This window comes from Psychrobacter sp. NPDC078929 (genome assembly GCF_050267985.1).
In the GTDB taxonomy this organism is placed as follows: Bacteria; Pseudomonadota; Gammaproteobacteria; order Pseudomonadales; family Moraxellaceae; genus Psychrobacter.
Genome location: NZ_JBNNFX010000003.1, coordinates 1 through 57,671 on the forward strand (window position 1 = coordinate 1; position 57,671 = coordinate 57,671).

General features: G+C 43.3%; 42 protein-coding genes. 29 read left to right on the top strand and 13 right to left on the bottom strand.

Translation table 11 applies throughout. The annotated features are described in order from the left end of the window. The first annotated feature begins 208 nt into the window (after positions 1-208). The 5 genes from tolQ to ACQKCG_RS02395 all read left to right on the top strand — a co-directional run bounded on the left by tolQ (position 209) and on the right by ACQKCG_RS02395 (position 5,820). A complete protein-coding gene (gene tolQ / locus ACQKCG_RS02375) occupies positions 209-931 on the top strand; it encodes a protein TolQ (RefSeq protein ID WP_057759620.1) in 723 nt (240 codons plus the stop codon). Then, positions 928-1,386, top strand: coding sequence for a protein TolR (gene tolR, locus ACQKCG_RS02380; RefSeq protein ID WP_101204804.1), 459 nt, complete (start codon positions 928-930; stop codon positions 1,384-1,386). The genes tolQ and tolR overlap by 4 nt, the downstream gene beginning before the upstream one ends. A 73-nt stretch (positions 1,387-1,459) precedes the next feature. Next, positions 1,460-2,482 (top strand): cell envelope integrity protein TolA, encoded by a 1,023-nt coding sequence (locus tag ACQKCG_RS02385; RefSeq protein WP_427584988.1) that lies wholly within the window; start codon positions 1,460-1,462, stop codon positions 2,480-2,482. 136 nt (positions 2,483-2,618) lie between these two features. Continuing rightward, positions 2,619-3,911, top strand: a complete 1,293-nt coding sequence (locus ACQKCG_RS02390; RefSeq protein ID WP_427584990.1) for a translocation protein TolB — start codon at positions 2,619-2,621, stop codon at positions 3,909-3,911. A gap of 502 nt (positions 3,912-4,413) precedes the next feature. Continuing rightward, positions 4,414-5,820, top strand: coding sequence for a nucleobase:cation symporter-2 family protein (locus ACQKCG_RS02395; protein ID WP_427584991.1), 1,407 nt, complete (start codon positions 4,414-4,416; stop codon positions 5,818-5,820). A gap of 158 nt (positions 5,821-5,978) precedes the next feature. Here ACQKCG_RS02395 and ACQKCG_RS02400 read toward each other — a convergent pair whose 3' ends face one another. Beyond that, positions 5,979-6,644: a TetR family transcriptional regulator C-terminal domain-containing protein gene (locus ACQKCG_RS02400; RefSeq protein ID WP_427584992.1), complete on the bottom strand. Its 666-nt coding sequence runs from the start codon at positions 6,642-6,644 to the stop codon at positions 5,979-5,981. Positions 6,645-7,167: 523 nt separating this feature from the next. Between ACQKCG_RS02400 and uraD the strand changes: the two genes are divergently transcribed. The 6 genes from uraD to ACQKCG_RS02430 all read left to right on the top strand — a co-directional run bounded on the left by uraD (position 7,168) and on the right by ACQKCG_RS02430 (position 12,462). Further along, the gene (uraD, locus tag ACQKCG_RS02405; RefSeq protein WP_427584993.1) at positions 7,168-7,689 is read left to right on the top strand and encodes a 2-oxo-4-hydroxy-4-carboxy-5-ureidoimidazoline decarboxylase; all 522 of its coding nucleotides are present in this window, start codon (positions 7,168-7,170) and stop codon (positions 7,687-7,689) included. A gap of 77 nt (positions 7,690-7,766) precedes the next feature. Then, on the top strand, positions 7,767-8,135 hold the full coding sequence (uraH, locus tag ACQKCG_RS02410; protein WP_427584995.1) for a hydroxyisourate hydrolase: 369 nt from the start codon (positions 7,767-7,769) through the stop codon (positions 8,133-8,135). A gap of 111 nt (positions 8,136-8,246) precedes the next feature. Further along, positions 8,247-9,614: a urate hydroxylase PuuD gene (locus ACQKCG_RS02415; RefSeq protein WP_427584996.1), complete on the top strand. Its 1,368-nt coding sequence runs from the start codon at positions 8,247-8,249 to the stop codon at positions 9,612-9,614. Positions 9,615-9,695: 81 nt separating this feature from the next. After that, positions 9,696-10,676, top strand: coding sequence for an allantoinase PuuE (gene puuE / locus ACQKCG_RS02420; RefSeq protein ID WP_427584997.1), 981 nt, complete (start codon positions 9,696-9,698; stop codon positions 10,674-10,676). A 149-nt stretch (positions 10,677-10,825) separates the two neighbouring features. After that, on the top strand, positions 10,826-11,932 hold the full coding sequence (gene alc / locus ACQKCG_RS02425) for an allantoicase (RefSeq protein ID WP_427585120.1): 1,107 nt from the start codon (positions 10,826-10,828) through the stop codon (positions 11,930-11,932). Next, positions 11,932-12,462 carry an ureidoglycolate lyase gene (locus tag ACQKCG_RS02430; protein WP_427584998.1) on the top strand — a complete coding sequence of 177 codons (531 nt, stop codon included), beginning with the start codon at positions 11,932-11,934 and terminating at the stop codon, positions 12,460-12,462. Before alc ends, ACQKCG_RS02430 begins: the two co-directional genes overlap by 1 nt. 92 nt (positions 12,463-12,554) lie before the next feature. Here the strand turns inward: ACQKCG_RS02430 and guaD are convergent, their stop codons facing one another. The 5 genes from guaD to ACQKCG_RS02455 form a co-directional block, all read right to left on the bottom strand. Next, complete coding sequence (guaD, locus tag ACQKCG_RS02435; protein ID WP_427584999.1) at positions 12,555-13,952, bottom strand: guanine deaminase; 1,398 nt, start codon at positions 13,950-13,952, stop codon at positions 12,555-12,557. A 104-nt stretch (positions 13,953-14,056) separates the two neighbouring features. Continuing rightward, positions 14,057-15,028, bottom strand: coding sequence for an XdhC family protein (locus ACQKCG_RS02440; RefSeq protein WP_427585000.1), 972 nt, complete (start codon positions 15,026-15,028; stop codon positions 14,057-14,059). Next, positions 15,021-17,594: a xanthine dehydrogenase molybdopterin binding subunit gene (xdhB, locus tag ACQKCG_RS02445; protein ID WP_427585001.1), complete on the bottom strand. Its 2,574-nt coding sequence runs from the start codon at positions 17,592-17,594 to the stop codon at positions 15,021-15,023. The genes ACQKCG_RS02440 and xdhB overlap by 8 nt, the downstream gene beginning before the upstream one ends. A 95-nt stretch (positions 17,595-17,689) precedes the next feature. After that, positions 17,690-19,408 carry a xanthine dehydrogenase small subunit gene (locus ACQKCG_RS02450; protein ID WP_427585002.1) on the bottom strand — a complete coding sequence of 573 codons (1,719 nt, stop codon included), beginning with the start codon at positions 19,406-19,408 and terminating at the stop codon, positions 17,690-17,692. A 930-nt stretch (positions 19,409-20,338) separates the two neighbouring features. Further along, positions 20,339-20,956 (bottom strand): flavodoxin family protein, encoded by a 618-nt coding sequence (locus ACQKCG_RS02455; RefSeq protein ID WP_102092149.1) that lies wholly within the window; start codon positions 20,954-20,956, stop codon positions 20,339-20,341. A 742-nt stretch (positions 20,957-21,698) separates the two neighbouring features. Between ACQKCG_RS02455 and ACQKCG_RS02460 the strand changes: the two genes are divergently transcribed. Then, positions 21,699-22,952 (top strand): YeeE/YedE family protein, encoded by a 1,254-nt coding sequence (locus tag ACQKCG_RS02460; RefSeq protein WP_427585003.1) that lies wholly within the window; start codon positions 21,699-21,701, stop codon positions 22,950-22,952. Positions 22,953-23,035: 83 nt separating this feature from the next. Next, positions 23,036-23,737: an IS1 family transposase gene (locus ACQKCG_RS02465; protein WP_427585004.1), complete on the top strand. Its 702-nt coding sequence runs from the start codon at positions 23,036-23,038 to the stop codon at positions 23,735-23,737. A 259-nt stretch (positions 23,738-23,996) separates the two neighbouring features. Here ACQKCG_RS02465 and ACQKCG_RS02470 read toward each other — a convergent pair whose 3' ends face one another. Both ACQKCG_RS02470 and ACQKCG_RS02475 read right to left on the bottom strand, forming a co-directional pair. Next, complete coding sequence (locus ACQKCG_RS02470; RefSeq protein ID WP_427585005.1) at positions 23,997-24,875, bottom strand: polyphenol oxidase family protein; 879 nt, start codon at positions 24,873-24,875, stop codon at positions 23,997-23,999. Positions 24,876-24,915: 40 nt separating this feature from the next. Next, entirely contained in the window at positions 24,916-26,151 is a 1,236-nt protein-coding gene (locus tag ACQKCG_RS02475) for an RluA family pseudouridine synthase (RefSeq protein WP_427585006.1), read from the bottom strand. A gap of 758 nt (positions 26,152-26,909) precedes the next feature. Between ACQKCG_RS02475 and ACQKCG_RS02480 the strand changes: the two genes are divergently transcribed. From ACQKCG_RS02480 to ACQKCG_RS02510, 7 genes are all read left to right on the top strand, one after another. Then, entirely contained in the window at positions 26,910-28,091 is a 1,182-nt protein-coding gene (locus ACQKCG_RS02480) for an outer membrane protein assembly factor BamD (RefSeq protein WP_057759574.1), read from the top strand. Positions 28,092-28,238: 147 nt separating this feature from the next. Further along, positions 28,239-30,458: a DNA primase gene (locus tag ACQKCG_RS02485; protein ID WP_427585008.1), complete on the top strand. Its 2,220-nt coding sequence runs from the start codon at positions 28,239-28,241 to the stop codon at positions 30,456-30,458. A gap of 530 nt (positions 30,459-30,988) precedes the next feature. Beyond that, positions 30,989-32,911 (top strand): RNA polymerase sigma factor RpoD, encoded by a 1,923-nt coding sequence (rpoD, locus tag ACQKCG_RS02490; RefSeq protein ID WP_101204784.1) that lies wholly within the window; start codon positions 30,989-30,991, stop codon positions 32,909-32,911. A 400-nt stretch (positions 32,912-33,311) separates the two neighbouring features. Continuing rightward, on the top strand, positions 33,312-33,755 hold the full coding sequence (locus tag ACQKCG_RS02495) for a MarR family winged helix-turn-helix transcriptional regulator (RefSeq protein WP_427585009.1): 444 nt from the start codon (positions 33,312-33,314) through the stop codon (positions 33,753-33,755). A 16-nt stretch (positions 33,756-33,771) separates the two neighbouring features. Next, on the top strand, positions 33,772-34,566 hold the full coding sequence (locus ACQKCG_RS02500) for a siderophore-interacting protein (RefSeq protein WP_427551740.1): 795 nt from the start codon (positions 33,772-33,774) through the stop codon (positions 34,564-34,566). A gap of 33 nt (positions 34,567-34,599) precedes the next feature. Then, a complete protein-coding gene (locus ACQKCG_RS02505; protein WP_427585010.1) occupies positions 34,600-35,130 on the top strand; it encodes a DUF2798 domain-containing protein in 531 nt (176 codons plus the stop codon). 543 nt (positions 35,131-35,673) lie between these two features. Next, entirely contained in the window at positions 35,674-35,982 is a 309-nt protein-coding gene (locus ACQKCG_RS02510; RefSeq protein ID WP_101204781.1) for an ArsR/SmtB family transcription factor, read from the top strand. 271 nt (positions 35,983-36,253) lie between these two features. Here ACQKCG_RS02510 and ACQKCG_RS02515 read toward each other — a convergent pair whose 3' ends face one another. Further along, positions 36,254-37,753 carry a SulP family inorganic anion transporter gene (locus ACQKCG_RS02515; RefSeq protein WP_427585012.1) on the bottom strand — a complete coding sequence of 500 codons (1,500 nt, stop codon included), beginning with the start codon at positions 37,751-37,753 and terminating at the stop codon, positions 36,254-36,256. Positions 37,754-38,432: 679 nt separating this feature from the next. Between ACQKCG_RS02515 and ACQKCG_RS02520 the strand changes: the two genes are divergently transcribed. The 7 genes from ACQKCG_RS02520 to yfaE all read left to right on the top strand — a co-directional run bounded on the left by ACQKCG_RS02520 (position 38,433) and on the right by yfaE (position 47,081). Then, positions 38,433-39,392 carry a bestrophin family protein gene (locus ACQKCG_RS02520; RefSeq protein WP_427551690.1) on the top strand — a complete coding sequence of 320 codons (960 nt, stop codon included), beginning with the start codon at positions 38,433-38,435 and terminating at the stop codon, positions 39,390-39,392. A 524-nt stretch (positions 39,393-39,916) separates the two neighbouring features. Continuing rightward, positions 39,917-40,207, top strand: coding sequence for a YbeD family protein (locus ACQKCG_RS02525; protein WP_057762424.1), 291 nt, complete (start codon positions 39,917-39,919; stop codon positions 40,205-40,207). A gap of 502 nt (positions 40,208-40,709) precedes the next feature. Continuing rightward, entirely contained in the window at positions 40,710-42,986 is a 2,277-nt protein-coding gene (nrdA, locus tag ACQKCG_RS02530) for a class 1a ribonucleoside-diphosphate reductase subunit alpha (protein ID WP_114701006.1), read from the top strand. Positions 42,987-43,084: 98 nt separating this feature from the next. Beyond that, positions 43,085-44,740 (top strand): P-loop ATPase, Sll1717 family, encoded by a 1,656-nt coding sequence (locus tag ACQKCG_RS02535; protein ID WP_427585013.1) that lies wholly within the window; start codon positions 43,085-43,087, stop codon positions 44,738-44,740. Between the two features lie 296 nt (positions 44,741-45,036). Continuing rightward, a complete protein-coding gene (locus ACQKCG_RS02540; RefSeq protein ID WP_427585014.1) occupies positions 45,037-45,408 on the top strand; it encodes a hypothetical protein in 372 nt (123 codons plus the stop codon). 97 nt (positions 45,409-45,505) lie between these two features. Next, positions 45,506-46,639, top strand: coding sequence for a class Ia ribonucleoside-diphosphate reductase subunit beta (nrdB, locus tag ACQKCG_RS02545; RefSeq protein WP_290176118.1), 1,134 nt, complete (start codon positions 45,506-45,508; stop codon positions 46,637-46,639). A 172-nt stretch (positions 46,640-46,811) separates the two neighbouring features. After that, positions 46,812-47,081, top strand: coding sequence for a class I ribonucleotide reductase maintenance protein YfaE (yfaE, locus tag ACQKCG_RS02550; RefSeq protein ID WP_101205363.1), 270 nt, complete (start codon positions 46,812-46,814; stop codon positions 47,079-47,081). A 168-nt stretch (positions 47,082-47,249) separates the two neighbouring features. On the opposite strand, the gene ACQKCG_RS02555 is transcribed toward yfaE, so the two are convergent. Then, on the bottom strand, positions 47,250-48,575 hold the full coding sequence (locus ACQKCG_RS02555) for a S1C family serine protease (RefSeq protein WP_201571344.1): 1,326 nt from the start codon (positions 48,573-48,575) through the stop codon (positions 47,250-47,252). Between the two features lie 380 nt (positions 48,576-48,955). Here ACQKCG_RS02555 and ACQKCG_RS02560 point away from each other — a divergent pair, with 380 nt between their 5' ends. Further along, positions 48,956-49,780, top strand: a complete 825-nt coding sequence (locus ACQKCG_RS02560) for a Nif3-like dinuclear metal center hexameric protein (protein ID WP_427551760.1) — start codon at positions 48,956-48,958, stop codon at positions 49,778-49,780. A gap of 1,093 nt (positions 49,781-50,873) precedes the next feature. Further along, positions 50,874-52,082: a transglycosylase SLT domain-containing protein gene (locus ACQKCG_RS02565; RefSeq protein WP_160020845.1), complete on the top strand. Its 1,209-nt coding sequence runs from the start codon at positions 50,874-50,876 to the stop codon at positions 52,080-52,082. Positions 52,083-52,239: 157 nt separating this feature from the next. Here ACQKCG_RS02565 and ACQKCG_RS02570 read toward each other — a convergent pair whose 3' ends face one another. From ACQKCG_RS02570 to ACQKCG_RS02580, 3 genes are all read right to left on the bottom strand, one after another. Continuing rightward, positions 52,240-55,230: a LysM peptidoglycan-binding domain-containing protein gene (locus ACQKCG_RS02570; protein ID WP_427585016.1), complete on the bottom strand. Its 2,991-nt coding sequence runs from the start codon at positions 55,228-55,230 to the stop codon at positions 52,240-52,242. A gap of 245 nt (positions 55,231-55,475) precedes the next feature. Beyond that, the gene (locus tag ACQKCG_RS02575) at positions 55,476-55,970 is read right to left on the bottom strand and encodes a hypothetical protein (protein ID WP_427585018.1); all 495 of its coding nucleotides are present in this window, start codon (positions 55,968-55,970) and stop codon (positions 55,476-55,478) included. Positions 55,971-56,338: 368 nt separating this feature from the next. Continuing rightward, the gene (locus ACQKCG_RS02580) at positions 56,339-57,637 is read right to left on the bottom strand and encodes a CNNM domain-containing protein (protein WP_165597340.1); all 1,299 of its coding nucleotides are present in this window, start codon (positions 57,635-57,637) and stop codon (positions 56,339-56,341) included. Positions 57,638-57,671: the final 34 nt, after the last annotated feature.

A 57,671-nucleotide genomic window follows, 5' to 3' on the forward strand; every position in this document is an offset into this window, starting at 1 on the left:
TGTTTGCGATAATCTAGGGAGTAAGTCATGGTTATTTATTGTGGTAATCGTTTAGTTGATTTATTTTATAACATTTTTGTGGTCAGGTGACTATATCAGTACTATCTTGAGAATTGAGCAAGAAAGCGTGAGTATTATTTTTAGGGTTCGTTTGGTTTGGATGTCTTTATTTAAACCAGCTGTTGTCAATTATCCGTGAGTCCATTACATGCCTGAATCATTAAATATTGTCGATCTTATTACCCAAGCCAGTCTATTGGTGCAGATTGTGATGGCACTATTATTATTAGCCTCTTTGCTCAGCTGGGTTATCATCTTTCGCATGAGTGCGCGACTTGGTACAGCCAAAAACTTTGATCAACAGTTTGAGACTTGGTTTTGGTCAGGCGAAGACTTGGCCAAGCTATATCAAGGCATTCAAGGCTCTCCTGATCGTCAGGGGCTAGAGCAGATTTTTTATGTGGGCTTTTCAGAATATCTGAGAATGCATAAAAAGCGTCAACCTAAAGATGACATTATCGACGGTGTTGAACGCAAGCTACGCGTCGGCTTAGGTCGTCAGCAGCAATTGCTCGAGTCAGGACTGACGACGCTAGCCAGCATTGGCTCCGTTGCTCCGTACATCGGACTGTTCGGTACAGTGTGGGGTATCATGAATGCCTTTTTGGGACTGTCTCAAACTGAGCAAGCTACCCTCGCCTCGGTAGCACCCGGTATTGCCGAAGCACTGATTGCCACAGCCATGGGTTTGTTTGCCGCTATCCCTGCGGTATTGGCATACAATCACTTCACAGCAAAATCGAGCCGACTATATGACTCGCGTGCCTTATTTTGTGATGAGATGACAGGCATGCTACAGCGTGAGACCAGCGTACAAGCGCCTATTAGTAAAGAAACCCAAGTTAATGCAGGTCAGGTGACAGGGCTATGAAACCAAACCCCTACGGCCGTGAAAAAAAAGCCCTTAATGCGGAAATGAACGTCGTACCTTACATTGACGTCATGCTGGTGCTACTGGTGATATTTATGGTGACAGCGCCGATGCTGATTACAGGTGTCGATGTCGATCTGCCAAAAGAGCAAACCAATACCATGAGTCAAAGCCAACTACCTGTGATTGTCTCGCTGACTGATAAAGGTGATATTTTTATCAGCTATGAAAGCAATGTCGACGTGCCTGTAAGTGAGCCTGAGCTGATTAATACATTATCTAACCTGCAGTCTCAGAGCGATAATAGTAATGCTGAGCCAGTACAGGTAATGATCAATGCCGATCAAAACAATCAGTACGGTGCCATCATGACGCTCATGGCAACTTTGCAACAAGCAGGTATCGAAAAAGTTGGGTTACTGACCGGTGCACCACTACCCACGCCTTCTTTGTAGTGATAAGCGTCCTTTAGTAAATGTCTTGTATCATAATAGCCTATTCTAGTAATCAATCTGAAAAATCACGTTCATGAGTATCCCTACCATGCATAATGCTCCTGCCGTCTATGTACCTACCGAACCAGAAAGCAACGGGCTAACACTGCCGACGTTGCTAAGCTTGCTGGCGCATGGTCTTATCATCGGCATACTGGTTTACAACTATCAAACCATTGAGGTCGAGACTGCTGGTAGTATTGAGACGGTCATGGTATCTCCTGAGCAACTTGCTGAAATGCAAGGACAAATATTGGCCAACCGTGCAGCAGCCAGCGCAATGCAGATGGATAGTAGCACTAGCGACTCGTCTAGTAGTGCCCAGCCAGAAATATCTGGTAGTAGCGTTAGTGCGCAAAATCAAAGTCAGTCAAGCTCTCAGCGCGTGCCTGTATTTACACGATCTGAGGAGCCCGCTGGTCAACCCATACTGATGAGCGAAGACCATCAACAACGTTTGCTTGAGCAAAATCAAGAATATGAGCGCAAAATGGCTGAGTGGGCAGCACAATTAGACGAGTCAGCCATGGAAGAGCTTGACCAAGTCGATCAAAGCAAACGCGATCAGCTTATAGAAGAACAAAAAAGACTGGGAGAGTTTCGTCAAAAGCAAAACAATCCACCAAAGATAAAACGTCCCACTGCTAGCGATCGCAATATTGAGATTGATACTGCTGGCTCTGGCAATGCAGGAAAAACCTTTAGCCTATCAGATGGGCAGTCTACTATGTCTGGTGATACGTCAACCTCAAGTACGTCCAAAGGCAGTAGTCGTTCTGCATCCAGTGGCAGTCGCGGTGCCAGCAACAGCGAAATCATCAACTTAATCAAGCGCAACTATACGCCGCCTACCGCCGCGCGAGGCTCTACTCAACGCGCCACCTTGACCATCACTGTCAATGCAAATGGCGATGTGGTCAACGTAACCGCCTCTGGACCTGATAGCACGGTCAATGAAGCGGCAAGACAAGCGGTGCTCAATACTGGCAGTCTCCCAATTGATGCTGATGACCCTAAATACCCGACTTTTACCATACAGTTTAAAGGCAGCAATTAATCAGTTGCTAGGTTCTTATAATATTGGTAACGTGACGTTAAGCGGCTTGTCTCGCATAGGTTGCTGCCTTATCTAGATGCTTGTCTCATTAAATAAAAAATGAATATCATACTAATTTTAGGAGCTCCACTTACTCATGCGTACCCACAAGAAACTACTAGTCTCATTACTCGCCAGCACTTCAGCATTGCTAATATCGCAAAGCGTGCTCGCTGCACCTGTTGTACTAGAATTGGACTATGAGATTCCTGTTCAGCAAAACCAAGTCGCGTTTGTATCGTTTGCAGGTGACTCTGTCTTATCACCGATTGTATTAAATGACTTGAGTAAAACCGAGCTAAAAGTAACTAATCAAGATCTGCCGCAGCAGCCGCACAGTAGTAAAGAGCTGACAGGTACATTACCTGTTTGGCAAAGCATGGGCATACCGTATCTGGTCGTCGGCAGTACGCGTACCAATCGTGGCAAAATAATCACCGATTATGAAGTCATCGATGTCAAATCTGGTCGCGTGATAGAAGGCAAGCAAAGCCTAACCGCTGACAATAATAGAGAAAGTATGCGTTATGCCGGTCATGTCATCGCAGACAAAGTATACGAGCTAATTACTGGTATTCCAGGGGACTTCTCAGGGCGCATTGCTTATATTGAAGAAACAGGAACTGGCAAGCAAAAGATCTCTCGTCTCAAAGTGATGGATGCTGATGGCGAAAATGCTAGAACCATTACTGAAGTCGCAGGCTCTATTTTTTCACCAGCATGGTCACCTGATGGCAACCGTATTGCCTACTCGGTACAGCGTGAAAAATCATATCCTGTTATCTACGTGCAAAACGTCAGTGGCGGCGGCGCAACTGCTCTGACGCCTTTTTCAGGTAGCAACCTAAGCCCTTCGTTCTCTCCTGATGGCAGCAAGATATTATTCTCTAGTAGTTTTGAAGGTAGCGCTGATATCTATGAGATGAGCGCCAGCGGCGGTACACCTAGAAGGCTCACTAATTTACCGAGCAGTGAAGTACAACCAAGCTATGCACCAGACGGCAAATCTTTTGTGTTTGTCAGTGATAAAACTGGCTTTAACAAGCCGCAAGTTTATCGCTACGAGTTTACTACGGGACAAACGACTAAAGTGTCAAATGGAGGTTATGCGACCAGCCCGCAGTTTAGCAGTGACGGCACACAAATTGCCTTTTTGAGTGGACGCTCAGCGGCTATTATGAATAGTAATGGTGCTATCACTACCAATCTTGGCAATACGGGTATTGATGAAGCACCAAGCTTCTCGCCAAACGGTAAACGCGTGGTCTACGCATCGACCCAAGGCGGCAAAGGCGTGCTGACTATCAAGTCCCTCAATGGTGGCGAAGCGTTTGGTAAGTCAGGACAAGGCGTTATCCGCTCACCCGTATGGTCATCAAGCCCAAAATAACTGGTCGTCCACCAAAGTAGCAATTTTGGTTATAGTAGAATAAATATTAAGCAAGCAAAATTGAAACGCCCCAATCATAGTCGTTACGGTTGGGGCTTTTTTTGATTAAAAAAACAGTAATAGAAATAACGATAAATCTTAGTACTTATATATTCTAAATGGTCAACACTCCTCGCCTTTGATCTGCTTTCCAATGTTACCTAACCCTCCCTCCTTCGTAACAAACCTGTAAACGCACTAGTACCAAAAAAAACATTGCAATGACTTGTATTTTACCTATACCCTAAATAGACCTGACTAATTGGTCAGGTTTTTCAAATATTAGCCAACATATATTAGTTAATTTCATTGTTTATCTTACAGACGGATGCGTACCTCTATTGTTTACATCGATAAAAAACAAGTCGAAGATTGAGGCAGAACTTTGATCTCATGATTTACCACATTGTCTGATATCTACAGTTAAGCGGGTGCTAAGCAGTTATTTTAGGAGGAAACCACCATGAATGAAAACGTTCCAGCGCATACCGATTTACTGTATAGACTGCATGACCGTCCTACCCCCATCAAAGCATTTTTAGGTGCTATACAGCATGTACTTGCAGCGTTTGTAGGTATCATCACACCCTCTCTTATCATAGGTGGCACATTAGGTTTAGGAGAGCATATCCCCTACCTTCTCAATATGTCATTGATAGTATCTGGCGTTGCAACCTTTATTCAAACTCGTAAAGTAGGGCCTGTTGGCTCTGGTCTCATGGCGTTACAAGGCACCAGCTTTGGATTTTTGGCAGCGGTACTGACAGCAGGATTTGTGGTAAAAAACCGCGGTGGTGGTCCAGAAGAGATATTATCCGTTATTTTTGGCGTTTCATTTTTCGGTGCATTTGTTGAGATATTTTTGAGTCAATTTATCACCAAACTCAAATCCTTTATGAGCCCTATTGTTACAGGCTGCGTGATTGTCACGATTGGTTTGTCATTAACCAAAGTAGGTCTGACTGACTTAGCAGGTGGGTTTGGTGCTGAAGATTTTGGTAGTATTCCGAACTTACTTTTAGGCGGTGGTGTGCTGGCAAGTGTCGTACTGATTAGCATCATCAATAATAAAGTCATTCGCTCAAGCGCCATCTTTATCGGTTTGATGCTCGGCCTTATCGCGGCCGTATTTATGGGACGTATCGATTTTTCTCTGGTTTCTGAAGCGGCTTTTTTTACGGTGCCGATCCCCTTTAAATATGGCTTTGGTTTTGATTGGCAGGCTTTTATTCCTATTGCCTTTATGTACATTATTACCAGTATCGAGACCTCAGGCGATTTGACAGCTACCTCGATGATATCAGGTGAACCGATCAAAGGCCCTCTCTATGAGAAACGCATCAAAGGCGGCGTACTAGGAGATGGTGTTAACTCTCTGATTGCGGCGGTATTCAATACCTTCCCTGTGACAACCTTTAGCCAAAACAACGGTGTGATCCAAATGACGGGTATTGCCAGTCGCTACGTGGGTTTCTATGTTGGCGGCCTCTTATGCCTGATGGGGCTATTCCCTGTCCTTGGTGCTATTTTTACGCAGTTACCGAAGCCTGTCGTTGGCGGCGTCACGCTACTGATGTTTGCGACGGTAGCGACTGCTGGTATTCGTATCTTATCTACCGTGCAATTTACGCATCGTAATGTCTTAATCATTGCCACCTCACTGGGTCTGGCAACGGGTATCGCCTTTGTCCCTGACGTACTGTCACAAACGCCGCAGTTCTTTCAGAATATCTTTGGCTCAGCGGTAACGATGGCAGGGATTGTGGCTATCACCCTTGATATGATTTTACCCAAAAACTATGGCATCGAGTTTGATACCAAAGCACAGCATGCTAAAGACGGTTTAGAACCAACTCAGGAAGTCGCTTAATGCTAAACACAAGCTAGGGTTGAACATATCGAAGTGTTTCGCCGTAAACGAGGTGCACAGAAAAATAGAAACAATCTGTGCACTTCGCTGATTAAGCACCTGACTTATTAAATAGACACCCTGTCAAATAGGAACCTTGTCAAATAGCTATCTTGTTATCATTCAAGGCCACAGCCTTTTAAAATAAAGGGCACCAGAAAGTCTGCCGCACGCGCTTCATCTGCTGCGTCATATGATGTCTTATCCATCAATCCAACGATTTCAATCTCAAATTCAGCATAACGTTGGGTAGTCGCCCAAATCAAAATCAGTAGTTGGAGAGGATCAGTAATCCCAATTTTGCCTTGCTTGTGCCACTCTTTCATTACCTGTGCTTTATCGTGTACCCACTCCTTCATCGTAGTGGACATAAATTCGTGCAAATGCGGTGCGCCGCCGATAACTTCAATCGCAAACAGTTTATGGCGACTTGGATTGACGAATGCCTGATGTAGCTTGGTACGGACGAATTTTTCGATGACTGTTTTTGGGTCGCTATCTGCTGTCATGGTTACCAAGCCTTCATTCCATTCTTGAATGATCGAGCGCAGCACTGCCATGTAGAGATTCTTTTTGTTTTTAAAGTAGTAGTGAACATTGGCTTTAGGCAAGCCTGCCCTATCGGCAATGCCCTGCATCGTAGCGCCGCGATAGCTCTGAAGCACAAACTCTTCTTCAGCTGCCGCTAAGATAAGCGCTTGGTTCTGTGCGCGAATGGCTTGTTGGCTACGGTGCGAGGGCGTATCAGTCACTGAGGTTTCTTCCTTTTGATTGTTTTGAGTCATAGCAGTGGTATCTCACTCTAAGAGACAGGTTCGACAAAATAGTCGCTATATTTCGCTGTGTATTCTTATATAAATACATAGATTTGATCAGCATAACCTGTTAAATAAAAATATTTCGCATAAAACAGTTGACCAATTAGTCAGGTTTTAGCAAAATGGGAACTGTAAATCAATTACGCCGTCATTAATTACCTCTTGCCAGACGTTTTAGACGGCTAAAATATCAGTGTTTCCTTAGCAAATCTGTTTCATATTGTCAGTTCACTATAACTTGAAATTATGCAAAGCGTATATAAGCACCAAAGCTCTGACTACGAACACATAGATTGCTGGCTTTTGATTTTGAGCAAATTAGTAGCTGCTAGCTTAATCAAATCAGCCATAAAGCTGACGCAACCGCTACTTATCAAAATTACTGCTTGTACCTATAAGTTTATGCAAATAATCATAAGGTATAAACCTCTATCAAACATTTATCGCCCAATACAGATAACGGGCTACCCTATTAGAAAAGGATGTCATCGTGAGCTTAACCTTAGCGCAATTCAACGACCTATCACAAGAAGTCGCCATCGCTCAGCTATTGACTTGCTGCACCAGTAAAAACTGGGCGAATAAGCTGTCAGACGCTCGCCCTTTTATAGATGTTGATGCACTCTTAGCAAGTAGCGATGCTATCTGGCATGACCTGCAAACTGTTGAAGCCAATTTACTAGAAGCATTTGATGGGCATCCACAAATCGGCAACGTGGCGTCTTTAAAAGAGAAGTATCGCAATACGCAAAGTAGCGCCGCACACGAGCAATCTGGCGCTAACAATGCAGCAGACGATGTACTCGAAGCACTTGCCAAAGGCAATCAAGACTATCTTGATAAATTTGGTTTTATTTTTATTGTTTTTGCGACAGGCAAAAGCGCACAGCAAATGCTAGATCTACTATTAGCACGCCTGCCTAATGATCGTGCTACTGAACTGGCAAATGCAGCCGCTGAACAAAATAAAATTACGCATTTACGTTTAACTAAATTGCTAGACAATGCTTAGACAGGCAAATAGTAGTCGCAAAGTTGGACTAGCATTTTTACCCGATTTATATTTTTCACAAATTTAAAGGAAGCATTATGTCTGCCACCCTATCATCACATATCTTAGACACTCATCTTGGCAAACCTGCGGCTGATGTCACCGTTACCTTACACCGCGTACAAGACAACGGTGTCGCCACATTGCTAGCGCATGGTACAACCAATAGTGATGGCCGTGTCACACCAGACGCTTGGCAGTTTGATACAGCCATCGATAGCACAGAGCGTCAGCTAAATATTGGCCGCTATACCGTAACGTTCGATACTCAGTCTTATTTTGATGCTCAGCAGCTGACAGCATTTTATCCGCAAGTGGTTATCGACTTTGTGGTAAACGATGCCAGTCATTATCACGTACCACTCCTGCTTAGTACGCACGGTTATAGCACTTATCGCGGATCATAGCTTTGGCGTTATTTAGCTCTCTGCTTTGTTATTAGTTTTCAAGAAATACTATCAAAAAAAATTACCAAGACATTTTATTAAGACACTGTCACATTAAAGGACATCTATTACATGGGCGCCTATCTTCTCGAATGGTTGAGTTTATTTTTCCGCTGGTTTCATGTTATCGCTGGGGTAGCATGGATTGGTGCATCGTTTTATTTTGTGTGGCTAGATTTAAGCCTACGCAAACCGCCACAGTGGAAAACAGACAAAGGCATTTCGGGTGATCTTTGGGCCGTCCATGGCGGCGGGTTTTATGAAATTGCCAAATACAAACTCGAACCCGAAGAGATGCCAAAGACGCTACATTGGTTTAAGTGGGAAGCTTATACCACTTGGCTGACGGGTGCGGCGATGATGTCTATCGTCTATTATGCCAATGCAACTGCCTACCTAATTGACCCAAGCAAAGTGCCCTTTACTAGTATCGGTGCCATTGCCACCAGCTTGCTTTTCTTGTTTGGTAGTTACTTCATTTATGAAGTTATCGTGCGCAGTCATTTGGGTAAAAACGCCTTTATCTTTAGTACGCTGATTTTTATCTTGCTGGTCATCGCGAGCTGGGGTTCTTACCAGCTGTTCAGTGATCGCGCCTCATTTATACATATCGGTGCTATCTTGGGCACGGTGATGGTAGGTAACGTATTCTTCGGTATTATGCCGGCTCAGCGTGCGCTCGTTGACTGTGTACGGCGCGGCGAAAAACCGGGTAAAGAAGTGGCTGAATTGGCATTACAAGCCAAAAATCGCTCACTGATGAATAACTATTTTACCCTACCGCTGATTTTTACCATGATCAGCAACCATTACCCAATGATGTATGCTCATGAGAAAGGTTGGTTGGTATTGGTCTTCGTCGGTATCATTACCGCGACTGCCCGTCATTACTTTAACCAAAAGCATTTGGGTCATAAAAAACCACGCTACTTGGTTATTCCAGCCGTATTGACCGTATTGTTGATTATCTGGATGCGACCTGAACCAATTGAGCCAGTGCCTGCAATGCCTGCTACTGCCTCCGTAGCACCTACAACGACTGATAGCACGCCGCCAGTTACGAGCGCGACTACTGACTCAAGCACTGATACTGTTGCTAACGCTAATAACAGTTCTAATAGTAATGCTACTAACAGTGCTAATAACCGTATTAGTACTAATGCAGCTACTGCTGAAGCCGTACACGTGAGCGCATCAGCAGATGACGCCATGATGGATGTCGTGCATACGCGCTGTAGCACCTGTCATGCGGTACAACCGACGCAACAAGGCTTCGCCGCGCCGCCAGCAGGTATTATTTTGCAGACACCAGAAGACTTAAAAATTTATAAAGCGAAAATCGTCACTGCGGTACAGACTGGCTATATGCCGCTTGGTAATATTACTCAGTTGACGGATGCTGAGCGCCAACAGCTTGTGGCATATGCGTCATCACTTTAATTTGTGATAAAAAATAACTGTCCTTTATGAGCAATATTCAAATAAATATTTAAGGCTCTAAGCGATATAGGAATATAGATAATGAGCAAAAAAATTACCAGTGACTTTGATATCAGTACATATCCCCGCGACCTAAAAGGCTATGCTGGCAATCCACCAAAAGCGAACTGGCCAGGCGGCGCAAAAATCGCCGTACAATTTGTATTAAACATCGAAGAAGGTGCAGAAAATAGCGTCATCCATGGCGATGGTCAATCAGAGCGTTTTTTGTCTGATATTTTAGGCACACCAGAATTTAACAACCGTCACCAGTCTATTGAATCTGCATTCGAATACGGTAGCCGTGTCGGCGTATGGCGTGTGCTAGATGTCTTTAAAGATTATGGTATTCCTATCACCACGTTTACCTGTGCCGCCGCTGCTGAAAAGACTCCACATATTATTGAGCGTGTATTAGAAGACGGTCATGAGATTGCCAGTCATGGTCTACGCTGGATTACCTATCAAGACATGTACCGTGAGACGGAACGCGAACACATTCGCTGTGCCACCCAAATATTCAAACGTATGCTAGGCGGCCAACCTCTTGGTTGGTATACAGGACGCGATAGTCCAAATACTCGTGAACTGGTTGCCGAGCAAGGCGGGTATACCTATGACTCTGACTCGTACGGTGATGAGTTGCCATATTGGCTCAATGTAAAGGTCCAAGATGGCAATATGATTACGCGTAAACCGCACTTGGTCATACCTTATAGCCTAGAGACCAATGACATGCGTTTTTCTTCTAGCCCGGGGTTCACCCATGCTGAGCCATTTTATCAATACCTAAAAGACAGCTTTGATACCTTATACGAAGAAGGTGCACACACCCCTAAAATGCTGACTATTGGCTTGCATTGTCGCATTATCGGACGTGCAGGACGCATCAAAGCGCTAAAGCAGTTTTTGCAATATATCACCAGTAAGCCTGATGTATGGATATGCCGCCGTGATGATATCGCTAAACACTGGTACGAAAACCATCCTGCTACGTCAGACAACACTGCTAACTGGATGTAAGCTAGGCTATCGTCCTAGTACTCGTTCTGCTTAGCTGAGCGAGTGCGAATTGGCATAGATTAATATATAAAATAAGCCATACGTTATTAATAAACACCATTATTGAAAAAGGAATCATTGTGAGTCAAAACACTTCAGAAGTTGGGCAAATTATCTCCGCAAATAATCTACCTGATACCCTGCCAGCATTTACCAAAAAATCAAACGTAGCCGACAGTCGTTTGGGTGCAAAATCGCTATTCGCCACCGACGATTTCTTTGCGGATAAAAGTCGTATTCTAAATCCTGATGCACCTATCTTTGTGGTTGGTAAGTTCGATGACAACGGTAAGTGGATGGACGGCTGGGAAACTCGTCGCAAGCGCCACTTGGGTTACGATTATTTAGTTATCCAGCTTGCTCGCACAACCAAAATTTCTGGTCTCGATATTGATACCAGTCACTTTACGGGTAACTTCCCCTCTTCCGCCAGTGTCGATGCTTTATACGCGCCCGAGCTGCTGCAGCAAGATGAAGCTGAACTTACTAGTCTAAGCAAAGAAGATTGGGACAATAAAAATTGGCAGGCACTAGTGGGTATGACTCCGCTTCAAGGTCACAATCATGAGCTTGTCGAGATTGATCATGAGCAAACGGTCACCCATATTCGTTTAAACATTTATCCAGATGGCGGCGTTGCCCGACTACGTGTCTATGGTGATATTCAACTTGATGCGAGCCTAAATACACAAGATGAGACACTTGACTTGGCAGGCGCGTTAAACGGTGGTCGTGCGATTGCTAGTAACGATGCGCACTTTGGTGCGGCTAGTAATTTACTACTACCAACTAAAGCGCCTAATATGGGTGATGGTTGGGAGACTCGTCGTCGCCGTGAGCCAGGCAATGATTGGTGCATCATTGCGCTAGGTCAAGCAGGTATCGTTGATTCCATCGAGATAGATACTGCCCACTTTAAAGGCAATTACCCTGATAAAGTCTCGATCCAAGCCGTCTACTCACCAAATACACCAGAGCAAACCTTAGTGACTCAGAGTATGTTTTGGGAAACCTTACTTGAGCCGCAAAAAACCAATGCTGACGACGTTCATCACTTTGGTAAAGACAAGCTTCAACTTGATAAACCCATCACTCATATTCGGGTCAATATCTTCCCAGATGGTGGTATCAGCCGTGTTCGCGTATACGGCAAAATTGCTGAGGGTAATACTGATATTGGTGCTGGTACTGACACTAATAGTAAAGAGGCTAAATAATGAGTGTCACTCTAACAGCTAAGCCTTTGACTAAGGCAAACTTTGCCCCCTATGGTTCGGTCATCGAGCGCTATGAAGCCTGTGAGCAAAATGCTGACAATACTTATGAAATCAATAATGGCTATGCGGTTCGCCATCATGCACTTGCCGAAAGTAAACTAGACGGTGGTGCAGTTGGTATGAGTATCTTTCGAGCCAAAAAGCGTGAGAATCCGATTGCCCTTTCGGTCATGGAATACCATCCGCTTGGGACGCAGGCATTTGTATCTATGGAAGGCCAAGACTATATCGTCGTTGTCGCCAAAGCTGGTGTGCCGCCGCAATCGCCTGATGACCTAGCAGTGTTTTATGCGAAATCTCACCAAGGCGTACAGTATGATGCCAATGTCTGGCATCACCCACTACTCGCTCTTGGGCGTGACAGTGATTTCTTAGTCATTGATCGTATCAATGGCGAGGGTAATAATTGTCATGAGGTTGATATCACGGATTGGCATGTGTTTATTGAGTTAAAAGGCGAATGCAACTAAGCTGTCATTAAGCACAAATCAATCTGATAAAAGCCCTGTTTATGTTTAACATAAACAGGGCTTTTTCTTTATTCATATTTTTCGCTAATTTATTAAGCAGTTGATTTACGATAACGACTCACGCCTGCGATTACCGTCTGATCAATTACTCTATCATCGCCTAGCATCATTAGCACAAACAACTGTTCTTCCAGTGTCTTGGTCTGCGCCATACGTCGCTCAAGCAATTCCGTTGCACCCATATCGATGACCACAAAATCCGCTTCTTTATTTGGCATAAAGTTACCGATTTTATTGTCCAATAATAGCGACTGGGCATTACCCAACGTAATTTGATATAGCCCTTGATGAGCGGATAGCTGATTGCTTTGTAGTTGTTGGATCTTATACGCTTCTGACAAAGTCGTCAGCATCGACAGACTTGTCCCTGCCCCAACATCAGTTGCGATACTCACACCGGTATAGCGTAACGTCTTGGGTAAATCGAACAATCCACTACCCAAAAACAGATTGGACGTCGGACAGTGTGATATCTGCGTACCAGTATCGCGTAAGCGTTCATACTCAGATATTTCAAGGTGAATACCATGTGCCAAGGTAGTGCGTCGACCCAGTAATCCCATATCATCATAGACATCGAGATAGCCTTTATGAGTGGGATACAGTTGTTTCACAAAGGCTATCTCATCATGATTTTCTGCTAGATGCGTCTGCAGATAAACACTCTCGTAACTGGCATACAGCTCACCTGCCATTTGTAGTTGCTTGGGTGTCGAAGTAATAGCAAAGCGCGGGGTAATCGCCACATGTTGGCGGCCGCGCTCATGCCAGTTATCAATGATGTTTTGGGTATCTCGAATGCCTTGCTCAGCAGGCACACACAAATTATCAGGCGCATTTTGATCCATCAAGACATTGCCTGTGATCATACGAGTGTTGAGCTTGTGACTTTCCGTAAAAAATGCGTTCACTGATTCAGGATGACTGGTAGAAAACACCATGGCGCTCGTTGTACCATTAGCAAGCAATTGGTTTAAGAAGAACTGCGCCGTATCATGTGCTACTGTTGGATCGCGAAAATTGGCCTCAGTGACGAAAGTATAATTGTTAAGCCAGTCAAGTAATTGCTCACCGTAAGCAGCAATCATATCTATTTGCGGATAATGTACGTGAGTGTCAATAAAGCCTGGCATGATAAGTTTGTCGCGATAATCATGTACTTTGACTGCTGGTTCACCATCTTCATTGGCATACTTTGACAGTATAGTTTCACTACGACCATACTCTACAATGCACCCTGTCACATCATCTACGACAAGCGCACCATCAGCGATATATTCAGGATAGACCTGTATACCTTCAATCACTGGTAGTAATGTTACGTCTCGTTCAATAGTTAATGTCTGTAAATGATCAGAGGATGTACGCTCAGTACGATCGCTTTCAGTCAAGTAGTGCAGCAGTCGAGCTTGATAGATATGTATGGTCATTCGTAGATCTCACAATGGCTTGGTAGTCCTGAGCGTTTTGATAAATAGTACTGAGCGCTTTAATAATTTGATAAAAAGTATAAAATTTATATGAAGTAAGCTGTTCAAGGAGTAGCCTGATGATACTGTTGTAGGAGCTGTGCCACGATAGAGACCGCCACCGCCATCGGCTCTTTCCCACCAACTTGCAATCCGATTGGCATGACCAACTGATTGACCAGTCGCTCACTGTAGCCACGCTGCATCAAGCGATCTCTAAAACGCTTGGCTTTGGTTGCCGAGGCAATGCAACCTATGTAAGGTGTCAAAGTATCTGAGCATTTATCACGTGATGCACTCATGTCAGAAATAGTATCTAATGCCGCCCGTACTAACTCAAAATCAACACTATGATCATGAGTCATAACCAGAATAAAACGCTGACCACCCTGTTCGATAAATGGGCGTACAAAATCTACAGGCTCATCATCGATATGCGGACGGATATGCGCTGGTAAGTTATAAAGTGTGGATTGATTAGTAGTAGATTCATCAACTAAGTAACGCTTAAACATCTCTGGGCGACTGTCCACCCAATCTACCTGACAAGGTAGCTCAGATAGGATGGTCATTAGCGATGATGCCACATGCCCTGCCCCAAACACTAGTACTGACATCGGCGGTGTCACGTTAAAGCATTCGAACATAACGGTGACGCTACCGCCGCAACACTGCGCCAACTTTGCACCCAATGGATAATGCTTGGTATAGACAGCATCACGGCGCACTGCTTTAGAAGGGGTTGGCGCACTGTCATCATTAGTTTCAGAAACTTTTGGTTTGACTTCTTTTGATACTGTGGCTGCCATTTCACCGTTCAGTAGTTGCCGTGCCGTATTGATAACGTCGTGCTCTAGGCCGCCGCCGCCTAACGTATCCACGATGCCATCTTGCGTGACGATCATCTTTGCCTGTAGCGCTCGAGGAGCAGATCCATTCACAGCTACGACCGTCGCCAGCACGTGAGCAATACCTCGCTGCTGATATCGCGCTAGACCTTCATACCAAACGACTGGCGGTGCTAACGACTCATTCACTGTGCGCAGGACCTCTTGCCCCTGCTACATTCGGATGCTCTATCGCATTAGGCTGGTCATCAGTTTGTTTCCCTTTAACTTCTTTTGGATCGATGTCTTTGGCATGACGTACGTCTTGTGGCATTGCTTTTTCATTGTAAAGGTCACTGTTCTCTTCTGCGCCTTTTACTAAACTATCAACCGTATCTGTATCTGCTTTAGTTGTTAAATCCCACGACGTGCCTTGCATGCGCATCACTGCTTTTAAGACCGCTTCTGGCGTCGCAGGCATGGTCAGCTCTGGATTCTTTTTATAATCACCAAGGCTCGCGACCGCATTATTGAGGGCACACCAAACACTGGCTGCCAACATAAACGGCGGCTCGCCAACGGCTTTAGAGTTATAAATCGTTTGTTCTTCGTTTTTGCGATCGTACAATTTGACATTCCACTGCTTAGGCAAGTCATGCGCGGTTGGGATTTTATAATTAGCAGGACTATCAGATGCGAGCTTACCTTTATCATTCCAGATCAGCTCTTCTGCCGTGAGCCAACCCATACCTTGCACAAAACCCCCTTCAATCTGACCAATGTCAATGGCAGGGTTGATCGATTGTCCTGCATCATGCAGCACATCACAGCGTAGTACTTTGTACTCACCTGTCAACGTATCAATCTCAACCTCAGCGCAGGCAGCGCCTAAGGCAAAGTAGAAGAACGGACGTCCCCATGCTTTAGAGCGGTCATAAAATATCTTAGGCGTTTTATAGTAGCCAGTAGACGACAAGCTGATACGGTTCTGGTACGACAGTTGAATCATTTCAGCAAAAGTCAGTGTTTCTTTATCGCCAATATAGACATGGTTCTTTTCAAAACGTATGTCTTCTTGCGCTACGTCGAAATGCTCAGCGGCAAATTCAAGTATGCGAGCTTTAATGCTTAGACAAGCGTTCTGTGCTGCCTTACCATTAATATCGGTACCTGATGACGCAGCTGTTGGTGATGTATTAGGCACTTTATCCGTACGTGTCGCTGACACCTTAACCGTGTCCAGATCAACATCAAATTCATTGGCAACAATCTGGGCAATTTTAATATATAAACCCTGCCCCATCTCCGTACCACCATGATTGAGGTGGATACTGCCATCAGTATAAATATGTACCAATGCACCTGCCTGATTTAGTGTTTGCACCGTAAATGAAATACCGAATTTTACTGGCGTTAGAGCAAGCCCTAAGCGTTTGTCACTGCTTTCAGCGGCAGCTTTTTGGTTTGCTTCTAGGATTTTCTGACGACGATTGTCATAATCGCAATCGGTTGCCAGTTTGGTCATGATGGTCGCTAAATCAAAATGCTCAATCGTCTGACCGTAATGGGTACTTTGACCATCTTGATATAAGTTTGCCAAACGCACTTGCAATGGATCTTGCCCCAGCGTATAGGCAATATGATCCATCATATATTCAGCAGTCATCAGACCTTGCGGACCACCAAATCCTCGATAGGCAGTATTGGATACGGTATGCGTTTTGCAGCGATGACCTGCTACATGAGCAGCTGGATAATAATAGGCATTATCACAATGAAACATCGCTCTATCGACAATAGCATCAGACAAATCTGGCGCGTAACCACACAAGCCAGCCAGTTGCATATCAACGCCTAATATACGCCCAGACTCGTCTAAACCAACTTCGTAACGATTAGCAAACTCATGACGCTTACCCGTCACCACCATGTCATCTTGACGATCTAGACGCATACTGACAGGAACGTTATGACGTTTGGCGATAATACCGCACAGACATGCCCATGCCGCGGCTTGCGTTTCTTTACCACCAAACCCGCCACCCATACGGCGCACGACTGTGTTTACCGCATGAAATGGCAGATCTGTCACTTCGGCGACCAGCTGCTGTACTTCGCTTGGATGCTGTGACGACGTATACACTTCTAGCCCGCCATCGTCACAAGGCACGACATAAGACACTTGGCCTTCGAGATAAAAGTGTTCTTGCCCGCGCATATGAATATGACCTTCAATGCGAATCGGTGAATTCTCAAGTGCAGTCGCCGCGTCACCACGCTTCATAAAATGACTCGGACGCACAAATAACTCTTGCTCTAACGCTTTATCAATACTAAGTACCGCTGGCAATGGCTCATACTCCACCACTGCCTTTGTAGCCGCTTTTTTGGCAGCGCGATGACTACTCGCTACTACTACGAATAACGTCTGACCCACATACTCTGTGATGTCATCCACCATCAGTGGCTCACCGTCGAACACCGCACCGATATCCGTCTGCGCAGGTAAGTCTTCAAAACTTAGGACATCTACCACTCCATCAGCTTCTCTGACAGCGCTCAAATCCATACTCAGGACACGTGCATGAGCATGGCTGCTCTTACCGACTGCTAGATGTAGCGTACCTTGTGGTTTTGCAATATCATCTACATAAGTCGCCGTCCCCATCACATGACTGATCGCACTATCATGCTTGGCCGAGGTACCAATTTTGTTTTTTGGCGGACGCACACGGCGGATACTATAACTATCAAATAAGGACGAATGATGGCTCATGGCGGATCTCTTTTATTAGGACGCTTTAATTAATGCTCTTTTGTTCTTGGCAAATATAACGATAAGGCGGTATTAGCAATTTACAACTCTGCTAATTAAGCGGTCTCGGTCTGTCTACCTGCTACCAACTGCTTGCCGCACTTTACCAGTAGACGCTTTACCACATGTGAGCGATATTCACGGCTAGCTCTAACATCAGTCATAGGCGTAACGTCTGCAGACAAGACTTGTGCGACCTTCTCAAAACTCGCAACTTCAGCAGCTTGCCCAATGAGCGCTTGCTGACAGGTTGTGGCTAATAACGGTATGGCAGCCATGCCGCCAAGTCCAAGCTTTGCATTCTCTATCATCATGCCATCTGCTGATACATCGATTCGCGCAGCCAATAGACACGCAGAAATATCATCTTCGTAGCGTTTGCTAATTTTATGAATAAATAAGTGCTGATTGTCATGCATCAGAGGAATATGGATAGCGACTACGTAACTACCTGCTTGCAGTTTGGTCTTTTTATAATCTAAGAAAAATTCTGATAAAGGTATGATCTCATCCGTATAAATCTCATTGCTATTATCTAAATCGTTACCTGACTCTTCATGATTAGGCGCGCAATGACGCAGATGAATTGACGCATCTAACGCTAATAAAATCGGTGGTAAATCACCAATTGGAGAAGCGTTGGCTATATTGCCGCCGATGGTGCCCATATTACGGATTTGCGGAGAAGCAATACGCTCAAATACTTGCGCGAAGCTTGGAAAATACTGCTCAAGCACAGGCAACATTTGCTGATAGCTCATGCCAGCACCCAGTACTAGTGTTTGGTTAGAAGCTTGCTCGTTATCCGACTCTTCATTGCTTGAGTCAGACTTGGCGTCAAATAGTGACCATGACTTTAGTGACTCAACACCTGAAAGCTGGATAATGACCTCGTGATCAACCAAATGCTGGGTTACACTCAATCCCAAATCCGTACCGCCTGCCCAAATCGTAGCCTGCGGATAGGCCGCTAATACTTGATTAAGCTCATCTAGTGACTTGGGCATATATAATTGTCGCCCAGCATCACTGATTGCAGGTGCAATATCATTCGACTCTGCATTGTTTAATTTAGCTTCAGCTGGCACGTTTTTAGAGACTACTGACTCTTTTGTACTACGCATCGCATCTGTCGCTAGGCTGATCGTCAGGTCTTTCACCGCTGAATGCTCCGCCTCTCTCTGCTGACCGATATCGCTCATCAATAGGCCTGCCTCGATAATTGGCCTGTACCCTGTACAACGACATAGGTTGCCAGATATTGAAGCAACCACTTCATCGTAACTTAATTGCTTGGTATCCTTCTGACTTGCTGCTTCTTGACTTGTCTGCATACGATTGTTTTCGTAAACACAAGCCAGCGACATCACAAACCCAGGCGTGCAAAAACCGCACTGTGATCCGTGACATTCAACCATCGCTTGCTGCGCCGGATGCAGCAAAGCACGTTCTGGATGATGTTCTGGATTATCTGCTAAATAAGAAGCCGTCATAAGATGATGACCATTCATAAGCGACACTAGCGTAATGCAGGAGTTGACTGTATAGAACGGTGGCGTAGCATTTTTTTCGCCGCCATTTTCATCATTAAGCGTTGGCTGACTAGCGTTAGGCAGGCGCTGAACCATCACAGTACAGGCTCCGCAATCACCACTACCACAGCCTTCCTTCGTATCCGTTTGGCCTTCATGCAATCGTAGATACTCAAGCACCGTCGTATTAGGGTTAAGCTGGGTTAGCTCATGGCGTTTCCCATTTAAGTAAAAACTAATCATAGCAAGACTCGGCTAAAATAAAATAATGAAGATAAGCATAAGGCTTAAGGAATTTGACGGCTTAAATGCTGAACGTAAGCACTTGGTTTACATCATGCTGCAACCTTTTAAGTACGGTTATTCTGTTTTATTTGCTAATACATTCTTAAGAGATAAAAAAATCAGCACAGCGCACTTTTTATATCAGGTAAATCGGTTGCAAATATCAGCAAGCATCGAACAATTTTGTTAGAAAACTCGTACTATAGGATACTTGACTATTTGGTCAGCTTTCAACATATTATCACTATTCTTATTTATAACACAACCCGTTAAAATGCCTATAGATACTATCGAACAGTTAGCAAATAATTGGTGAATAACTTAAATCTAAGGGAATATCTATACGGTTTGTAGATTTTATTCATTACTCAGCCACTCAAAACCAGACACTGTTTTTATAAATATTTCTAATTTTATACATAGTGAATAATAAAGCTGAGCGTTAGATAAGCCGTACTCCAAACAGTGAGATAGCTTGCATAATAGCTTGCGTAAAAACAGTGTCAAATACATATATCGCCTTTAAACTGCTATGAGCAGCTGATTTTTATATATAATGTCTGCAAATAAGCCCGATTCTTCACTACTATTATTTCTAATGATGGATAATCGTGACATATCGTTGGGCTAGCATCGTTTTTGAGATATTACTATGAAGTCATTTGCCTTTACCTATTTGCTAGTGGCAACGATGTTGTTAGGAGGTTGTCAATCGTTTCAATTCGTTGACAGTCCTATCCCCGTGAAGCCCGCCCCTATTAAGCTTGTTACTCCATAAAAATCCTAGCACTTAATAGAACTTACCGCTCAATAAAAATTGGCACAAAAAAAGCAGACATCAATAATGTCTGCTTTTTTATTCGATTGCTCTGTCGGTTCTAGCTGCTTTTATAGCTTAGCATCAGCTGGTTGATGCTTAATAATCGTTTTGGCTAGATGATCACCAAACCAAATAGCAGTATCAATATCGCCCGAACCTGGTGTCTCTTCAGGTGGGCCATCAAGCGACTGAGTCATCAAACCCAAAAAGCTAGACAGACGGTTTAAGTCGTGAGCCTCATGACCTGTCGGCATCAATGGCAGACCAATCCAATTCATACCATGTTGCATCGCATATAGAGAAATCTGCTGCAATACAGCAAGTTTATCACCGCTCAGGCCGCCCGAATTGGCAAACGCTGCTGCCCATTTACCTTCCCATTTACGATGATACCAACGCTTGGATGTCTCATCCATAAAAGTCTTAAATTCAGCCGTCACACTGCCCATATACACCGCACTACCAAAAACCAGCAAATCTGCCTGATCTAAATAATCCCAATCAACATCATACACATCGACAGCCTTGGCTTGCGCTTCTGGCAATTGCTGATGCGCACCTTGTACTATCGCCTCAGCGACACGCTTGGTATGACCATAATTACTATGGAAAATAACGGCGATTGAGACATTAGGCGCGTTATCAGTAGATGTAGAGGTGTTAGACGATTTAGCAGGTGTATTCATACGTACTCTAATAATAAATAATTGGTTGAATAATAAAACTTATAAAATATTGGATACTTAGCCACAGTCGATAGCTAGTGACTTCACTTTCACGATAAATGCTTATCGATAGCTCAAGCTCTTAAGCTTTCAGGCGATATAACAGAATCAAGCAACGCTTCTTTGAGTCAATTTAACTGGCAGAAATATCAATGTTGATGGAGCAATCGCATAGTCTTTAATTACACTGTCTTTAACTGCACAGTCTTTAATTACATAGTCTCTATACGGCAGCATATACATACCGGTATATATGCGATGAACTTCATTGAATTCAAGCCCATTGTATCAGACGTACTTTTGTTTTTAAGTTATTTATTAAAGTCCGACTAATCAGAGCACATATATTTTTAATATATTTTGTATAAATGGATAAGTCGCATTAACTGATAATATGACATAAAAAATTCCTGATACCTGATAAACCTATAATTATCAGCACTATAGATAACTATTGATATAAGGTCATATACACAGCGGTTTATTTATTCCATATCATCATATACTAATTCTACTTTTTCTAACCACTTCGTATTTACATTGATAACAATAGGATTATGATGTAGCGCTTCTTACTGCTTAACCAAATCAATCGAATTAACAGAAATACAGTTTCCAATTCTGCAAACCTGCGCAACTATACTCATATAAATTCTTATAAAAATGATATCTGATAACATCATCGGATAAGGAAGCTATTACCTTGACTACTCTCGTTCAACCTGTAAATGACACAAAAGATCCTATCATCAGAGATGATTTGGCCTTAAATGCACCACAAAAATCCTTGATTATGGGTGGTGGCATCGTAGGATTGATGGTGCTTGCGTACCTACTGGTCACTCAACATATCTCTCAATCATTGCTACTTGGCACAGGTCTTTTGTTAGGTTATACCCTTTTTCATGCCCGCTTTGGCTTTACCTCTGCTTTTAGACGTATGATGGCAGTGGGCAACGGTCAAGCGATGCGCTCTCACATGCTAATGTTGGCGGTTGCTGTCACGCTGTTTGCGCCAATCCTTGCTTATGGCACGACGCTATTTGGCGGTCCTGTAGCAGGTTATGTCGCGCCATTAGGGGTCAGTCTAGTTGTAGGCGCATTTGTATTTGGTATCGGCATGCAACTTGGTGGCGGCTGTGCCTCTGGTACGCTCTATGCAGTAGGCGGTGGACGCTCTGTTATGTTCATCACCTTTATCTTCTTCATAGTGGGCGCCACGATTGGTGCTTATCACTTGCCATTCTGGACAGAAGAAATGCCCGCTTATGCGCCTTTCTCTTTGGCAACCTCTACAGGTCTTGGCTATACAGGGGCGTGGCTGGTGTCGCTGGCAATATTCGGCATTATCGCATGGGTGACGTTAGTCGTTGAGAAAAAAAGAAACGCACCGAAGATGGCGCCCGTGCCTTCTGAGTCTGGTTGGAAACGAATCTTTCGTGGTTCTTGGCCGCTATTTGCTGCCGCAATCGTTTTGGCTTTACTTAACGGTCTGACATTACTTACACGTGGTCAACCGTGGGGCATTACGTCAGCATTCACATTGTGGGGCTCTAAAATTGCAAGCGGCTTTGGCATGGATGTGGCTAGCTGGGGCTATTGGCAAGGGGCTAATGCAGCGGCGCTTGAGGCTTCTATATTTGCAGATTCGACCACTGTATTAAATATCGGCATTATCATTGGCGCGTTTATCGCCTCTGCTGCGGGTGGCTTGTTCAAGTTTACTAAAATTACTGCCGGTAACTTTGCAGCATCGGTTATCGGCGGGTTGATGATGGGGTATGGCGCCCGTCTCGCGTTCGGTTGTAATATCGGTGCTTACTTTGGTGGTATCGCTTCTTTTAGCCTACATGGTTATATCTGGGGCATACTGGCAATGGCAGGTACGTTCTTGGCACTGTATTTACGTCCTCTATTTGGCCTATCAGTGCCGAAATCTAGCGACTCCGTTTGTTAATACAAATTTGGTGGTGTGTCAGAAAGTATGCTGAGGAGATAAAAGGAGGGTGACAGCCAAAGCAAGATGATATATTTAAGGTTATGAAGACACAAATAGATATCAGCTGCCCCGACTGTCACAGTCCCAGTTTAAAGAAAAATGGCATAAAAAGCTATGGTAAGCAAAACTACCAGTGTAAGGACTGCAAACGTCAATTCATTGGTGATCATGCTTTAACCTACCAAGGTTGTCACTCCCAAATAGAAGATAAAATACGGCTAATGACGGTTCATGGTTGCGGTGTTAGAGACATAGCGGTTATGGCCTCAGTCAGTATTGGAAAAGTGCTTAGTACCATAGGTTCATCTGTTTATAAGATCGCGCCTAAGAAGCGCTACTATGAACGCTTAGAGGTTGATGAATTCTGGACTTACGTGTATCGCAAAAAGCGTAAAGTTTGGCTTATTTATGCTTATGACCGTGCTACCAATGAGATTGTTGCTTATGTTTGGGGCAGACGTGACTTAAAAACGGCTAAGAAGTTAAGAGCGCGTCTTAAGCAGCTTACAGTCAGCTATGAATCGATTAGCATGGATAACTGGGACAGTTTTATAACCGCCTTTAAACTTGATCACAAACGAGTTGGCAAATCTCATACGGTAGGCATTGAAGGTAATAACTGCCGTTTTAGACACCGATTGCGTCGGGCGGTTAGAAAAACCTGTTGTTTCTCTAAGAAGCTTGATAATCACTTTAAGGTGTTTGATTTGGTGTTCTTTTATGTCAATTATGGCTACGTCTAATGCCAGCATACTTTTTAGAACACCACCCAAATTTCGTGTTAATACAGACCTTGTATTAATACAAATGTAGCACTCAAATAAAAAACAGCAGAATAATCTGCTGTTTTTTTATTGTTTATCACTTTGTTTCCACTACTCATTATTATATAGTTAAAGAAATCTAAAACAGCTACAAGGCAGCCGACCGTAGATTGTACATATAGTACCTCTAGGGAGGGTAACACCGTAGCGGTTTAGTAGTTCGCTGACTATAAAGCTGCTAACGACGGACGATGACTAGTGCCATCCGACCCGTGGCAGGCTGGTGCATATGAGTCTGACGGCGATACGAGTAATAGTGAGTATTTGCGTAACTACAGTCAACAGGTAAATCATTCACAACTATAGCACCGGCAGCTTCTAACTGCATGGCAGCAAGCTTCGGTAAATCCAGCTTTATTTTGTCATCATAAGACGATATAGAAAATAGCGACACAAAGTTATCGATATGGGCCTGTGATAACGTCTGATTGGCTATACACCCAGCCAATAGCTTATCGCGAACGTCTGTATTTACTTCATAGTTTTCCTGACTGATACACACTCCTATCCAAGCTTGTATAGGGCCTGAATCAGTAAAGCGGTTGACAGTCTCTTGTATCACACCACAGGCCAATCCTTGCCAGCCTGCATGAATCGCTGCGATTTTGCCACTGGTGGGCTGATATAAGACAATCGGTACACAGTCTGCCGTCATGATTGCCAGACCGCGACCACTTTGTTGACTGACCATCGCATCAGCAGACATTGGCGCCATATTCAACGTAGTAGCATCGACATCATGAATACGTTTACCATGAACCTGACTGACCCAATGTAAGCGATTAATAGCCGCATGCTGCTCGTTCTGTGCAGACTTACCTGTCAGCTGCTCATTGATAGCAGCCAATAGACTCATGCGGTTATCTAATACTTGCAGTGCATTATCATTGACATGAAGGCCTAAATTCAGCTCGCCATAATTTGACTGACCCTCAAACCCTGTACGCTGGTTTTTAGCAGCAGAGTCATCAATATCATCATGCGCAAAAGCAGCTGTCTGAAAAACAGCCACATCATCAATTTGCGCAATCATTGTCATTGGGAACGTGTTCGTCATGGCTGCTCGCTCTCACCTCTCATCTAGTAAACGTTAGCGTTTACTCTTCATAATAACCGTCGCTTAGTACGGCCATCAGTTTTTGCATATCTTCAGGTAGTGGCGTCGTGACTTCAATGTCCTCACCTGTCGTCGGATGCACGAATCCTAACGTATAGGCATGCAGTGCTTGGCGTGGGAAATTATTAATAGCTTGGCGCTGAGCTTCTGTCAATCCAGAGCGCAACTGACGACGTCCACCATAGACACGATCACCGACTAATGGATAAGTAATATGACTTAGATGCACACGAATTTGATGCGTACGTCCAGTCTCAAGCCCCACATCTAGTAGACAGTAGTTTTCGTTCAATGGTGTGACATTTAGTAGATGCGTTACCGCTTCGCGGCCAGCGGTCATCACCGTCATTTTAGTACGCTGATTGCGATGTCGGCCAATCGGCGCATCGATACGACGATGACGAGATAAGCTTGCTTGGTCCCCTGCTACGACACATTTATAGTGACGATAAACAGACTTGTCTTTTAGTTGTTCCATCAGTGCCATCTGAGCAGGTTTGGTTTTGCCAATCAATAGCAATCCAGAGGTGTCTTTATCAATACGGTGTACGAGACCTGCACGCGGTAAATGATGCTGCTGAGGATAATGATATAGCAATGCATTGACCAAGGTGCCGTTTTGATTACCCGCGCCTGGATGAACCACCATACCGACAGGTTTATTGATTACCAATACGTCATCATCTTCATAGACAACATCGATATCTATGTTTTCTGGTTGGTCTTCGCCATGCTGCTGTAACGTCGTTGATAGATGCAATACGTCATCTGCTTTGACACGGACTTTCGGTTTTTGAACACTGCCGTTATAAAGCAGACTGCCGTCAGTAATCCAGTTCTGAAGTTGTACACGCGAAAAGTCTGAAAACGCTTGTGATGCGACCTTATCAATACGCAGACCAGCTTGATCTTCTGTGACCACATGCGTCATATCTACAATCACTGGTACAGCTTGACCCGCTACTGGGGCTTCATCGTCGTCACCGTCCATGTCGCTGTCATCAATATCATTATCATCAATGTCGCTATCGTTCAGATCATTACCATCATCGATGAGCAACTCTTCATTATCAAGCGCATCATCATGCACTTGATCACTCATGATTGGTTGATTATCAGGTAGCTCATTATTGTTCAAAACATCATTTGGCATTGGTGACTCTTGTGCTGATGAATCAGTATCTAGCGATTGATTCGGTGATAAATTGGTAGTCATGGCATCATTATTCATAGCGGATTGATACATTGATACATGGCAAAGTCCCTGACAGTGTTTTGTGAGGTGACTTCGAAGATAGTATTATAAATAGCAGTATAAAAAATTGTCGTTTTTTGATTATCGTCATTTACCTATAAATAGCAGATAACAATCTTCAAGGTACAAAAAAGCGGAGACAATATCGCTCTAGTGTATCATGTCACACGCATAAGCCCTATAGAAGCTGCATGCTATCTGATAATTTTTGAGCATACCTTTGGGCTGTAAGATGCATCGCTTAACTCTCTAGAACATGACATTGCTGTAATTTACTGTATATTTACTCATGCTAGCGACATTCGATATCGCTCGTGACAGCCGCTCATGTTAAACTGCCTATACAATATAGATGGCGAAAAAATAGACGTAGCAAATGTTATTCTATAAAGTATAGCCATGTTTTGCTGTATGCTATGGCACTGTATGCGAATGCCGTATTTAGATACAGTTTGAAAATAGCATTGGGTTTTGTTGACCGTGTTTGCCATTTAAACCGTTTAATTATGGTTAAATGCATGTGGTCTATGACTGGCTTACTATAAAAGCGCTATGTATCAGGCCCAATCTATCATTACAATACGTCATAACAAAAACTGCATTCGATAAAAAATTTTTGCTAGTGGATCGCTGACTATTTAGCGTCGTTTTTTATCACTAACCTTTTATATAGCATAATAGCGCCGCTGCTATTATGCGTCTTGTGTCGGAGAAGAAGTATGCAAGCTGTTGGCAATACGTTTATCAAACTGTCCTCAATAACCCTACTGGCGCTTAGCGTCAATCTAGTGGGTTGCCAGACTTTCAAAAATCTAACTGGCGCCAAAGATGGTGAGGCAGTAGAAACAGCTGAAAAATCAGAGCAAGGATATTATAACGAGGCCGTCAATCAGATTGACAAAGGTCACTATATCCAAGGTATCGAAGAGCTGACCAATCTACGCACATTCTACCCAACCGGACAGTACGCTGAGCAAGCCTTGCTTGACATGATGTATGCACAATACGAAGGCGACAAGTATGAAATGGCGGCAGCAAGTGCTGAGCAGTTCATCCGCCTGTATCCGTCTAACCCACAAGTCAGCTACGCCTACTATGTGCGCGGCGTTGCCAATATGGAAGGTTCATCTGAAAGCCTAAAGCTATTTAAACTGAACCAAGCTGAGCGTGATACCGCGTATTTGCGTATTGCCTTTGCCAACTTCCAAGAGCTTATCAATAAATATCCAAACAGCCCGTATGCACCAGATGCCGCTCAACGTATGACGTTCATCTACAATCAGTTTGCTGAGAGCGAAATGAGCGCAGCCAACTGGTATATCGAGCGTGAAGCTTATGTAGCAGCGGTTAACCGTGCCAAATGGGTATTCCAGTACTACCCGCTGAGTGAGTCAACCCCAGATGCTCTTGCGGTACTAGCTTATAGCCATGAAAAACTGGGTCTAACCGATTTGGCCAATGAGTACAAAACGCTGTTGCAGATCAACTACCCAGAAATGCTAACTAGCAATGGTAGTGTGAAATTAAGCACCAAACGTGACCGTACTTGGCTCAACAAGATCACCTTTGGCAAGCTTGGTCGTTCGAACACGACTGACAAATCAGTCGCATCTGGCGAGTATAACGGCGCAACTAAGACACAAATGATTCGTAATGCGGCTCAGTTGAGACTAGCAGGGACTAACACGACGCCTGCTAATACTCCAGTCGCCAATAATGCTGCTGCACGTAATGGTATTAGCGTAGGCTTAGGTCTACCTGAAGCGTCAGCTGAGCGCGTAACCAGTCAATCAAGCACTGGCTCAACTGCAAGAGAAGCCAACGTCGATCCCCTAAATACCAATCCGACACGTCGCACTACGCTAAATGACGACAGTGTGAGTGATATGGATAATAATTGATTACGTTAAGTCTCTTCTTAGCTTAGCCTAGCTAACACAGTCTGTATTCATTGATAATAAGGTCAACATTATGTTGGCCTTATTTTTCTAGCAGTACCTTATTACCTCTGCCCCAATATAATCGACCTATGGTAAACTGTTTTTTGTATGAGCATTCCTAACCATATTCTTGAACAATTAAATAGCCAAGCTGACCTGATCAGCATCATTGGCAAACACACCACGCTTAAACGGGCTGGTAGTGAATATAAAGGCTGCTGCCCTTTTCATGGTGAAAAATCGCCTTCCTTTTATGTCAATCCACAAAAAAACATCTATCACTGCTTTGGCTGTAGCGTCGGTGGCAATGCCATCAGTTTTTTGCGTGATTATGAAAATTTGACATTTATTGAAGCTGTTAATGAACTATCAAAGCAAACAGGCATTGAAGTACCGAAAGAAGAACAGCAAAACGTTAGTTATCAACGTCGCGCACCCAAACCTATTGCACCGCCACCAGTTCACAATGTGCCTAGCCCAACTGTAGAACATAGCAAAGTAAGCCAAGACGGTACAAATAAAGACAATCATCAAAATAATCGTCAAGGCATTTATCAAGACAGTCATCAAAATAATGTCGTCCAAAGTGACCAAAATTACATCGATCAGCCCAGTTATGATGACAATCAGGGCTATGAGAACTTTCCACCATTAGAGGCGTATGATTCAGCCTCCTACTCGATGGACTCGTATTCCTCAGAGCCGTATACGCCAAACCATGCAGATGACAGTGGCTATCCACCAGCATGGCTGACAGATACGAATACTGGCGCTGGTATGCAGGACGCTCATGGCATTGAGCAAAGCGATGATAAAGATGGCAACCTATATGAGCTGCTAGAGCAAATCCAGCAGTTCTATCAGCACAATCTGATCACGCACCCCCATGCCAAGCACTACTTTTTATCGCGCGGTATCACTGAAGACATCTTTGAGACCTTTGGTCTTGGCTATGCGCCATTTGGTTGGCAGCATCTTGAGCATCAATTTCCGCAGGATATTGAAGGACTAAAAGCCTTAGGATTGGTACGTCAGTCAGAGTCTGGCCGCGACTACGATCTATTGCGAGACCGAGTCATCTTCCCAATTCGTGATAACCAAGGCCGCACTATTGGTTTCGGCGGTCGATCGCTTGATGACGAAGTAAAGCCTAAATATATCAACTCCTCAGACTCACCCGTCTTTCATAAGCAGCATGTACTATACGGCTATTATGAATCACGTCAGCAGCGCGCAGATAGCTGGCTAGTGGTCGAAGGCTATATGGATGTGATCGCTCTTTATCAAGCAGGTATCTATGGGGCAATCGCCTCGATGGGTACAGCGATTAATGAAAGCCAAATATCGCGTCTACTGACACTCAATCCAACGCTTACTTTGAGCTTTGATGGAGATAGCGCAGGACAAAAAGCCGCTTGGCGTACACTTGAAGTTGCGCTGCCTGTACTGGCCGATGACAAAGAGCTGCGGTTTTTAACCCTGCCTAACAATCATGATCCTGATACTTTTATTAAGAGTCAGGGCAGCGATGCCATGCGTGAGCAAATCGCTAATGCCATGCCGCTATCACAGTATATTTTTGCATACTTAAGTGAGCGTTATGATTTGAGTTTGGCTGAGGGTAAAGCCAAGCTCATGTCGCAAGTACGCTCATTGACCACGGCCTTGCCTAAAGGCAGTAGCTTTCGCTATTTGCTGAACAATGATGTCTATCAAAAGCTTGGCGGTAAACGCAGTCAGAATGTCGAGGCCAAAGATGCGCTGCTAGATTTTGATGGTGATATGACCATCAGTCAGCAATTGCAGCTTTGTTTTTTGTTTCAGCCGCGCGCGTTAATCGATGACCCTATTGAATCGATTTGGCAACAGTCAGGAATTAATGGCTTACACCTACCTGCGCATATCAAACAAAAAGCTTCACCCGATACACTGCGTCCGCTTGCGTGGGAAGACTTGCAAGATGCTGCTCTGCTAGACATCGTAAGCACTATCAAGCGCTGTCTTAATTACCTACCAAAAGACGTCAATGCAGCGGCGCATTTTATCTTATCAAACGTAAGACCTGCGACTCAAGATATGCTTAGCCGTAATTGGGGCGGCTTCTACAAAGCGCTAACTGCGCGCAATATTTTGGGGCTTGATGGCTTAATCGAAGAGCTAGTCAGCCAGCTGCTTGAGCGCAACATGAAGAAAAAAATACAAGAGCTGATACAGAACCCAGATCATATTAAGCTTGCGATCGTCCGTAAACAAACCCAATTATTGAATGATTGGCTACGCGCACAGCAGGCAGAGCAATCGGCACAGATGGTCACTGTGCAGTCTTAATGTTTAATTTCAAATGTTGACCCTTTAAAAGTCTAGCAGCTGCCCCCACTACTAATGATTATGCCCAGTAGCATGAGTCGCTCCTAAATCATTTAGCTGATGGCAAATAATCAGTAAAAAACGGTCGGTAGCTATCACTAGCTCGTGCTTGACGACTGTGGTCTGTGTTAAACTGTGTCGCTGTATATTGACAGCACTGCTTGGTGAATGATTGTGAGCATGCATCGTTAAGCACAAATTTTAGGTATTATTTTTACGTATCAGCTTTTAGATACTATTTTTGAGTATTAAATTTTAAGTACTATATTTTTTTAGGTACTGTATTGAAGTCTTTTTAGCTTTTCTAATTTTTAGCTGTTTATCAGCATTGTTATTGTAGTGTTTTGAGCCTTTATTCATATCAACTCATTTTTGATATTATTGACAACCTCTACGCCATATTTTGATCAATCGATTGATAAGATCAACGCAAAGAGCGAGCGATAGCGAGTCACAATATAAAAATGTCCGATGCAAGTAAGCGAGTATTTATGAACGATAAGTCAGTTTCTAAGTCCACATCTCAACTGGCCACCTTAATCCAAATGGGCAAAGAGCAAGGGTATCTTACCTACGCTGAGGTGAATGACCAGCTGCCCGACTCTATTACCGAAAGCGATCAGATCGAAGACATTGTGCAAATGCTGACCGATGTCGGTATCAAAATCTTTGAATCAGCTCCTGATGCCGATGACATCTTGATGAACGATGATTCAAGTGATGATGATATGGCAGCAGATGAGGCAGCGGCAGTACTCGCCTCTGTTGAAACTGAGCCTGGTCGTACCACTGATCCTGTACGTATGTATATGCGTGAAATGGGTACGGTTGACCTACTAACTCGCGAAGGTGAGATTGCCATTGCTAAGCGTATCGAAGAAGGTATTCGTGATGTACAGCATGCCATGTCTTACTGGCCTGGTACCGTACAGTTTGTCCTTGACGAGTATCAAAAAGTCCAAGACGGCGAAAAAAAGCTATCTGACGTCATCACTGGTTTCTTAGACCCTGAGACCGAAGAAGACAAAATCGCAGCTCAAGAAGCAAAGGAAGCGGCGAAAGAAGAGCGTGAACGCATCAAAGAAGAAAAAGAAAACCCACCGGTTATCAAAGCTAAGGTCAATGCGAAAGCAGCCGCGCTTGATAATGACGACGAAGATGAAGATGACGTTGAAGACGAAGCTGAAGAAGAAACCAGCGGTCTTGATCCAGAAGAAGTTCGTTTACGCCTAGAAGAGATCGAGCATCTATTTATTAAAGCCAAGCAAGCATTGCTTGATTATGGCCGTGGTAGCGTACAGGCTGATACCGCGTATGCCCTACTTGCTGAACGCTTTATGATGTTAAAGCTAAACAACCGCTTGTCAGATCAAGTCATGGCTATCATGCATGACGTCTATGATGACGTGCGTAAGCAAGAGCGTCAGATCATGCGTTTGGTGATTCGCCGTGGTCGTATGCCGCGTGAAGAGTTCCGTAAGACCTTCCCTAGCAATGAAACCAACGTTGATTGGTTGATTGAACGTATCAAAGGTAAGCCTGCATTTGCTGGTACGCTAGAAAAAGTCACTGATGACGTTATTTTATTACAACGTCGTATCCGTGATTACGAGCAGCAGCTCGACATGAAAATCCACGATATGAAAGATGTGGCACGTCGCATGGCTGTTGGTGAAGCAAAAGCTCGCCGCGCGAAAAAAGAAATGGTTGAAGCTAACCTACGTCTGGTTATCTCTATCGCCAAAAAATATACCAATCGTGGTCTACAGTTCTTGGATCTTATCCAAGAAGGTAACATCGGTCTGATGAAAGCCGTTGATAAGTTTGAATATCGCCGTGGTTATAAGTTCTCGACCTATGCCACATGGTGGATTCGTCAGGCGATTACCCGCTCTATTGCTGACCAAGCGCGCACCATTCGTATTCCTGTGCATATGATTGAGACCATCAACAAAATCAACCGTGTCTCACGTCAATTGCTACAAGAAATGGGGCGCGAGCCAACACCTGAGGAATTAGGCGAACGCTTAGAGATGGACGAAGTTAAAGTCCGTAAAGTACTGAAAATTGCCAAAGAACCTATCTCTATGGAAACTCCGATCGGTGATGATGAAGATTCGCACCTAGGTGATTTTATCGAAGATGGTACGATCTCAAGCCCTGTCGATGATGCGACTGCTGCTGGTCTGCAAGAAGCGACTCGTGATGTACTCGGCAACCTGACTGAACGTGAAGCGCGTGTCCTAAAAATGCGTTTCGGTATCGATATGCCAACCGATCATACTCTAGAAGAAGTCGGTAAACAGTTCGATGTAACGCGTGAGCGTATTCGTCAGATTGAGGCGAAAGCATTGCGTAAATTGCGTCATCCATCACGTTCTGAACACTTGCGCTCTTTCCTTGAAAATGACTAAATTTTCAGAAAAATATTGAGCCTAGCTAATAGGCTTTTGATAATCGTTAAAAATAAAAAAGCTGAGTATATCTCAGCTTTTTTTGTGCCTGCTTTTTTAGTTATAGAATTTATTAATCAATGTGCTTATTAATCACTGTGTTTATTAATTGCAATTTTTTTAATTGCAAAGCTGTTTAATTATAAAGATCCTTAATTACCAAGTTTCCTAGTCATAAATCCCTTTAATCCGAGAGCTCCTCGTTCAATATACACCCCTATTTACTTTACCTTCTACTATCTTCTCTTATTCAAAATTATCAAATTATAGATAGACACACTCTTTCAAAAATCACTTTATAGTTGACACTGTCAACCTTATTCTATATAGTTGCTTCTATCAACTATATCAAAGAGTTTTTATGTTTAACAATTCATTGAGCGAAACACTACATCAATTGATGCATACCTATACCAACCTGCTGCTAGAAGGCATTCGTCAGCAAGGTGTGGAGTTGTCCGTGACCAATATCAGAACCTTAAAAGGTGTTTGTTATAACCCAAATAGCACTGCGCTATCTATCTCTAAACACATGCAGCGAGACAAAGCTCAAATCACCCGCGCCTTAAATGACCTATTGGCGGCTGAGCTAATATTAAAGACAGACAACCCGCTTGATGGTCGCAGCCAATTACTACAACTGACTCCTAAAGGCGAAGAGGTTATGACAAAGCTTGATGCAGCAGAAGAATGGACAAGACAGCAATTAACGAAAGATTTAAGCCTCGTAGAGCTTGCGTTATTTTTCCGTGTCAGTCGCACCATGATAGACAACGTTAGCAGCAGCAAGACTACCGATAAATAAGTAAGGACAGATCCATATGAATCACATAATAAATCAAAAACCAGTACGCGAAATCATGACCGTTGCTCACAAGCAAATGATTACTCCGCACTACATCCGTATATACCTCACAGGCCAAGCAGATACTATTGCCAATATCGCGACTATGACAGTCGGCGCAAATAACAAAGTACTTATTCCTGTCGATAAAGCTCAGTCAATTGACCTAAATGACAATACTACATTCGTTGTCCGCACTTATACTCATCGCGGCGCCGATGTGGCAAAACAACAGATCTGGATTGATTTTGTCGCTCATGGTGATGAGGCGCCTGCTTCAGGTTGGGCTACTCATGCTGAGGTTGGCGACGAGATTGGTATCTTAATGAAGCCTAAAACCAAAGCGCTTTGTCCTGATGCAGATAATTTTCTACTGATTGGCGATGCCACAGCGATACCTGTGCTCGGCTCAATACTAGAAACCTTGCCTGCCAGCGCGACTGGTCAATGCATCATCGAAGTACACGGTGTAGAAGATGAACAAAAGTTGTCGACAGCAGCCAATATCACCATGACATGGTTACATAACCCAGATCCAACACAAGGCAGCCAATTAATCGACACAGTAAAATCTCTCGATTTGCCAACTGAAGAGCAGAGCCGTTTTGCTTATATCGCTAGCGAACTCTCATCTGTCAAAGCGCTACGCCATTACCTAAAGGTCGAGCAACAGTGGTCTAAGGATGAGCTATATGCCTTTTCTTACTGGAAAGCAGGTGTTGCAGAAGATCAATCTGTAAGCGATCGACAGGCAGAAAAAAACACCGACTAACTAATCGCTCTTTATGATGATAGGAAAATAACGATGGCTCCAAATACTATGCCGGCAAATACCGAGACCCTGCTCATTGATGGCAATAAAAATAGTGGTGCTAAGAATGATGGCATTAAAAAAACACCGTTGCTCTATAAAGTGTTATTAATACTTGCCTTAATGACTGTCATAGGTGGTCTCTTAACAGGTGTGATGACCTATATGAATATCGGATATTCCGATACATTTTTTATAGACTGGTCTAGAGCGCTACTTGCAGCGTATGCGATTATGCCGATTGGCTTTTTACTGATGGGTCTGGTCACAAAATACATTAATCACAAGCTACCTAATACCAAAGCGTACAAGCGCAATCTCATTACAGGTATATTAATGGCTTGTATAATGGAGTCTATGTTGGCCTTTAGTACTGCCTCAAAGACGATTGGTTTTGCCAATCAAACAGCATTTTTGAATGGCTGGTTAGAAGGATTTCTAGTTGCATTACCAGTAGGATTGACGTTAATGGTCATTGTTTCTATGACTATTAAACCAAAAATTGAGGCATTTCTAAAAAGCTAAGATATCACAACTATGCTTATTAGGTTTTTCGGTACTCTACCGCGATGCTAACTAAATTAATAAAAAAGCTTAATAAAATTTAAGAACATAAAGCATCAAGGGCGTGTTGAATATTCAACACGCCCTTGTCATATCAGAAGCTTTCTAATACTATTTTACTGCTGGTTTGGCAAAGAACTGACGTGGATTTAATAAGTCAGGCGTAACAACGTTTAGTATTAAATACGGTTTGAAAGAGTCTTTTTTTACCCGTCATATATTATTACTATTCGACAATATTCCGATGACTAGACAGTACAACTGTCATAATTAATCTAGTTTTGGCTGTATACTCTACTGTTATAGAAACGTATAGTCAGAATATAAACGCTAGTTATAAGCAGTATCTTACTAGTAGCTGTTTATTTGTATATGGTTGACACATTGGTGGTAGATAGATTCTACACCGCTTTAGTGTTTATACTCATAATGAGTAAACTAAAAACCTAATGTTCCACTCTGACAGTTGTTGATTATTAACTAGGTATCGATATCACACATTTTATGAATACAGAAAACATAATATCTGCACTTAACAACCCCATGCGTCGCCAAATCATAAAGTGGTTGAAAGACAGGTCTAACTTTCCAGCGTCATTACCAGAGCATGCTAATCTGGATGGTGTATGCGTCAGTTACATCCAAGAAAAAGCTGGATTGTCGCAATCAACCATTTCAAATTATATGGGTGTGTTAAAAAAAGCAGGATTGGTTACGTCCGAACGCCATGGACAATGGACGTTTTATCAGCGTCATGAAGCTAACATCGAAGCATTTCTCAATGAAGTTGAAAAAGAGCTGTTGAAGCTTTAAAAATTTCTCATAATCTTTAGAGCTATTTTTCTTTGTTAAAAAACATCTAGATATTTCAATATAACGATTAACTATCTTCATACCGCATCATCCAAACCAGTACTTCTTCCCTTCTAGCTATTCCTTCTCTTCTGCCATCCTATTAGCTTGTAAAAACTTTATCCATAAAAGAATATAGTCTTCTAATCAGGTTTTAATCTGCATAAAAAAAGCCGAGATATACTCAGCTTTATAATATTTATCAATATGACACTATTGATACATAGCTAATTTAATGCGCGCCTAAGCTTTGCTCAGCATCTGGCTTATCATGCACACCGAAATTGTCTATCATCGCCTGGCTCGCCTCGTTCAAACCGATGAGCTCTACCTCAGTGCCTTCACGGCGAAATTTAATAATCACTTTATCTATGGCGGCGACTGCTGTCACGTCCCAAAAATGCGCGCGCGACACGTCAATGACCACGTTAGAGACAGATTCTTTAATATCAAAGGAGTCAATCATACGCTCTGCTGATGAGAAAAATACTTGTCCGTCCACTCGATAATAACGCGTTTGCGCTGCTTCATTCATGTGACTATGCACACTCATATAGCGCTCAATCTTATTGGCAAAGAACAATGCTGACAGCAGCACGCCAATCAATACGCCATAGGCCAAGTTATGCGTTGCGACCACCACAGCAACGGTCGTAATCATGACCACATTACTTTGCAGCGGCTTGGTTTTTAGCTCTTTAAAGGAACCCCAGTTAAAAGTACCGATAGACACCATAATCATTACAGCGACCAATGCGGCCATTGGAATAATCTTTAGCCAATCGCTTAAAAACACCACCATCAATAATAAAAATACTCCTGCCACTAAAGTAGAAAGACGTGTATAACCGCCTGATTTGACGTTGATGATAGACTGCCCAATCATCGCACAGCCTGCCATACCGCCAAAAAAGCTACTAACCACATTGGCAATACCTTGACCTTTGCACTCTTGCGTACGGTCGCCTTTGGTATCAGTTAAATCATCTACGATAGTCATGGTCATCATAGACTCAAGTAAGCCAACTATCGCCAGACTGATAGAGTACGGGAAAATAATAATCAATGTATCTAAGTTCAACGGGATATCAGGTATCAAAAACATCGGCAAGGTATCAGGCAGTTGGCCCATATCATTGATGGTTCGAGCCTCTGCACCTAATAAGATGGCTATAGCCGTGACCAGTACAATACTGACCAATGGCGATGGAATCACTTTACCAATCTTTGGAATATATGGATAGCCATAGATAATGACTAGACCTAGGGCCACAAGACCGTATACGTGTACTAGGTTTGAACCTGCCTGCGGCATCAGCTCAGGAATCTGCGACATAAAAATCAAAATAGCCAAGGCATTGATAAAGCCCAGTACCACAGATTGCGACACATATTTCATCAGATTCCCCAGCTTTAAGAAGCCAAATATAATCTGTATAACACCTGTCAGCACACTGGCTGCTAACAAGTACTGCAATCCATAATCCTTGACCAGCGTCACCATTAGTAGCGCCATCGCACCAGTCGCCGCCGAAATCATCGCTGGACGACCACCAACAAACGCAATCACTACCGCGATACAAAACGAGGCATAGAGCCCTACTTGGGGGTCCACACCGGCAATGATAGAAAATGCAATCGCTTCAGGGATAAGCGCCAAAGCGACGACCATGCCAGCCAAGACATCGCCTCTCACATTGGATAGCCAATGCTCTTTAATTGTATTTAACATATTTAACTCAGTTTTGGAGAACTGCTTTAGTCTGTCAATAAACGAAGTATCTAATCACTATTTAGAAAGCATCTATTTGGAAAGTATCTAAAAAGTAGTTAAAAATCAGCTCACATGAAAAGTTTGACGCATCTCGATCTAGGTACATCTTTATCTAAGTACATCTCTATCTAGGTATTTTGCCCATTGCCTATCAAATGACAAATATAAAAATGTGAACGTTCATAGTTAGCGAGTGATCGTCATAACGTACTTTTAGTGGGGTAATCTTTACGATCCATTAGATATATCGAATAGTGATACAAACGTTAAAGCAGTGCATGCGCACAAGAAAAAGCGTCAGACGCTTTATGAGAGTAATTGCTATAGGAAGCAATCATTACTGAGGAGGGGTACAGCTAGGGTGGCGTATTCATCTCTGTGGTGACAGCTTTTATAGAGTTAAGAAGTGATATTTGGCGTCATTTTAACATACATAAAGTAGATTAATAAAAACATTTCCCTTTTTGCCGAGCATTCAACTCCTTTAGCTATCCCAATTACCGAGCTTAAGTAATCACCTTACTCTTTTGTTTGAATAAATTTATAGCCTTTTGGGCTTTACAGATCTCGATTCTATATTAGAATCACACGAGACATTTAATAGTGTCTACATGTACCCCATCGCTAGGAAACTGACATGATTGTCCGGCAAACACCCAATGCCCTTAAGATATTTTTCACTCTACGTGGATCAATCATTCCAAAAATTTATCCGCAAATTTTGCTGATTACTATTCTTAGTACGCTCATCACGATTATTCAGCACTGGATGCCTGACTCGTTTCCTTATTATGGTATGGCAACGTTTACCTTGCTCGGGATTGCCTTATCGTTGTTTCTTGGGTTTCGAAACAATGCCAGTTATCAGCGTTGGTGGGAAGCGCGCGGACTGTGGGGTCAGCTGGTATATGACTCTCGTAGCTTAACGCGCCAAGTACTGTCTTTTATAGATGAGGACGATGCGACTGCCATAGATGATAGCGAGGATAACAATGCAACTGGACGCGATACTCAGCGAACGATGGTATATCTGACCATTGCGTTTGCCCATGCGGTGCGCCACCGATTGCGTGGTACGCCACCTTGGGCGGATATCGAGCCTTTTGTCGCATCGAGGCATCATGCCCGTATGCACCAAGCGAAAAACGTACCTGATTATATAATGCGCCTGATGGGTAAGCAGCTAAGCGACATTCGGCGTCAGGGACTGGTATCGGAGCAAGTCATACAAAACATGGACGAGCGCCTGACCTCTATGACAATTGTACTGGCAGCTTGCGAGCGCATACATAACACACCACTGCCATTTGCTTACATGCTGCTGGTACATCGCACGACCTATCTGTATTGCATCATGTTGCCTTTTGGCTTGGTGGCATCACTCGGTTGGGCGACCCCGTTGATTTGTGCGGTGATTGCTTATACCTTTTTTGGTTTGGATGCGCTTAGTGAAGAGTTAGAAGAGCCTTTTGGCTTGGCGGCTAACCAATTACCTTTGACTGCCTTATCACGCACTATCGAGATTAACCTGCGAGAAGCATTGGGAGAGACAGATATTCCACCTGATATCACTCCTATCAATGGCTATTTGCAGTAGCTTTTATTAACAGCCATTAACAAAGGCTAATTCACCTATACTGCTTAATAGAACAGACTAAATACAGACTTTACTTGAATAATCGTCCATAGACCACTATAAACAGTGCATATATTCTCTGCCTAATATAGCCATTCCACTATAAAAGTATGACAGTGTTAACCTCGCTTGAAGTATCACATGTACATCTACACTCGGTTGCCTTGTACTACTTTTAAATTGAATCGACTGTGCCACTAATGTCTACACTGAGCCTGTCTCAGCTTTTGGCGTTATGATTTTGGCATGATTTGAGCAGATGTCTAACTAACTGAATGTCTATAGCAGCGATTTTCGAATGCCTTAATGTTAGTTACTTAATTATTTACTGCTAATGACTGATTAACTTTTTTCTATTTACCTATATAAGCGAGGCTCATATCATGAGTGATGATTCAAAAGACAACAACGACAACAATGCAAATAACCCAACCAGCAATCAGCCGTCAGTTAAGGTCACTGACCTGACGCCAAATAAAGGCGCATTGGTAGGCAAAAAGACCGATATTCAAAACCCAGAGCTTTGGGAGTTCCCGATGAACTACCCATTAAGCATCATCGGTCATGAAGGCGAGCGTGAGAGTTTGCTTAATGAAGTAAAGCTGATTTTGGGTAGCCAATTCCCTGATTTTGATTTGGCGTCTATCGAAGTTAAGCCATCTAAAACAGGTCGCTTTCACTCGGCACGGGTCAATTTGTACCTCACCGCTGCTGAGCAAGTGAATGCGCTTTATGCCTCACTTGATAATGCAAAAACGGTTCGTATTGTTTTATAAGTGGCATAAAAAACTTTCACGCCTTTTTAGTCCAAATCGTCACTCGCTAGTAATAAGTTATGGGTGGCGATTTTTTGCGGTTTGATGTACAATCTGCGCCCGCATTATTGCCGCCATGACTCCCATTATCAGTCGACAATAACCGAGAGAATGAAAAGCAAATCGTCACGAAATTTTTACAAAAATTTTATTATTGACCGCATTTGCGTCTAACCCTTATCCCATCGTCCTTTGCCAAAATTTGGACTGCCTACAACCTTGTAGCAACATAGTTTTATTCTAAAATCAATATAGTATTTTCAAAATTTTCCCGCTATATTGTGCCTACCAATTAACAAAAACGCTATATGTAGTACTCAGTGATTTTAACCGTCACTATGAGTAGTGGTAGCTTTTTGCCCAAAAAAACAGCTAGCACAACCCCGCATAATAGCGTTATAAAGAATGTCTGCCGCTGCTTTGGCGCGCAGCATCACAATAAGCAATCAAAATAGAGGCCAGCATGACACATATTGACAAAATCCAAGTAACCAAACGTGATGGACGTTTAGAGCCTATTGATTTAGACAAAATTCACAAGGTAATCGCGTGGGCGGCTGATGGTTTAGAAAATGTGTCAGTATCGCAAGTTGAGCTAAAATCGCACATCCAGTTTTATGAAGGTATCAAAACTCGTGACATTCACGAAACCATCATCAAGTCTGCCGCCGACCTAATCTCTGAAACCACGCCTGACTATCAATATCTGGCTGCGCGTTTGGCTATCTTCCACTTACGTAAGATTGCTTATAACAAATTCACCCCGCCGCATCTGTATGACCATGTCAAAACTTTGACTGACGCTGGTAAATACGATCAGCACATCCTAGCTGACTACAGCCGTGCTGAATTTGATGAGTTAGAAGAGTATCTTGATCACTGGCGCGATATGAACCTTGCTTATGCTGCTGTTGAGCAAATGGCGGGTAAATACCTCGTGCAAGATCGCGTCAGCAAAACCGTTTATGAGAGCCCGCAGTTCTTATACATGCTCGTCGGTATGTGTCTGTTTAGCCAATACGACAAGTCAGATCGTCTTGATTTCGTCAAACGCTTCTATGATGCGACCTCAGAATTCAAAATATCACTACCGACGCCGATCATGTCAGGTGTGCGTACGCCATCGCGCCAGTTTAGCTCGTGCGTATTGATCGAATGTGGTGATAGCCTAGACTCTATCAACGCAACCACTAGCGCCATCGTACGCTATGTATCACAGCGTGCTGGTATCGGCATCAACGCAGGTCGCATTCGTGCCCTTGGTAGCCCTATCCGTGGCGGCGAAGCGCAGCATACTGGCTGTATCCCATTCTACAAACTGTTCCAAACGGCAGTTAAATGCTGCTCACAAGGCGGCGTACGTGGTGGTGCTGCGACGTTGTTCTACCCACTATGGCATTTAGAAGTTGAGTCATTACTGGTACTCAAAAACAACCGTGGCGTCGAAGACAACCGTGTCCGTCATATGGACTACGGCGTACAGTTAAACAAGACAATGTACACGCGCCTAATCAAAGGCCAAGACATCTCGCTATTCTCACCAGGCGATACGCCAGGCCTATATGATGCGTTCTTTGAAGATCAAGACAAGTTCGAAGAGCTATATACCAAGTACGAAAACGATCCTAACGTACGTAGCCGCCAAATCCCAGCTGCTGATTTGTTCAGCCTAATGATGCAAGAGCGCGCCAGTACGGGTCGTATCTATATCCAAAACGTCGATCATTGCAACACGCATAGCCCATTTGACGCGACGGTTGCTCCGATTCGCCAGTCAAACCTATGTATGGAAATCGCGCTACCAACCAAGCCACTGGATAACATCAATGACGAAGAAGGCGAAATCGCGCTTTGTACGCTATCAGCGGTTAACTTGGGTAAAGTCGAAAACGTCAGCGACATCGAAGAGCCAGCCGAGCTAATCGTCCGTGCGCTTGATGCCCTGCTCGACTATCAAGACTATCCAGTAAAAGCGGCTCAAAACGGCAGTATGCGTCGTCGCACGCTTGGTGTGGGCGTGATTAACTATGCTTACTACTTAGCTAAGAATGGCGCACGCTACTCTGACGACAGCGCGCTTGGTCTAACCCATCAGACGTTTGAAGCATTGCAGTTCTATCTCTTGAAAGCGTCAAACAAATTGGCAAAAGAGCAAGGCGCGTGCCCTGCGTTCAATGAGACTACATATTCACAAGGTATCTTACCGATTGATACGTATAAGGCCGACTTGGACAAAATCTGCCAAGAGCCGCTACATCTAGACTGGGAAACGCTACGTGGCGAGATCACTGAGCACGGTCTACGCAATTCTACCCTAACTGCCTTGATGCCGTCTGAGACCTCAAGCCAGATCGCCAACGCGACCAACGGTATCGAGCCACCACGTGGTCTGGTCTCTATCAAAGCGTCAAAAGATGGCATCTTAAAGCAAGTCGTGCCTGAGATTGATAAGCTAAAAGATCAGTACGAGCTACTATGGCAAATGCCAAACAATGACGGTTACCTAAAGCTGGTCGCTATCATGCAGAAGTTCGTCGATCAAAGTATCTCTGCCAATACCAACTACGATCCCGTTCGTTATGCAGGTGGCCGTGTACCGATGAAGATATTGCTAAAAGATTTGCTAAACGCTTATAAAATGGGTGTAAAAACGTTGTACTACCATAACACTCGTGATGGTGCGAACGATGCCCAAGCGGATATGGAAGATGATTGTGCTGGCGGTGCATGTAAGATTTAAGCTATTGATGAATGGCGAGTTTGGCTTTTGGGTTAAGCTCGCTGTTTGTTTTTATTTAATATTATTAGAATAGTAATATCCCATTCAAGGATCAGAATATGGATAAAATAATAATAAAACCTAATACAAAAATTGCCAAACTTGATGCGGAGTTCGACGAAAAATTTCTTGAGCACTGTTTTCAAGATAATGGATTGTTGGAAGAGCTAAAAGACTGTAGCGAGAGTGAATCTATAATACTAGGGAGAACTGGAGCTGGAAAAACAGCTGGGCTAATAAAAATTGGGAAAACAACTGATAATTCGAAATTTTTAGATCTTGAAGATATTTCATTGAGGTTTATAGATAACTCAAATGTTATTCCAATGCTTGACGAACTAGGGGTCAACTTAAATTTATTTTATAGATATCTTTGGAGGCACGTACTCTCAAGTGAACTGTTGAAGCTTAAGTATCCAGATTGGGACTCAGAAAAAACATTAACAAACTACCTTATTGATTTATTTAACAAGTCTAAGAGTCCAGAAGAGCAATCAGCAATACAGTATTTAAAAGAATGGTCTGATACTTATTGGATGGAGACCGAAGAAAATCTTAAGGAAATTATTAATAAATTTGATGCTACAGTACAAGGTGAAGTTAATGCTAGCATTTATGATTTTGGAGCTAAAGCAAACACAGGTATTGGCATTTCAAACGAGCAAAAAACAGAGATAGTTCATCGTGCAACTAAGGTGGTTAACGATGTTCAAATTGCTAAGCTATCAAAAATAGTTGGTCTTTTAAATTCACACGTTTTTGTAGACACTAAGCAAAAATATTATATATTAATCGATAAGCTTGATGAAAACTGGACGAGTAGTAATATTAAATATAGATTGATTAGATCTTTGATTGAAGAAATAAAATACTTTCAAAAAGTAAAAAATATTAAAATCATAATTTCATTGAGAGTAGACTTATTTTTAATAACTTTAGATGAGACTCGTGATAGTGGTTTCCAAGAAGACAAAATAAAATCGCTCATACATAAAATTCAATGGAATGAAGCTAGCCTCAAAGAGTTGGTAAATAGCCGTGTTCAATATGTATTTAAACATAAGTATACCAATGCTCAAGTTGACTTTAATGATTTGCTTCCTACTCCTCAAGGCAAAGGAGGAGATCCTTGGGACTATATAGTACAACGAACCTTTTTGAGACCTAGAGACGTTTTACAATTTGTGAATCATTGTTTTGATAAGGCAAGTAGCAAAACCAAGATAGATTGGCCATCTATCTTAGCAGCAGAAAAAGAGTACTCGCAAGAGCGATTGAGCTCTCTGTATGAAGAATGGTTAGATATATATCCGTCTTTAGAGTTTTTAATCAGTCTATTGAATGGAGCTGATGAAGTTTTCTCAAGAGATAAAATAATTACTAAATATAATTGGTCAGATAAATTAGTCGATATTTATGCCAATTTAAAATCATATGAAGCAAATGATAGTTTAGCCTCATTAATCATAAGTTTCTGGGACGAACATACTCAATCTGATTCTAGTAATAATAAAAACAGTATGGAATATATATTCAACGAAATATTAAGCTGTTTTTATAGAACTGGTATTTTAGGTATATCTAACAATAGACCTGATAACTTTGATTGGTCTTTTATAAACTCTTCGTATAAAACTAACTTAGACTGTAGTCGAGCAAAACACTTTAAAATACATAAAATGTTCCATCATGTATTGCATATTGATCCAGCTTGAAGCTTTGCTACTTAGTTTAAAGGTGCGCGAGGCGCACCCTACAAATTACGCCCAAACAGAAGAATCGTTAAGAAAAAAGAAAGACGCCCTAACAAGGCTTTTTAGCCCCGACTATAGCGGTATCCTGCTGAAGACGATGGCGATGCGGTCTGTGACTGAACGTAGTATCGAGACAACAGGAATGCGGTCAGACACGATAGACTGCACGCCAGCGGCAAAGCAGATACAAGCGGTAGGCGGGATTGGCTACTGTTATAATGAAAACATACAGATAGAATTAAAACGACGGAGGTCATGTGCAATATACCGCAATCATCAAAGACGGTGGTTTGTTTATCCCAAACGTATTTTCAGACCTAAACGATGGTGGCTCGCATATCGTACAAGTCGAGGTTGATATTGCAGAGGTGCGTCAGCAGTTAGGTATGAATGAAGCGCCAAAGACAACTGTCGCCAAAAAAAGCGTGGCAAAAACAGCCAAAAAACCAGTATCGCGCGCGGCTAAAAAAGACTTAAAAACAGCAGCAGAAGAGTCTGATGTGAGTACTCTACGCAAAAGCGCACTTGATGAATTAGAAGCACTCGATGATAGTGAGCTGAGCGAGATATTCAAAGCCTATATGAACGATGGACAAGAGTCCTCACAGATATCACTAGAGAACCTCTAAGCTAAAACGCTATAATCCAAAAACGTGTCATAACATCAAATCAAAACCAGTCACACCCCTATAAATTAATAACCGTATCAATTATAAAGGCAGTCCCATGACTTACTCGATTTTTTCTCAAACGCCAAACAATGCGCTAACAGAGCCGATGTTCTTTGGTCAGCCCGTCAACGTGGCGCGCTATGACCAACAAAAGCACCCTATCTTTGAGCAATTGATTGAAAAGCAGTTGTCGTTCTTTTGGCGTCCAGAAGAAGTCGATGTATCACGCGATCGTATCGACTTTAGCAATCTGTCGTCGCATGAGCAGCATATATTTTTGAGTAACCTCAAGTATCAAACCCTACTCGACTCTATCCAAGGTCGTAGTCCAAACGTGGTGCTACTGCCGCTAGTGTCTATCCCTGAGCTTGAGACGTGGATTGAGACATGGTCATTTAGCGAGACCATTCACTCACGCAGCTATACCCATATCATTCGTAATATCGTCAATGACCCAAACATTATCTTTGATGATATTATGCAAAACGAGCACATCTTAGGCCGCGCCTCTGATATCGCTCAGTACTATGATGAGCTGTATCGCAACTCACAGCTATATAGCCTGTACGGGCCAGGTACGCACAACATCAATGGTGAGCAAGTCACGGTTGATTTGAGATCACTGAAAAAGCAGATGTACCTATGCATCATGGCAGTCAACGTCCTAGAAGCCATTCGCTTTTATGTGTCGTTTGCTTGCTCGTTTGCCTTTGCTGAGCGTAAATTGATGGAAGGTAATGCCAAAATCATCAAGCTAATTGCTCGTGATGAAGCGCTGCATTTGACAGGTACTCAGCACATGCTGAACCTGATGCGCAACGGTCGTGACGATCCTGAGATGGTCGAGATTGCCGCAGAGTGTTATGAAGAAAGCATTGAGATCTTCCGCAAGGCGGCCGAGCAAGAAAAAGAATGGGCAGGCTATCTGTTCAAAGATGGCTCGATGATCGGTCTAAACAAAGACATCCTTTGCCAATATATCGAATACATCACTAACTTGCGTATGGAGACCGTCGGCTTGCCAGCGGCGTTCCCGAACTCAAAATCAAACCCAATCCCGTGGATCAATACGTGGTTGTCGTCTGACAATGTGCAGGTAGCACCGCAAGAGACTGAGATTAGCTCGTACTTGGTTGGTCAGATTGACTCTGATTTATCAGATAGTGATTTTGACGACTTTGAATTGTAAGAGCTTTGCGCTATAAGAATCTACATTATAAGAGCTTTGAGCCAGAAAGACTTTGAATGATAAAGGCTTGAGCGGTAGAAATTTGAAATTATAAAATTTCTACCACTGTAATCGTCTTATGGGTTAATAGTAGGGATAGCAATAGCACAGACATATCCCAATAGGATTAACGATGACTTGGGTAATGACCAGTAAAAAGCAGTTCTATCTACATGATGACGAGAGTCTGCTAGATGGACTGCTACGCACCGGACACGAGGTAAACTATCAATGCCGCGAAGGCTACTGTGGTAGCTGCCGAGTCAAACGTATTGCTAGCTCGCATACGGTCGATTATCCATTTGACCCATTGGCGATGATTGAAGAAGATGAGATCCTGCCCTGCTGTTGCCGTGTGCAAGGCGTCATTTATATCAATCATGACCCAATCGAAAAGTTATAGCAGCGTTACGTATAGATAAACCTAGCCTTTAAAATTCAAACAATCAGCTCCAACAAAAAGCGCGCTCCTTTAGATAAGGAGCGCGCTTTTTGTTGTTATCAGCTAAATGCAGGTGCTGACTCATATATACATAATGAGTCAGCACCTAGTGATAAGAACCACCACAACTTACTGCGATGCGGCATCTTGTTCAAACAGTTTCATCAGCTCTTCACGCATACGATCACGCTCTGCCTTTGACATCATTGGCGTTTCTTCATCGCCTTGGATGGTTGGCTGCTCCATTCCGCCCATGCTCTCATTTTGTAGTACGACAGGACGCTCAAGTGGCTCTTGTGCTGGACGCTCTTCTAGCGTGATTTTTACTTGGGCGTTTTTACCTTGACGCAATATTTGTGCATCCAGTTCAGTATTTGGTGGCTTACGAGCAACATACTGAATCAAGGTATTGGCATCTGTCATCTCGACATCGTCGATGGTTAGGACGATATCACCGACGCGTAGACCGCTTTTCGCCGCTGGGCTGTTATCAATGACGTTTAGTACTTCTACGCCTGTTGATGTCTCTAACTGCGTTGGATCACGTAGCTGTGACTGAATCTCGATACCTAACCAGCCACGACTGACACGGCCGTCTTTAATCAAAGCATTCATCACTTGCTCAACCAGTGCCGTTGGAATCGCAAAGCCAATACCCATCGAGCCACCAGAGCGCGAGAATATGACGGTGTTGATACCAACTAGCTCACCGTGAGCATCGACCAGTGCGCCGCCTGAGTTACCAGGATTGATCGCCGCATCGGTTTGGATAAAGTCTTCAAATTTATTGACGCCCAGCCCAGTACGACCAGTCGCTGAGATAATCCCCTGCGTCACTGTCTGACCCACACCAAATGGATTACCAATCGCTAAGGCCAAATCGCCCACACGAATCGGATCTTCGCGGAAGCCAAGTGGTGTCAGCCCTGTCATATCGACCTTGATCACAGCTAGGTCACTATCAGGATCTGTACCAATGATTCTGGCACGACTCTTACGACCATCATTAAACGCGACTGTGATCTCATCTGCTTTTTCGATCACATGGGCATTGGTCACGATATAGCCATCTTCTGATACGATTACACCAGAGCCTAAATTGGTATTACCCTGCTCTTGTGATGGGCCACCATGATATTCAAAAAACCGGCGCAGTACGGGATCATCCATATAAGGATGCTCGGTCATCGTTTGTGTCGTATAGATATTGACTACAGACTGCGACGCACGCGCAACTGCATTATGATAAGAAGAGATAGGCGCTGGCGTGTCCGACACTGGTTCTGCTGCTTGCTGCTCAGCAGGCGGGGTTCTCGGCGGCTCCCATGTAGCCTCCGATGTCGACTTCATACTCGTGAACAACCAGATAAACGCTGCCAACACTAGCAGCAATAAGACCCAAGGTAACCATTTTAATAAAGACGCCTTGTTATTGGTGTTCCGGGATGACGACATATAAAACCTCTATAAATTTATTGCAAACAGACAGTGAAAAACGAAGTGAGATAATAGTGACCGCTTAGCTAATCTTGACCCATTCATCAGATAGTCAAATGCTATACAGCTAGGCAGACTCACGTGTATAAATTATAACCGCAATACCAGTAAATAGTAACGTATCGTGTACCATTTCAGTTATCCAGCTTGTCTGCTTGCTTACAACGGCATGTTAAAATAGCTTTTACGATACTCAACACTTAAGCATCTTGAGAATTGAACATAAAGTCAAAAGATCAAAACCAAACACTCTCAAACATGACAGATAATACATAATTTTTGCTTAGTTAATCTACAGCACCTTACGACCTACATTTTATTGATGACAGGAACACATAATGACTGCAAATCATACGACAGCTGAATCCAATACTCAAAGCATTAGCGCTCAGGCGTTGACACAGTTCTGTGACGACTACTTATCTACCAGCGTGTTTAAAGACTATGCGCCAAATGGCCTACAAGTAGATGGTGGACGCCCGATTCAGCGTATCGTCACTGGTGTCACGGCTTGTGAAGCCCTAATTGATGCTGCGATTGCTAACAATGCCGATGCGATTATGGTGCATCATGGATACTTCTGGAAAGGTGAACCTGCTACGCTTACTGGTATGAAAGGTCGACGCGTGCGCAAGTTGATGCAACACGGTATCTCTATGATTGGCTATCATCTACCGCTTGACGCGCACCCTATCTCTGGCAACAATGCAAAACTTGCTGACGTACTCGGCATGACGATTACTGGTGCGCTCTATCCTACCGAGTCACATCCTGTTGGCAATATCGCTACTTGTACACCGCAAAGTGCTGACGATCTCATTGCCACCATTACTCAAGCTTTAGGTCGCGCGCCATTACATATTTCAGCTGAGTATCATGCAGACTCTTCTGCTCAGACAAATGGTAGGCTGATCGAACGTGTGGGTATATGTACGGGCGGTGCGCAGGATATGATTGAACAAGCGGCTACTATGGGCTGTGATGCGTTTATCTCTGGTGAGATATCTGAGCGTACCACGCATAGCGCGCGTGAGCTTGGGATTGACTATTTTGCTTGTGGTCACCATGCGACAGAATGTGGCGGTATTCAAGCATTAGGAGAGATAGTCGCTCAAAAATTTGGTCTACCAGTTACTTTTATCGATATCGAAAATCCAGCATAAACTAACCACTTAAAAAGCCATTTTAAACGGCTGTCATTGATAGAGAAAAGCTTATAAAGGAAACGATAGTTCAAAAGCCAAACTAGACTTGCTAACAGCTATAGTCAAACCATAAGCATAAGCATAAGCATAAAGTCTAGTTTGACTACTATTTAAACTTTGTTATTCTATTTTTGATTATTATGTACCAAATATCTGGAAAATTAACCGTTTATATCTCAATTGTTAAGTTTTATCGCTTTTTTCTTAACTCCACTTGAATAATGCAATTAGTAACCGCATATTACTACCCGTAAGAAAGAACGTTTTGTCATGAAACTTCCCATTATTACAGCTTCCGGTTATGGCACCAAAATAATGCTGGTAGTTGTTTAAAACTTTATCATGCTATATCAGCGATAAGATTTTAAGCCGCTATCCATTGAAATACTATGTTTGCACTATATATGTTAGCGGCATGGTATTTTTTTATTTTTGGTGTCGCGATGACGGTATGACATAGTCAGTTTGATAGACAGCTATAAACTATCAATTCTGGTTATTTTGCTTACCCTCATTGCTAGACAAACAACTTTAGTAGCCAGCTATTCTATTACTAGTAAATTAATATTAGTGATTCAAAGTATAGCCAGCCATCAAAGTTAGCATAGTTAAAACAGATGAATGTATTTGCCTCATTGGCAAAACCTTACATCAATGTTTCAAGCGATGTCTTTGTCTCAATAACTTAATCATGACCTTACCTATGTTTGATATATAGTTGTTTGGCCACTAGCCATATTTAGTTATCGATGAAGGAATCATCTGATTTATATCCTTCGCGTTGTTGTGCGTTCAGTATTTTAAACCAGTACTTATAAACACTGTTTAGAACGCTTTTATGACATATCGATAGCTGGCTGACGACAAACTATCCCACTAACTCTTAGAGAGAGTACGCTAGTGGCGCTATAGTCAAACAAGATAGAGTGGCATTCATCCTATTAAAAATGCCACTCTATTTAAGATACGATATCGATATATGTCAATATTATGCACATATATTTATACGTGTTTTTGCGGTAAGAAGGATGGCTAAAATCAGGAGACATCCATGCAGCGTATTACTTATCGTGTAAAAGTATCTGCGCAAGGGGCCAAACGCCGTATTTCTTATTTACTGCGTCCATCTAAACGCCTACTGAACACCAAAAGTAACATCGTTTCATCCGTTACCCCTATTGCGTCTAATCATTTTGCCAGAACCAAGAAGCTGGCACAAATCTCTAGTATCGCTCTACTCTCGTTGCCTGCTGAGAGTTTGACGACCATGAACACATCGGTACCAGCCTATGACAATGTCATGCTGGAAAATACCTTGACCATTGCTGCAGTACCAGGCGATAGCACTTATTTTGCTACCGATGGCTTCCAACATGGTTTTGGTTTTGATCTGGTGCGCACTTATGCCGACGAGCTCGGTGTCGATATCAATCTAAAAGCCTATGCCAGTGAAGAAGCGGCACTAAAAGCACTAAGAACAGGCAATGCTGACATGGCGTTGACTACGGCTAGCACTAAGTTAAAAAGCCAGTTAAATCTATCGTCTATCAATGTTAGCTGTGGTTATGATTCTAGTCTGACTAAAAATGGTCTACATCCTAAGGTAAGTTGGACGTTTAGCTCATCCAATGATCCACTGTCTAGAAAAGCCAGTTACTTTTTGTGCGATAGCATCAAGCTACAAAACACACAAAAACTTGCTGCGTTCTACAATCAAAACTTATTAAAAGATGCCTATAGTCAGGATCACTTCCAGAGAACGTTGACAGAAAAGTTACCGGACTATCAATCTTCGTTTGAAGAGCAAGCACGCAATTACAATCACGACTGGGAACTACTGGTCGCGATGGGTTATCAAGAGTCACACCTTGATGCCAACGCTGTCTCGCCGACTGGCGTACGCGGGTTAATGATGCTGACCAACAACACTGCAAAAGCGATGGGCGTCTCAGACCGTGTCGATCCTTACCAAAGTATTGGTGGCGGTGCACGCTATCTAGAGCAAGTGAAAGCAGACTTCTCTGATGTGCCAAAGACTGACCGTATTTGGTTTGCCCTTGCAGGTTATAACATGGGTCCCAATGCGGTAAAAAGAATCCAACGCGAACTACGAGCTCAAGGTATCGATGATAAGAGTTGGGCGAACGTCTATGCTTATTTAGCAGATAATAGAGCGTCGAATAGCCGCTATGGTCAAGCCATGCATTATGTCAGTAATATCAGAAGCTATCTTGAAACTATTAAAACTCAGACGGTCTAATTTGTAGCTATTATTAGGCGATTTGCAAGCTGACTTCTCAAAATAAGTTATTCTTATTAAATAAAAAAAGCTGCTCTTATAAAGAGCAGCTTTTTTGTGCGATACGATTAATATTAGTGACGCCTTATATAAACGGTATCCATTAATATCTTATTCGTTAACGATTAGGTACAGTCAGACGCTGACCGCGCTGCAACATAGTATCAGCGGCGATATTGTTCATATCAGCCAGCTCTTGGGTTGAGACACCATATTTGCGTGCTAGACCAATCAAGCTGTCGCCCGAACCAACCGTGTAGCTTACTGTCGCTTTTGGTACTTTAAGTGTTTGGCCGCGTTGTAGCTGATCATTGGTCGCTAGATCATTGGTCGCTGCCAAGTCCTCTACCGATATGCCAAACTGACGTGCCAAAGCAATCAAACCATCGCCAGATTTAACTTTGTAGCTTTCAGTGTTACCTAATTTCGTACCACTACTTGCTGAGCTACTATTGCTACTAGCAGCAGAGCTGCTACTTTGGCTGCTACTAGATGCGCTTACCACACTGCCGCTAGCAGGGATAGTGATAGTACGGCCCAGTATCAGATTCGAATTGGTATTTAAATTATTCGCTGATGCCAAATCACTTAAGCCAATATTGTAACGTTTAGCGACACCCGTTAAGGTATCACCTGATTTTACTTTGTAGCTGACCGCTTTGTCATTCAGCTGACGGTCAACCAACTCTTTAGTAGCAGGAACTTTAATCGTTTGACCACGTTGCAAGCGAGCCTTTGCATCAAAATTGCTATTTACTGCAGCCAGCTCCGTTGCACTCACTCCGATGCTGTTCGCAATACCAATCAGCGTATCACCTGATTTTACTTTGTAATTGGTGGTCGCGACCGAGCTTGAGCTGTTACTACTACTAGCACTTGTCGTACTTGTAGCATCGAAATCAACACTGGCTGGCACTTTAAGCGTCTGACCAACATATAGCGAACTTGTGCTGTTGATACCGTTGAGACTGGCTAAAGTATCTGTCGACACATTGAATTGACGTGCCAATGCAATTAATCCGTCCCCTGCTTTTACTTTATAGTTTTTGGTCGCAGTGCTTGATTTACTCGGCTTGGTAGAAGGCGCTGCAGGTGTCGTCGCAGGTGTAGTCACTTTACCCGGTATGAGCCATAGTTTCTGACCTCTGAGCAGATCAGCACGGCTGCTCAGGTTGTTATAGCTGGCTAGCTGAGTGACCGATAAGCCAAAACGATTAGCCGTACCGATAAGCGTATCACCGCCTTGTACGACGTAACTGTCAGGCTGACTAGCGGCGGCGTTATTAGCAGTACTCAATGGCTCGATAGTCTTGGCATTATATAGATATAACGTACTGCCAGAGAGCAAATTGGCACTGGCATCTATCTGGTTCCATTCTGCGATATCACGCCAGCTAACCCCTGCTCGACTCGCAATGTTCGAGAGCGTATCGCCACGTTTGACCGTATAAGTGGTACGAGTGCCTTGAGGTTTTGGCTTACTTACCGAGGTTTTGGCAAAGCTAAGTTTCTTATCTGCACCACTCGCTTCTAAGATAGACTGCTGTGTTTGTACGGCTGATAGATTAATGTTGCCATCAGCATTGATAACATTGGTCTCAGAGGTATTTCTCCGGATTTGATTGGCGATGAAATCACGCTCTTCTTTGCTAAGCGGTGGCTCTTGGACAATCGTATTGTTCTGAGTAATCTGAGCTGAGGTAGTCGGTAGACTGTTACTGCTCTTAAGCTCAGCATTGATTTTGTTAGTCTCTGCTGTGGTCAGTGGTGGCTCAGTACGAGCTGAAGAATTGCCACTGTATACCGAGCTGCTAGTTGGCGTCGCAGATGGTGAGATGTAGCTGGTAGTCTGCTGAGGTACACTTGCGTTAGCGGCATAATCAGCCAATGCACTACCAGTAGACGGTAGTGATGAGGCAGTATAGGGTTTGTTATTATAGCTTGGCGTAGTCGCTGTCGTGCTTGAGCTACCTGCGTTGTTTGAGGCGAGTACATTGCCTGTACCGTTACCTCTGAGCCCACTTAATTTGGCATCAGCATTGAGGCTGACGTCGTTAGGAATGATGACACGCTGTGGACCTGAAGAATCAACGCGGCCTGATGTCAGTGCAGTGTTTAGACGCTCTAGCTCATCATAGCTGACTCCAGTTAACTGCGATACTTCTGCCAAGCTCACACCATAGTTAACTGGTACACTACGGAAATGCTGACGGTTAGCGATAGCTGGTAGATACACACCATACTGCTCAGGCTTAGCGACGATTTCGGCTACAGCTAAGAAACGCGGCACATAGTTCATCGTTTCGGTCGGTAATTGAAGCGACCAATAGTCTGTTGGTAGTCCGCGCGCTGCGTTGGCATCGATTGCTTTCTGTACACGGCCAGGTCCAGCGTTATAAGCAGCCAATGCTAGCTCCCAACTACCAAACTGGTTGTGCAATGCTGTCAAAAAGTCATAGGCAGCACGTGTCGATTCGATAACATCGCGACGACCATCATAAGTGCTGCTTTGATTCAAGCCATAGATACGGCCTGTACTTGGGATAAACTGCCATAAGCCCGCCGCTGCCGCACTACTAGTACCACTTGGATCGTAAGAGCTCTCGATAACTGGTAACAAGGCAAGCTCTGTTGGAATATTGCGACGCTCTGCCTCTCGTACCGTATGATAGATATAACGACTGGCACGTGCAGTTAGACGATTTAGATAATCCTGTCTACTGGTAAACCAGCTTTTTTGACCTTCAATGCGCTGATTATAGATTGGCTTACCACCATTCATGCGGTAGCCTGCGCGTAGACGATTCCACAAATCACCATATTGCTGAATAGCAAGCTGATTACCTTCTACCATGGTCATGTCAGTGGCTTCTAACAAGTCAGCCAACTCATCCAAACTCTCTGCATCTAAAAATGCAGTTGAGTAGTCTGCACTACCTGTATTGGCCCCTTGATTGGTAGGACTTTTGGTGATGACAGATGAGCTATTGGTCGCACCTTTGTTTTTTACCGCTGATGTATTGCTACACGCACTAATCAGTAAAGTGGATACCGCAAGCGTCAATGGCAACGCAATAAATGAGCGAGAGTGTGATAGCACAGTAGACATGATATTGGAGGTTTCCTAACGACAGAAATTAATAAGATAAAGTTGATGGATAGTATAGTATGCAATATAAAGCAAAGACTAGCCTAATATAAAAGATAATAATAGACGCTTAAGTAGCCTATAAAACTAAGTAATGACTATTGTTAGCCAGCTAAGACTTTTTATAGGTCGAAATTGCAGCTAGCTCAATCAGCTATCGTTTATGTTACCTATTGTATTTTGAGTCTTGCTTACTCGATGATGACTTAATTAATAGCCACTTGAGACACGGCACGCAAGAGCACTGCATTACCAGTAGATAAGGTCAAGGTCACACGAGATGTGGTAACAAATGATACTTGCTGACCGTTTTTTACCCAGCTCTCATTGGTCGTCACATTAGCTTTGGCTTGCGAACCAGTAATCACCACATTATCTACCGAAATATCATAGCGATAATTAGACGTATCATTCCAGCTGTTTTGAAGCAGCTTTAAATACGCATCTTTATCTAAACTGGTAGATTTACCTTTTCTAGATAAAGAAATAAGCGCGTCATCTGATACTAGGCGCGATACCTGATTGATACTTTGGCTATTCGCTGATGCTTTCATTGCGGCGGCATAGTTCTGTACCAAGTCCTCGGTCATAGTTGCCGCTTGTGCATTGATACTGATGGTGCTAGCTACTGCTACGACTGCAGTGATGCTGGCGCTTTTCACCAATAGAGCTAATAGCCTATTTCCCAATAATTTTTTCATGATAATCCTTAGCGATATTTTTTTCGTTAGTGTCATATAGTGACGATTAACGCTCTTTTATCATTTATTTTGGCAGTGTATCTGTATAGATATATCTATATAAGTATACTCATATCATATGCCGAGCCTATCATCGAATTCTCACAGCCATGTGACACCCTGTGTAATTATTGCGAATAAAAACCCAAGCTATCAAATCCAATACTCTTAACATTTTATGCTATAAATCCTAGCTTAAACGGTTAGATGCTTTGCAGCTCTAGTTTGATAGTCAGCCCATAATGAGCTGACCATTTTTAAACCATCAATACTATGGTTAAGTTATCAACGTTAGAGTTTGGCTTCATTAGGGCATAGTTAAGATTTCGTTAAGACTTAGGTTCGCTATTACTATCTTCATATTGCTCATCATCGCTGAGCTTCATACCCAAACGCTCTACCCGTCTATCCATCATCTGACGAGCCAAGGCCTGCATGTCTTCGACGCGGTCTATCTCATCAACAATCTCAAGACCTAACAATGTCTCAAATACATCTTCTAAAGTGACAAGTCCTTTAACTTCACCATATTCGCCGACTGTAATCGCAATATGTATACGGTTTTTTAGCATCAACTCTAACAAATCAAACAGCTTCATTTTAGAGAAAACAAAAGTGATGTCTCGTTGAAACTGCGTCAACGGCTTATGCATAGCATGGTTAACTTTAGCCAACAGCATGTCCGTTTTTAGGACAAACCCTGTAATGTTATCCAAATCACCATCATAGATTGGCAAGCGAGAAAATGTCAGCTTTGGACGATCAACCAATAGTTCAGCGACGGTTTTATTCTCTTCAAATGCAAGCATCACCGAGCGCGGGGTCATGATGTCTTCGACTTTAATCGCGCCAAATGCGAGCAAGTTACGAATGATACGCGACTCTAGTGGATCGATTTGACCTGACTCTTCACCGATACTAGCAAGAGCAGCAAATTCACGGCGGCTAAAGGTTTGCGGCTCTTTACCGCGTACTAATAATTTGGTCAGACGCTCTGAGAACCAGATTAATGGATACAAGAGCATGATGATGCCGCGAACGAAGTAAGCAACCAGACCACTTAGTTGACGCCAGTAAACTGTACCCAAAGTTTTTGGGATAATCTCAGACAAGAATAAGATAGCAAGCGTCATGAGGGCAGAAAACAGACCAAACCACGCACTACCAAAGACGATCGTAGCCTGTGCACCCGCACCGATAGAGCCAAGTGTATGGGCAACGGTATTTAACGTTAAAATAGCGGCTAGTGACTGGTCAATATTGTCCACTTTCAGGCTTTTAAGCATTTCTGCTTTTTTGGGACTGGTTTCTTGTACATCCGCAATAAACGATGGCGTCATGCTCAGCAAAACAGACTCTGCTAATGAACAGACAAAAGAAACGCCAATAGCGAGTAAGACAAAAAATATCAATAAAGAAACGCTAAGCGCAGTTGGTGCTGCCGCCTCGCTGGATGTTGATACAGCACCAGCTGCCCACACTGCCTGCGGTAGCATAAGAATTGCCAATGCAGATAGTGCTGAAAAAGAAGTATAACCAAATCGAGAACTAGTAGTCATTCTCGGGGGAGGTTCTGCAGATGCGTCTTTACGATGAGCGCGCGGACGACATAAACGAGGTACAAACATAAAAGTGGTGAACAAGTTAGGTAACCTAAAAAGA

What these genes read in the sequence shown, in the direction of transcription:
- puuE (WP_427584997.1), top strand. Translation starts at nt 9,696, where the DNA reads ATGAGCAAAAAAATTACCAGTGACTTTGATATCAGTACATATCCCCGC.
- ACQKCG_RS02390 (WP_427584990.1), top strand. Translation starts at nt 2,619, where the DNA reads ATGCGTACCCACAAGAAACTACTAGTCTCATTACTCGCCAGCACTTCA.
- ACQKCG_RS02520 (WP_427551690.1), top strand. Translation starts at nt 38,433, where the DNA reads ATGATTGTCCGGCAAACACCCAATGCCCTTAAGATATTTTTCACTCTA.
- ACQKCG_RS02505 (WP_427585010.1), top strand. Translation starts at nt 34,600, where the DNA reads ATGGCTCCAAATACTATGCCGGCAAATACCGAGACCCTGCTCATTGAT.
- ACQKCG_RS02465 (WP_427585004.1), top strand. Translation starts at nt 23,036, where the DNA reads ATGAAGACACAAATAGATATCAGCTGCCCCGACTGTCACAGTCCCAGT.
- ACQKCG_RS02470 (WP_427585005.1), bottom strand. Translation starts at nt 24,875, where the DNA reads ATGACGAACACGTTCCCAATGACAATGATTGCGCAAATTGATGATGTG.
- ACQKCG_RS02415 (WP_427584996.1), top strand. Translation starts at nt 8,247, where the DNA reads ATGGGCGCCTATCTTCTCGAATGGTTGAGTTTATTTTTCCGCTGGTTT.
- rpoD (WP_101204784.1), top strand. Translation starts at nt 30,989, where the DNA reads ATGAACGATAAGTCAGTTTCTAAGTCCACATCTCAACTGGCCACCTTA.
- ACQKCG_RS02535 (WP_427585013.1), top strand. Translation starts at nt 43,085, where the DNA reads ATGGATAAAATAATAATAAAACCTAATACAAAAATTGCCAAACTTGAT.
- ACQKCG_RS02510 (WP_101204781.1), top strand. Translation starts at nt 35,674, where the DNA reads ATGAATACAGAAAACATAATATCTGCACTTAACAACCCCATGCGTCGC.
- ACQKCG_RS02495 (WP_427585009.1), top strand. Translation starts at nt 33,312, where the DNA reads ATGTTTAACAATTCATTGAGCGAAACACTACATCAATTGATGCATACC.
- ACQKCG_RS02385 (WP_427584988.1), top strand. Translation starts at nt 1,460, where the DNA reads ATGAGTATCCCTACCATGCATAATGCTCCTGCCGTCTATGTACCTACC.
- ACQKCG_RS02485 (WP_427585008.1), top strand. Translation starts at nt 28,239, where the DNA reads ATGAGCATTCCTAACCATATTCTTGAACAATTAAATAGCCAAGCTGAC.
- nrdA (WP_114701006.1), top strand. Translation starts at nt 40,710, where the DNA reads ATGACACATATTGACAAAATCCAAGTAACCAAACGTGATGGACGTTTA.
- ACQKCG_RS02560 (WP_427551760.1), top strand. Translation starts at nt 48,956, where the DNA reads ATGACTGCAAATCATACGACAGCTGAATCCAATACTCAAAGCATTAGC.
- ACQKCG_RS02515 (WP_427585012.1), bottom strand. Translation starts at nt 37,753, where the DNA reads ATGTTAAATACAATTAAAGAGCATTGGCTATCCAATGTGAGAGGCGAT.
- ACQKCG_RS02475 (WP_427585006.1), bottom strand. Translation starts at nt 26,151, where the DNA reads ATGACTACCAATTTATCACCGAATCAATCGCTAGATACTGATTCATCA.
- ACQKCG_RS02575 (WP_427585018.1), bottom strand. Translation starts at nt 55,970, where the DNA reads ATGAAAAAATTATTGGGAAATAGGCTATTAGCTCTATTGGTGAAAAGC.
- ACQKCG_RS02500 (WP_427551740.1), top strand. Translation starts at nt 33,772, where the DNA reads ATGAATCACATAATAAATCAAAAACCAGTACGCGAAATCATGACCGTT.
- ACQKCG_RS02480 (WP_057759574.1), top strand. Translation starts at nt 26,910, where the DNA reads ATGCAAGCTGTTGGCAATACGTTTATCAAACTGTCCTCAATAACCCTA.
- ACQKCG_RS02565 (WP_160020845.1), top strand. Translation starts at nt 50,874, where the DNA reads ATGCAGCGTATTACTTATCGTGTAAAAGTATCTGCGCAAGGGGCCAAA.
- ACQKCG_RS02455 (WP_102092149.1), bottom strand. Translation starts at nt 20,956, where the DNA reads ATGAATACACCTGCTAAATCGTCTAACACCTCTACATCTACTGATAAC.
- ACQKCG_RS02580 (WP_165597340.1), bottom strand. Translation starts at nt 57,637, where the DNA reads ATGTTTGTACCTCGTTTATGTCGTCCGCGCGCTCATCGTAAAGACGCA.
- tolQ (WP_057759620.1), top strand. Translation starts at nt 209, where the DNA reads ATGCCTGAATCATTAAATATTGTCGATCTTATTACCCAAGCCAGTCTA.
- ACQKCG_RS02450 (WP_427585002.1), bottom strand. Translation starts at nt 19,408, where the DNA reads ATGATTAGTTTTTACTTAAATGGGAAACGCCATGAGCTAACCCAGCTT.
- ACQKCG_RS02395 (WP_427584991.1), top strand. Translation starts at nt 4,414, where the DNA reads ATGAATGAAAACGTTCCAGCGCATACCGATTTACTGTATAGACTGCAT.
- uraH (WP_427584995.1), top strand. Translation starts at nt 7,767, where the DNA reads ATGTCTGCCACCCTATCATCACATATCTTAGACACTCATCTTGGCAAA.
- xdhB (WP_427585001.1), bottom strand. Translation starts at nt 17,594, where the DNA reads ATGAGCCATCATTCGTCCTTATTTGATAGTTATAGTATCCGCCGTGTG.
- guaD (WP_427584999.1), bottom strand. Translation starts at nt 13,952, where the DNA reads ATGACCATACATATCTATCAAGCTCGACTGCTGCACTACTTGACTGAA.
- ACQKCG_RS02400 (WP_427584992.1), bottom strand. Translation starts at nt 6,644, where the DNA reads ATGACTCAAAACAATCAAAAGGAAGAAACCTCAGTGACTGATACGCCC.
- ACQKCG_RS02430 (WP_427584998.1), top strand. Translation starts at nt 11,932, where the DNA reads ATGAGTGTCACTCTAACAGCTAAGCCTTTGACTAAGGCAAACTTTGCC.
- ACQKCG_RS02570 (WP_427585016.1), bottom strand. Translation starts at nt 55,230, where the DNA reads ATGTCTACTGTGCTATCACACTCTCGCTCATTTATTGCGTTGCCATTG.
- yfaE (WP_101205363.1), top strand. Translation starts at nt 46,812, where the DNA reads ATGACTTGGGTAATGACCAGTAAAAAGCAGTTCTATCTACATGATGAC.
- ACQKCG_RS02555 (WP_201571344.1), bottom strand. Translation starts at nt 48,575, where the DNA reads ATGTCGTCATCCCGGAACACCAATAACAAGGCGTCTTTATTAAAATGG.
- tolR (WP_101204804.1), top strand. Translation starts at nt 928, where the DNA reads ATGAAACCAAACCCCTACGGCCGTGAAAAAAAAGCCCTTAATGCGGAA.
- nrdB (WP_290176118.1), top strand. Translation starts at nt 45,506, where the DNA reads ATGACTTACTCGATTTTTTCTCAAACGCCAAACAATGCGCTAACAGAG.